This is a genomic window from Nonomuraea sp. NPDC049695 (assembly GCF_040674955.1).
Taxonomy (GTDB): Bacteria; Actinomycetota; Actinomycetes; order Streptosporangiales; family Streptosporangiaceae; genus Nonomuraea; species Nonomuraea helvata.
In genome coordinates, this window is record NZ_JBFANV010000026.1 from 55800 (window position 1) to 112463 (window position 56664).

Consider the following 56664-nt stretch of genomic DNA (forward strand, 5'->3'; position numbering starts at 1 on the left):
TCGATGGAGACGTTGATCACGTCGGCGTTCTCGTCGGCGGCGGCCCTGATGGCCTTGGCCAGCACCGACACATCGCCGGACGTGTCGTTGGACTGCTTGATCGACAGGAGTCTGACGCCCGGCGCGACGCCGTAGAACGGGACGTCGGAGCGGGGCTGGCCGGCGATGATGCCGGCCACCGCCGTGCCATGTCCGACGCAGTCGCGGTAGGTGGTGTTGGTGAGGTCGGCCTTGCCCGCCAGGTGGATCTGGGGGTGGGTCTCGTCCACACCGCTGTCGATGACGGCGACGGTGACGCCCTGGCCCATGGTGAGCGGCCAGACGCGCTGGACGTTCAGTCGCCGCTGGGCCCAGCTCTCGGCGATCGCGGGGCTGGCCCTCTTGGGGTTGCACTTCACCGGCGCCTGCGCCAACGCCGGGGCGGCCGAAAGGTGCAGGGCGAGCACGCTCGCCACCAGGGCGCGACCAATCATGGGGGAAAAGCGTAGCTTGCCGGGTTCACCCGATCGCGTGGACCGCCGGAATCAACGGAAGGAAGCCCCGGCACCTTCGCCAGGGCCCCTGCCCGTTGCTCATTTCGTTGCGGACTCGATGTTCTGGCGGTAGGTGCCGATGACCCGCGAAGCCTCCTGCAGCTCCTCGGTCATGCGCTGGAAGGCCGTACGGTAGTTCTGCCACGCCTGCTGGAAACGCTGGGCGCCCGGCCCGGTCCACGCCGTGCCGACCTTGGCGGCCTCGCGGTCGAGCGCGGTCATGGTGGTGCGGACCGCCTCCGACTGCTGCGTGAACTGGCTGGCCATCTGCTGCATTTCGGCGAGGTCGCCGCCGAACATGCTCTGGCTCATGCATACCTCCTGGAACATGGGGAAAGCGCCCTCAACTTAAAGGGGTGTCACCGGCCGTCGCCGGAGTTATGCCAAGCGGCTATGGTCTACCCGAGGATTGTTCGGATTCGTCCCTGGGAGCTGTCCATCACATGCGCGAGGTTGTGGTGACCGGCGGAGGCACCGGCATCGGGTACGCCGTTGCCGCCGCTTTCGCCTCGCTCGGCGACCACGTCACCATCACCGGCAGGCGCGAACACGTGCTCAAGGAGGCCGCGTCGCGGCTCGGCGCGGCGTACGCGGCCTTCAACGCCGCCAGTCCCGTCGCGGTGAAGGACGCGCTCGACAGCCTGCCGCGGCACGTGGACGTGCTGGTCAACAACGCCGGCGGCAACACCAACCTCGACCGCAGGCAGTCCGGCGAGCTGATGGACGTGGCCGAGGCCTGGTGGGCCAACCTCAACGCCAACCTGATGTCCGCCGTCCTCGTGACCACCGCGCTGACGCCGCGCATCAGGGAAGGCGGCCGGGTCGTCTCCATCGGCTCGATCGCGGCACGCGGCACGGGCTCCGGCTCGTACGGCGCCGCCAAGGCCGCCCTGGAGTCCTGGATCGCCGACCTCGCCGCCGAACTCGGCCCCAGGGGCATCACGGCGAACGTCGTCTCCCCCGGTCTCGTCCTGGACACCGAGTTCTTCCGCGGGCGGCTGACGGAGGAGGGCATCAAGGCCCGCGTGCAGAACACGCGCAACGGCCGCCCTGGCACTCCCTCCGACGTGGCGGATACCGTTCTCTTTCTGGCCTCCGCGGGAGCCAGGCATGTCACCGGGCAGGTGCTTCACGTGAACGGCGGCGCGTACCTGGGTCGCTGAACTCTCTCAAGGAAGGACGTCGGGTCGGTGCGGAAGGTTCTGATCGCCAATCGGGGCGAGATCGCCGTACGTGTGGCACGCGCGTGCAAGGACGCCGGCATCGGGAGCGTGGCCGTCTACGCCGAGCAGGATCTCGAGGCGTTGCACGTCAAGGTCGCCGACGAGGCGTACGCGCTGGGCGGCCAGTCGCCCGCCGAGACCTACCTGAACATCGACAAGCTGCTGGAGATCGCGCGCCGCTCCGGGTCGGATGCCGTGCACCCCGGATACGGCTTCCTGGCCGAGAACGCCGCCTTCGCGCAGGCCGTCATCGACGCGGGCCTGATCTGGATCGGGCCGCCGCCGTCCGCCATCGCCGCGCTCGGCGACAAGGTGCAGGCCAGGCACATCGCGCAGAAGGTCGGCGCGCCGCTGGTCGCCGGCACCAAGGACCCGGTCTCCGGAGCCGACGAGGTCGTCGCGTTCGCGGAGGAGCACGGGCTGCCGATCGCGATCAAGGCGGCGTACGGCGGCGGCGGCCGCGGCATCAAGGTGGCGCGCAGGCTGGAGGAGGTCGCCGAGCTGTACGAGTCGGCCGTGCGCGAGGCCGTCGCGTCGTTCGGCCGGGGCGAGTGCTTCGTGGAGCGCTACCTCGACCGTCCCCGCCACGTCGAGACGCAGTGCCTGGCCGACTCCCACGGCAACGTGGTCGTGGTCAGCACGCGCGACTGCTCGCTCCAGCGCCGCCACCAGAAGCTCGTGGAGGAGGCGCCGGCGCCGTTCCTGTCGGAGGAGCAGGTCGAGATCCTCTACACCAGCTCGAAGGCCATCCTGAAGGAGGCCGGGTACGTCGGGGCCGGCACGTGCGAGTTCCTCGTCGGCCAGGACGGGACGATCTCGTTCCTGGAGGTGAACACGCGGCTCCAGGTCGAACACCCGGTCACCGAGGAGGTGTCCGGCATCGACCTGGTGCGGGAGATGTTCAGGATCGCCGACGGGGAAGCGCTCGAATACGGCGACCCGGCGCTGCGCGGCCACTCGATCGAGTTCCGGATCAACGCCGAGGACGCCGGGCGCAACTTCCTGCCCGCTCCCGGGACGCTGACCGTCATGCGCGCGCCCTCCGGCCCCGGAGTGCGGCTCGACTCCGGGTACGAGGCCGGGATGACGGTGCCGCAGACGTTCGACTCGCTCGTGGCGAAGCTGATCGTCACCGGGCGGACGCGGGATGAGGCACTGCAGCGGGCGCGGCGGGCGCTGGCGGAGTTCGAGATCTCGGGGATGCCCACCGTGCTGCCGTTCCATCGGGCCGTCGTGTCCGATCCGGCCTTCGCCTCCGCGCCGTTCTCGGTGCACACGCGGTGGATCGAGACCGAGTGGGAGAACACGGTCGCGCCGTACGACGAGGAGAGCGCCGCAGGACCGGGCGGCGCGGCGCGCGAGACGGTGACGGTCGAGGTCGGGGGCAAGCGCCTGGAGGTCGTCCTGCCTGCCGGGCTCGCCACGTCCGGACCCGGCGCCTCCGCCCCCGCCCCCGGCAAGGCGCCGCGCCGGGGCGGCGGCTCCAGGAAGGCGTCGGCGGCGGGCGGTGACGCGCTGGTCAGCCCGATGCAGGGGACGATCGTCAAGGTCGTGGCCACAGACGGGGACGTGGTGGCCGAGGGCGACACGGTCGTCGTCCTGGAGGCCATGAAGATGGAGCAGCCGCTCGCCGCCCACAAGTCGGGCACGATCACGGGGCTCACGGCGGCGATCGGGCAGCCCGTCACCTCCGGCGCCACGATCTGCGAGATCAAGGACGCCTGACCCGCAAATCCATGGCTCCAGGCTCTTCCGTCGCTCTTCTGTCACGGTGCGCGCTTGCCGGCTCGCCTGAGGGTAGCGTGCCCCATGAGGAACTTTACCGACCGCCCGTTCGTCCTCATGGGCGAAGGAGGCTTGCTGCCAATGACCCATTCGCTGCGCCGCGCAGGGGCCGCGATCGCGGCTCTGATCGCCGGTCTGATCGTCGTTCTTGCGCTGTCCCCTGCCGCCAACGCGGCGGCTCCCCCTGATGCTCAGTCGGTGGTGTCCTATTGGAAGGACAAGAAGGACCCGCTCTTCGTGGATTCGGGCTCGCCGCTGACCTCTGATCAGCAGAGTGAGATCCGTGACGCGCTGAAGGGGGCCGACAGCAAGATCTACGCTGTGGCGGTGCCCGGCGGCACGATCACCGACTCCAATGTTGCGTCCTACATGAACTCGCTCAATTCCGCATTGACGACCGCAGGCCGCAACCGCGCCACGTTCGCCGTGCTCGACGGCACGAAGCTGTACGCCGCCTCCAGCGCCATCCGCAAAGCGGGTGTCGCGGGCCGGTTGGCCGACCTCTCGGTCACCGCGAACTCGGGCAATGTCGTGGACGGGATGAAGGACTTCGTCAACCGCGTGGACTCCGCCGTCGCGGGTAAGTCGGGCCCCGCGCTCGACCCTGACAGCCAGGCCAACCCTGGCGCCGGCGGCACCGCGGCGCTGATCGGCCTGGGCGCACTGGCCCTGGTCGGCGGTGGCGGCTACTTCCTCTACTCCAGCAACAAGAAGAAGAAGCGGGCCATCCAGGAGGCCAAGGACCTGGCGGCCGTCAAGCAGACCGTGGACGAGGACGTCACCAAACTCGGCGAGGAGATCACCGCCCTCGACACCGACGTCACGCTGGCCGGCCAGGGCGGCACGCACATCGAGGAATGGCAGCAGGCGCTCGACTCCTACGAGAAGGCCAAGACGCAACTGGCCACCGTCCAGCGGGCCGACCAGGTCCGCGACGTCACCCAGACCCTCGAGGACGGCCGCTACGCGCTGGCCGTGGTCAAGGCCAAGGTCAACAACGAGCCGGTCCCCGAGCGGCGCGCCCCCTGCTTCTTCAACCCGCAGCACGGCCCGTCCGTCCGTGACGTCCGCTGGGCCCCGCCCGGCGGCGCGCTCCGCGACGTGCCGGCCTGCCGGATGGACGCCGAGGCCGTGGAGCGCGGCTTCGACCCGCAGATGCGCGAGGTCATGGTCGACGGCCACCGCCGCCCGTACTACGACGCGGGCCCGGCGTACCAGCCGTACGCGTACGGCTACTACGGCGGCTTCGGCGATGTCATGACCGGCATGTTCATCGGCACCATGATGGGCAGCATGCTCAGCGGCGGTTGGGGCTACGGCGGCTACGGCGCCGGCTACGCCGAGGGCTACGCGGACGGCGGCGGCGACCTCGGCGGGGGTGGCGACTTCGGCGGCGGCGGCGACCTCGGTGGCGGCGGCTGGGGTGACTTCGGCGGAGGCGGAGGCGACTTCGGCGGAGGCGACTGGTAAAGCCCTGAGGCCCGAAAGCACGGGCCTTCGCGGGAGGCGCTACGCGCGGACCAGCTCCGGGCAGCGCCTCCCAAGGGGGGGCAGGCCCCCCTTTCGAACCCCCCAAAGGCGAGGTCCTCGCCGGGAGACGCGCTCCGCGCGATGGAGAGCTCGGGCAGCGCCCTGTGGGGGCAAGCCCCCACCTCCCCGGCTGGGGGGGTCTCCCGACCCCCAGACCCCCGGCGCTGACCGGCTACCGCGCCTTGATATGGCCGCCTTCGGAAACGCACGATCCTTGGCCGCCGAGACTGACGGCCTTGACGGCATCCCCGGCTACCACATTCAGAGTCGGCTCCAGCATGGAGGGGCACCGGCCACTTTCGCGAAGCGCGCTCAGGTCAGGCCGTACAGGCGTGGCAGGTCGACGAGGATCACGTCGGCGCGCGCGGCAGCCGCCCCGATGAGGTCTTGGGTGAACCCCGTAGTGGAAAAGATGGCCGTGATCATGCCGGCCGTCTCATGGCCTGTCCGGGTGAGGACGTCGCGGATGGCGTCGAGGCGCTCGAGGTCAGGCAGCCCTCGGCGAGCAAGGGTGGCCTTGGCTTCGCCGATCAGGTGGACACGGTTGTTCTCAGTGGCGATGACGTCGATGTCGTGTTTTGCGCGGCCCACGTTGTCCTGAACGCTGCCGAACCCCACCGTGCCGAAGCTCATCGGCCGGCCCAACTCGTCAGGAGCGAAGCGGTGTACCCAGTCGCGGGCAAGCTCCTCGAAATGCGGACCGAGAATGTTGGAGCGGAACGTCGGAGCAGCCGCGCGCCATACCTGCTTAGCACGGCCGAGTTCGAGCAGGCCAAGATGCGGGGCGGTGATGAGCCGGTCGAAACGGATGACGGGGTCGCAGACCGAGTACGTCGGCTTCCCGCTGCGGAGAAGATCGTGGACTTTGGTGATGTAGCCCGCAGACTCCAGGACACCGATGGGATAGCGGACGGCGTTGCTGTCGCGGCCGATCGTCGCTCCGATCTTGGAAGGTGTGTGTGCGCCCTGGGCGACCGCACTCAGGATGTCGTAGTAGAGGGAGCGGGCGGTGATTCTCGGGTCTTCGCGAAGGAGGTAGTCGACTTCGGTACGGGTGAAGACGCTGACGTCGACGGCGAGGAGGTTGTCGACGACCCAGTTGTCGAAGTCGTCGTCGGACGTAGGGACGCTGGTCATCAGTGGGCGGTAGCCGGGAATGCCGCCGACGCAGGCATGGAGGCGCAGCGCGGTCTCCGGATGGTCGACGCTCCACAGCCGGGCCGCCTCCCGGTAGTCGAGCGCATTGAGGCGCATGTCCATCATGGCCCGGCCCCTGAGCGGCTTCGTCCCTGACAGCAGTGTGTGCATGACGCTCAGCGCGGAGCCACAGAGGATCAGTCGGCCTCCTGGGGCCTGGCCCCGTTGTGAGTCGTCGTACAGATGCTGGAGGAGAGACGGCAGTTGAGGCGCTTCTTTCATCACATACGGGAACTCGTCGATGACGACCAGGCCGGGAAGACCGGACGGGGCCACACGGGCCGCCGTGTCCAGGGCCGCGCGCAGTAGGCGCTCCCAGGATTCGGGCTCTCCGCGAACGGTCTCTCCCAATCCGGCGTGGCGGGACAGCGCGGAGGCGAACCTGCGCCTGGCCGCAAGGTCGCCCTCGTCTTGCACGCAGGCAATGTAAAGGCCGCCGAGAGCTTCGCAGGCGGCGGTCAGCAGCTGCGTCTTCCCGGTGCGGCGGCGCCCCGAGACAAGGCCGAGGCGCAGGGGGCCATCTGAGCCTCCTGCTTGCAGGAACTGCTCCAGGGCTCGCCACTGCCGGTCCCTTCCGATGATGTGGGACGGCTTCTTCATGGGGCCTCCGGCCGGAGAAATTGATCTACGCAGATGTCGGTAAATCCAGTTGCAGTTATAAGCGTAAACCAATTTACAGATCTATGTCGACGGCCCACGTCGTCGGGATGCCATGGCAAGGGACGCCTCCTGGCCAACCGCCTCGGCGCGGTCCACATGCGTATCGACACCATCGAACAGGCGATCGTCCGCTCCGGCCTGGCCCGCCAACCTCTCGGCCCCGCGGGCTACCTGGTCGGCTATCCCCTGGCGGAGGAGCACCTGCGCCAGGGGTTGGGCGTCGTCGCAGAGTCGGTGAACCCCCTGGCCGCAACCCGCGACGCGTGGCCGGAGATCGGGGTCAAGGCGGCGTACGGCGCGCTTCTTCGGTTACGGCCGAATACGACGGCAATACACCACGGCCTGACGACTGATCGTCAGGGTGTGCTTCGTCATATTGACGATGGTCTGGGCGCGCGGCCATCACGTCCGCCAGGGCGTGGCCGACATGGGCCTGCGATTTCGTGGGATGCCGGGCGCGAGCAAGCGGGTAGGCCTCCCCCGTGATCGAAAGTGTCGTGATCGGTCGCTACCCTTGTGCGGGACGCCGACCCCGACACAGCGATGTGATTGTATTGAACCGGAGTGCCCATGCGATTGAATCTGGTCTTTCGGGATGCTGTCGAAATACCTGTTCTTGCTGGTTTTGCGGAGCGCCATGATTGGGCATTTCAAGGCCATCATCCTGCCGGCGATTCTTCTCCTGAAGAGTTGGTCTGGGCCACGCCGAGCGGAGTTGGCGTCCACCTTGTGGACGACGAGGTTCTGGGTATTGCTTATCTGGTGATGGAGAATGATTCCATCTCGGGTGTTGCTGACATGGACGTGCGCGATGCTCGCCAGGAAGTTTCGGCATGGTTCGAGGTGGTGGAGTCGAGCGAGCTTGTCGAGCTCTACCGGGGAGCACCCGAGTGGAATGCCAGGGTTCTGCTGCTGATGATGCTCGCAGCTACAGCTTCCGAATATTCTCCTGATGTCCATGATGTGATCAAGGACGGCCTTGTGTCGGCCCATTTGGACGTACGGCGAGCGGCTGTGATCGCTTCCATGTACACGCCGTGGGATTCTCTTCGCGAGTCGGTTGAAAGTATTGCTCGAAGCGACTCCGATGAGCAGCTGCTCGACTTGGCGGAGATGGCGCTCACAAATTTTCCTTAGGCCGCTCTCCCGACGCTCCTGAACTCAAGCTTTCTCAGGCCATCGGCCCTCGATGTAGAGGCAGACAAGCGCGGCATGAGACAGCGGGGTGGCGGGGTCGTCGACGTCGCCGTTGGTCGTGTAGTCGAGAAGAACGACATCGCAGCTGTCAGCGAGCCGTCGCAAGCGCTTCACGAGACTGCTCACCCTGTTCTCCAGGACCCAGCGGTAGGCGGGAAGGTAGATGCGGCGTCGTGCGGTCTGGTAGGTCAGTAACCGGCTGCCGTAGAGGCCGTCCCGGTGGCCGCGCACCGGCCCGTGCTTTCGCACGGTGCGTTTGAGGCCGGTCATGTTGGTGATGTCGAGCTTGGCAGCGTCGACGTCGGCGGTTTCGAAGACTTTGAGCGCCTGCCAGATCCCCTCGACTGTCTGACTGTAGACGCCCGGGGTCTGCGGGACGGGGATGCCGCCGTGCGGGAAGAACGGGCTCATCCTCACCCATGGCTCACTTGCCTTGGAGGTCACGTCGATGATCTCGGCGCCGGGATGGGCCTTGGCGAGCGAGGCGGCCGAACGACGGCGGCTGGCGACCTGAATCGGCACGGTGACAACCCTTCGGTCAGGAACGGACGCGGTACAGCTTGGCCGAAGGGGACGACACTTTCCGGCCTCAAGATCCGTAATATCGGATAAGTGACCCACCTCGCCGAGGGGACCCGCGTCGGGATCCGCCGCATCAGCCTCGAGGACCGCGCCGAATTCCTGACCCTGAACCGGGAGAGCGCCGACCTCCTCGCCCGCTGGATGCCCGGCGACCCCATCACCACCGACGAGGTCTTCGAGGGGTACGTGGCGCGCTTCGACGGACCGGCCAACGAGGGCTTCGTGATCTGCCGGCTGGACACCGGCGCCATCGTGGGCCGGGCCAACATCAACAACATCGTCAGGGGCACGCGCCAGGACGGCACCCTCGGGTACTGCGCCTACGCCTCCACGACCGGGCGCGGCTACCTGACCGAAGGGCTACGGCTGCTGGTCCGGTACGCGTTCGGCGAGCTGGGGCTGCACCGCATCGAGGCGAACATCCAGCCCACGAACGCCCACTCCCTGAGCCTGATCAAGCGCGTCGGCTTCCGGCGAGAGGGCTACTCGCCCAACTTCCAGTACATCGACGGCGCGTGGCGGGACCACGAGCGGTGGGCGATCACCGTGGAAACGGCCGGTACGGGCCCGGATGGCGCATAGCCCAGACGGTGCCGCGCGAGATGGTCTCCTTGAAGGCCGCGGAGGCCGGGCCGGTGAGCACGGCGTCGACCGGACTGTCGTCCTTCCTGGTGAACTGGGTGACGCCGTCGTTCCGGCCCAGGCTGATGTTCTGCCAGACGTACCGGAACCTGGCGCGCCGCGGCTTACGCCCGGTCAGCAGGTCGGCCACCGCCTCGCCCGCGTAGATCCCCATGGGCAGGCCCGTCTGGCAGGCCATCCGGGTCGGCCGCCCGCTCCGGTCGGCCGCCGCGGCGTCGCCGATGCCGAACACCTCCGGATGTGACACCGACCGCAGTGACCGGTCCACGAGCATGCGGCCGTGCCGGTCCGTGGCCAGCCCCGCCGCGGCGGCGAGATCGGGCACGCGGAACCCGGCCGCCCACACCACGGTCTCGGAGCGCAGCTCCTCCCCGGACTCCAGCAGCGGGCCGCCGGGCCCGATCTTGACGACCGGCGCGTGCTCGCGTACGGCGATGCCCATGCGGGAGAAGGCCCGGTGGAGGTGGCGGCGGGCCCGTGCGGAGAGCCCCTCCCCGATCAGGCCGGCGGAGACGAGGCAGACGCGCAGCCCGGGGACGGTCTCGGCGAACTCGGTCGCGGCCTCGATGCCGGTCAGCCCACCGCCGATCACGGTCACCTCGCGGGTCTCCGCGAGCCGCGCCCGCAACCGGACGGCCCCGTCGGCGGTGGCCAGCGTGTACGCGTGCTCGCGCACCCCCGGCACGGCGTCCAGCTCGGCGGCGCTCCCGAGCGCGTAGACCAGCACGTCATAGGAGAGGTCGTACGGTGCCGCGTCCAGGCGCACCGTCCTCGCCTCCGGGTCGATCCCGATCACCCGGGCGACCACCAGCTCGATGCCGGTGCCGGCGAGCAGGCCGGCCAGCGGCAGGTCGGGCAGCCGCTGGCCCGCGGCGAGCTGGTGGAGCCGGATGCGCTCCACGAAACGGTCGGTCGCGTTGACCAGCGTCACCCGGACGTCCGCGCCCCGCAGCCGCCGGGCGGCCCGCTTGGCCGCCCCCAGCCCCGCGTATCCGGCGCCCAGCACCACGATGTGGTCGGTCATGGTTCCTCCAGAATCCGAAGTCCCCACTTGAACCGGCGAGCCCGCCCGTCCGTGACACGACCGCCCTGTGATCGCGCTCACACCAGCCCCCCACCCGGCGCGGCGGTCGCGGGATCAGGCGAGCTGGGCGGCGGTGAAGGCGAGTTTGGCCGGGCTGACCATGGTCCGGATCGCGACGACGCGGTCCCCGGCGACCTCGAGAGCCATGATCGCCACCACGTCACCGCCCGGCCCCCGGACCAGCACCGCGGGCTCCCCGTTGACGTCCAGGACCTCGGCCCGCACCCCGGCCGCCTCCGGCCGCGACGGCAACCCGCCCAGGTAGCGCACCACCTTGGCCAGTCCGAGCACGGGCCGGCGTGCCGCGGTCGCGCCGCCACCGTCGGCCCAGGCGACCACGTCCTCGGCGAGCAACCGCTCCAAGGCGGCGACGTCCCCGGTCATGGTCGCCTCCAGGAACCCCTTCACGATGCGGCGGTGATGCTCCCGGTCGCTCTCGAACCGCTTGCGCGGCTCCCCCACGTGCGCCCTGGCCCGCCGGTGGAGCTGCCGGGAGTGGGCCTCGTCGACGTCCAGGATGTCGCCGATCTCCGCGTGGCTGTGCCCGAACGCCTCCCGCAGCACGAACACCGCCCGCTCCGTCGGCGTCAGCCGTTCCAGCAGGATCAGCACGCCCAGCGACACGGATTCGCGCTGCTCGACGGTCTCCAGCGGACCGAGCGCGCCGTCAGCGGTGAGCACCGGCTCCGGCAGCCACGGCCCCGCGTAGCTCTCCCGCTGCCGCCGCGCGGAGGCGAGCTGGTTGAGGCAGAGGTTGGTGATCACTTTGGTCAGCCACGCGGCGGGCACCTCGACGGGCCCGGAGGCACGACTCCACCGCAGGTACGTCTCCTGCACCATGTCCTCGGCCTCGGAGGCGGAGCCGAGCAGCCGGTACGCCAGCCCGAACAGCCGCACCCGCTGCCCCTCGAACACCTCCACCGACCCGGAGCCATCCACCCGGCTGATGCTAACGTGACGAAAGTTCGCCCTGTTTCGCGGCATCAGAACCACGAGGCGCTAGAGAAGGGTGCCGAGAGGCCCCAGGTCCAGGTTGAGGTCCTCGGGCGCCAGGCCGAAGCGGTCGCAGAGATCGGTCATCGCCTCCTCCAGGCGCATCAAGGTCACCCCGAGGGCCTCGATCTGCTCGTCCGACAGGCTCCCCTGCTCCATGCGCCGTACGCACTGGCGCTCCACGAGCTGGCGGATCAGCTCGACCAGCGTGAGCACGAGGCGGCTCAGGTCGTGCTCGATCGTCTCCGAGTCGGCGGCTATGCGCAGGCTGGGACGGTCGACGCTCACGCGGCCTCATCCCCCTCGATCGACACGATGATCGTACGGAGCGAGATGCGTACGAGGTCCACGTCCGCGATCGACAGGACGAGGTCGCCGGTCAGGACGACGCCGCCCTCCAGCAGCCGGTCGAGGAGGTCCACGAGGGCCACGCGTTCGGGCGGGATCCGGTCGTCGGCCACCACGTCACGTCTCAACACGCCTCCATGACCGTGAAGGAGTACGGGGCCCACGGGCCGGTGAGACGCACCTCCACGCCGTCCCCGCCGAGGCTGCCGACCGTCGCGGCGAACTCCTCGTCGCGGCTCTCGTCCACGAGGTAGGCGCCGTTCAGCAGCATCGCCTCGTTCCGGCCGGAGAGCTGAGGGTCCTGGGCGCGGTGGCGGCAGCTCGCGACGGCGAGCGACGACAGGGCGGCGTGAATGTGCTCGGCGCGGCCGGCGATCTGCCGGCGGGCCCGCTCCCGGCCGCGCAGGCTCGCCTGGCGGCGCTGGAGATACGCGGTCCCGGGCTTTCCTGTGTCGTCTTCCCGATCGCCGCCCCTGGCGTCCGGAGCGGCCGCGCCCGGCCCCACGTACGCCTTGACGCCCCACTCCCTCCTCCCCGTGACGTGCGAGAGCACCTCCAGGAAGTCGTCCCTGCGCCGTTCCAGCAGGTCCCGCACCTGGGCGTCGTCCGCGTACACGGTGACGAGCCGGACCGGCGCCGTCGGGGTGGCGGCCGCCACGGCCTCCACCACGCGGTGATGGGCGCGGGCCGTCACCGCCAGCCAGTCCAGGTCCTCCAGGGAGCGGCGCAGGGGCTCCTCCCCGAACTCGTCCAGCGGCACCGTGCTCACGTAGGCCACCAGGCCGGCCCCGGCGACCGTACGCACCGGCGCGACGCCGTCAGGGCACTCGACGGCAGCGCGGGCGACCGCGTACACGTACGTGCCGGTGTCGGTCATTCCTCGCCCCTCGCGGCGAGTTGGCGGCGCAGGCGGCGGTTCTCCTCGATCAGCTCGCGGTCCCGCCCGGACAGCCAGGGATCGTGCTGCCACCAGTCGATGCCCAGTTCCCTGGCCGTGTCCACCGAGGCGATCAGCAGGCGCAGCTTGATCGTGAGCAGCTCGATGTCCAGCAGGTTCACCCGGATGTCGCCGGCGATCACCACACCTCTGTCGAGCACGCGCTCCAGGATGTCCCCGAGATTGGCCGGCTCGCGGCTCGAGCCCCCGTACGGCTGGCGCACCACAGGGGTGGCCGTTCCTGCCCTGTCCACGTCACAACGCCTCACCGGTGTCGGCGTTGGAGCGCCGGTACCGCCGTAGCCTCCGATATGACAGCAAGTTCCCCTCCGTGTCCATCTCGGTCTGGTAAAGGGCGAGGATGTCGCCCGATGAGGGGATGCGGCGGTCTTCGACGACCTCCACGCCGACCTTCCAGCCGCCCTCTATCGGTTCGACGGCCGTAACGCCCTCGATCTGCTTCGTGGTGAGATCGGCGATATGTTGGAGCCCGGCCTCACCGGCCGTCGCGGCCGTCAACCCCCTCCGCCTGGGCTCACGGACTTCACGGGCCTCACGCGGCCGGGTGGCCGTGGGGCGCTTCTCGATCATGCGATTACCTCCGCCCCGCGGCCATCAGCTGGAGAACCCGCTCGACCGCCTGGCTCTCCTCTTCCTCGGTGATCTCCCCGGCCTCCCTGGCCGCCTCGATCTCCTCCAGGTGCCGCCTGACCGAGGCGGGGTTCCTGGTCTCCATGTCGACCTGCTCCTGGAACAGCTCGGCGAGCCAGAGCAGCCCGCGGAAGGGCGCGAACGGCAGCCCGAAGATCAGCCCAAGCAGTCCCATGAGTCATGCCCCCGGCTCCTGCGCGATCACGAAGTCGTAGGGCGCGAGCGGCCCGAGCAGCCGGAGGCTCACCCGTCCGTCCCAGGTCTCGCCGAGCTCGCCGAGCGCCTTCTCGAGCGCCCGCTGCCCGCCGGTCTTGGCCAGCATGGCCACGTGCACGGCGTCCTGCTCGTGCGACGGCGGCCGTACCATCGCCGTCGAGTAGTGCGAGGAGAGCGCGTCGAGCAGCGTGCGGGTGTCCAGGTCGCGCTTGGCCTCGATCGTGGCCGCGATGAGCTCCCCGAGCCTGATCCGCTCGTTCCTGGTCACGTCCTCCGCCTGGCCGCGGATGGCCTCGCGCAGGCCGGCGGCCTCCGGGTTCTCCGCCAGGATCTCCCTCATCAGCGCGGACTCCACGTAACGGCCCTTGACGATGTACTCGGCCTGCCCTTCGAGATCCCGCAGCGCACCCAGGAACTCGTCGTGGAACGGCGTGAGCAGCTCCTCCACGATCGCCTCCGGGCCGGCCAGCACCGCGCCGAACCGGAACGGGAGCACGGGCCCCTTGGCGGCGACGGAGTCGAGCAGCCGCTCGTAGGCCAGCAGGTCGCCCGGCTGGCCCAGGGGCTCGTCCACGTTCACGTCGCTCACGAGGGCGGCGACCTCGCCGTGCCGTACGAGCTGGACCTCGCCGGGCGGGTCACCTAGCCCACGGTCGTCCGAGGCGAGCTTCAGGTCCGCGGGCACGACTCCGTAGAGGTATGACGCGATGTTCTGCTGCCGCGGCGTGGCCTGCTTGGGTACGGAGCCGCCGGAAACCTTGGTGGATCGTCCCATCTCCCTCACTCTTCCTCTTCGCGCCGGCGAGGTGCCTTCTTCTTCATGCCGTGGCTCTCGACGATGTCGGTCAGCTTCTCGTCCGCCGCCTCCAGGACCCCCTGGACCACCTTCTTGGCACGGTCCGGGCTGGGAGCGCCCTTCGTGGTCTCCAGGACCTCGGGCAGCCCCTGCTCCCCGGTCTCGGCCATGTCGAGCCGGTTCGCGGCCTCCGCGAACCGCAGGTACGTGTCGACGCTGGCCACGACGACGCGTGCGTCGACCGTGAGGACCTCGATGCCGACGAGCGAGACCCTGACGTAGGCGTCGATCACGAGACCCTTGTCGAGAATCGTGTCGATGACGTCGGCCAGGCCCGTCGGAGACGGACGTCCGGCCATCTGGCCGGTCGCCGCCGGTTGCACAGACGTAGTCATCATTCCTCCCCTTGCCTCCGCCAGCCTGCCCCCGAAAGCGACACCGAACCACATAGAACCCAAAAACGGGCAGGGGCTTGACGTACTCGACTCGCTACGCTGGGTAACCTTTAGGCGGAGGGGAGGTTCGCGTCAGGTGCTGGCGCGGACCGCCAGGAGGGGAGCGAGCAGGGTGGAGTCGGGCACCACGCGGCCTTCGAGCTTCTCCATGACCAGGCGGACCGCCTCGCGGCCCACTTCCTCCGCGGGGATCAGCACCGAGGTGAGGGGCGGGCCGGCGCGCTCGGCCACGTCGTCGGGGCAGATCGCGACCACCGCCACGTCGTGCGGCACCCGCCGGCCGAGCTGGCGCAGCGCCGCCAGCACGTGGCTGACCGCCGCCTCGTTGTGCACCACCAGCCCGGACAGGCCGGGATGGTCGAGGAGCAGGTCGCGCACGGTCTCGTGGACCTCGTCGAACGTCTCCTCGCACGGCAGTGCGACGCCCTTGAGCCGGTGGGCCTCCACCGCCTCCACGAACCCCTCGCGCGTCCGGCGGGCGAACCCCGTCCCCCGCTCGTACACCACCGACGGTGCACCGAGCAGCGCGATCTCCTCGTGACCGCGTTCGGCCAGATGCTCCACGCACCGCGCGCCCGCGGCGGCGAAGTCGAGGTCCACGCACGTCAGCCCGGCCGGCTCGGCGGGGAAGCCGATGAGCACGCTCGGCTCGGGCAGCTCGCGCAGCAGCGGGACCCGGCGGTCGTCCAGCTCGACGTCCATGAGCACCAGCGCGTCCACCAGCGCGCTCGCGGCCACCCGCCGGATGCCGGCAGTGCCCTCGTCGGCGGTCAGCAGCAGCACGTCGTGGTCGAAGCGGCGCGCGGCCGTGACCACGGCGCTGGCGAAGCGCATCAGGACGGGCACGTGCATGCCCGCCCGCAGCGGCAGCACCAGCGCGATCACGTTGGAGCGCTTGCTGGCCAGGGCACGGGCGCCGGCGTTCGGGTGGTAGCCGAGCGTGCTGATGCTGTCGAGCACCCGCCGCCTGGTGTCGGCCGAGATCGTCCGCTTGCCGCTGAGCACGTAGGAGACCGTGCTGACGGCCACGCCCGCGTGCTTGGCGACCTGGGCGATCGTGACCGTGCGCCCGCTCAAGCCCCGGCTCCGAAGTCGAGCTGGACCAGCGTCACGCCGTCGTTCTCGAACACCACATACAGATCGTCCACCCCGTCCGCTGCCGGGAGCGAGGCGGTGATGGCGTGATAGCCGTAACGGTCGGTCCTGGGCACCGGGAACGTGGCGAGGGCCTGGCCGTAGAGGGGGTCGCCGCGGCGGATGGTGATCACGCCGCCCTCCGTGCTGCCCGCCGTCGCCACGCAGGTCGTGGCGGCACCGAGGTCCACCTGCCGGAACAGGATCCACGCGCCCTCCGCGTCGGACCTGACAGCGTCGCCGTCCACCTTGGTCTCGTCCACGAACGTGATCGCGTCGTACTCGTCGTGGGCGGCGGCGCGCAGCACCCCCGACTGGGGCGGGACGGTCTCGCCGTCGACCTCGAAGCGGGCGCTCAGGCGCAGGTCGGTGGCGCTGCGGCCGACCATGAGCTGGTGCGACGCGCTCTCCACGACGAACCCGCCCCTGGTCACGTCCCAGAAGGCCAGCTCGGAGACGGGCAGCGTCAGCGTGACGGCGCGGCTCTCGCCGGGCGCGAGGCGTACCTTCTCGAAGCCGCGCAGGCGGCGCAGCGGCTGCTTGACGCGGGAGCGCTGCTGGTGGGTGTAGAACTGGACGACCTCGACGCCGGGCCTGGCGCCGGTGTTCGTCACGGTGGCCTCGGCTCTGACCACATCGCCTTCCAGGTGTACGCGCAGGTCCGCGTAGTCGAAGGTGGTGTAGCTGAGGCCGTGGCCGAACGGGTGGAGCGGGACGCCGCGGAAGTACAGGTACGTGGCGTCTGAGGCGATGATGTCGTAGTCGAGCAGGTCGGGCAGCTCCTGCTCCGAGCGGTACCACGTCTGGGTGAGGCGGCCCTCCGGGTCGGCGTCGCCGAAGAGCACCTCGGCCAGCGCGTGGCCGTACTCCTGGCCGCCGTGCGCCGACCAGAGCACGGCCGGGATCTCGTCGTCGGTCCAGGTCAGCGGGTAGCCGCTGGTGACGACCATGACGGTACGCGGGTTCGCCTTGCGGGCGGCCCGCACCACGGCGTCCTGGGCGGGGGCGAGGGCCAGCGTCATGCGGTCCTCGGTCTCGCGGCCGTTCACGAGCGGGTGGTCGCCGACCACCACGACCGCGACGTCGGCCGCGGCGGCCAGGCGGGCGGCCTGCTCGGTGCCGCTCCTGACCACCTCCATGGCCAGCCAGACCGCCTGGTCGGCGTCGTCCACCAGGCGCAGCACGCCGTCGTCGCCCGCGCCGACATAGCAGCCGGTCGAGATGTGGCGCAGGGCGAGCGTGCCGCGCGGCCGCTCTTCCATCCTGAACGTCTGGCGCACCTCCCACCCGTTCGGCCCCGGCTGGTCGTTCACCAGCGTGACGCCGTCCACCGACACGAACCGGCCGGTCGCCACGGCCCGCAGCGCGTAGGCCCCGCCGCCCCAGTCGAACAGGTCGAACGTGCCTGCCTCGGCAGCCCCCACGCTCAGCGGCCCGCCCGCGGGGTCGGCGGCCACGGGCCCGGACTCCGACGACAGCGTCACCCGGTCCACGGCCTCGCAGAACACGGTCTCGCACCGCTCGCCCAGCCCCTGGCGGGCGGTGACCGCGTACGGGAGGGTGCCGCTGTACCAGTCCTCCATGAGCGCGTCGCCGAGCTGCCCGATCACCGCGATCTTCGTCACGCCGTCGAGCGGCAGCACCCCGTCGTTCTTCAGCAGCACGAACGAGCGCCGCGCCGCCTCCCTGGCCAGCCCTTGGTGCTCGGGGCAGTTGACCACGTTCCCGTTGACGTCGTCGTACGGCGTCCCGGGGTCGAACTCCCCCAGCCGGAACCTGATCGACAGCGCGTGGCGGACGGCCCCGTCCACGTCCTCCTCGCTCATCAGGCCCTTCGCGAGCGCCTCGCGCAGGTGGCCGAGCGTGGCCTCGGAGCGGTCGTCGTCCTGGGTGAAGCTGTCGAGCCCCGCCTTGATCGCGTGCGCGTACGCCTCGGGCAGCGTGTCGTGGTAGCCCTGGAGCGCGGTGAGGTTGCCCGGCGCGTACGCGTCGCTGACCACCAGCAGGTCGTCGGGCGCCCACGCGCGCAGCACCTGCCCGATCAGCGGGCTGAGGTGCGCCGGGCGGCCGTTGACCAGGTTGTACGACGGCATGACCGCCACGGCCACGCCCTGCTCGATGGCCGGCCTGAAGGCGGGCAGCTCGTACTCGTGCAGCACCCTCGGCGGCAGGTTGCTGGAGGTCGTGCAGCGGTCGGTCTCGTTGTTGTAGGCGAGGAAGTGCTTGAGCGTGGGGGCGGTCTTGAGAACTTCGGGAGCGCTCCCACGAAGTCCGCGCGCATAGGCCGCGGCCATGACACCGGTCAACCACGGATCTTCGGAGTAGCCCTCCTCGTTCCGTCCCCAGCGGGGGTCGCGCAGCGGGTTCACCACGGGAGCCCACACGTTGCGGCCCGCGCCCGCCGGGTCCTTGTGGTGGAAGGCCAGCACCTCGTCACTGGTCGCCTCGCCCACCCTGCGCACGAGGTCGGGGTCCCACGTCGAGGCGAGCCCGACGGCCTGGGGGAAGACGGTGGCGGGGCCGAGCCAGGCCAGCCCGTGCAGCGCCTCGGTGCCCGTGCGGAACGCCCCGAGGCCCAGCCGCTCGACCGGGGCCTGGTACTGGTGCAGCAGGCCCACCTTCTCCTCGAGGGTCAGCCGGCGCACCAGGTCGTCGATCCGGTCGGGAATCGGAACAGCGGGGTCGCGGAAGGGTTCTTGCATGGTCATCCCTCTGAGAGTGTCGAAGCGCTTCGACGACCGGCCTCGGGAAGTTACGGGGACATTTCGGTAGATTGACTGAAGAGTGCCCGCCCCCGTGACCCAGGTCAAGGGACTCGGGGCAATCTTCCTGAATCTATGGAGTCCAGCACCCTCGCGGCGCCGCCGAGCGCCGCCGCGTCATGGCCCAGCGTCGAGGCGACCACCTGGCAGCCGCCGGCCTCCGCGGCGATCACGCGGTCGCCCATTTCGTCCTGGACGGCGGGCAGGAGCCACGGCGCCAGCGGGACGTAGTAGCCGCCGAGGATCACCACCTGGGGATTGAGCAGGTTCGCCAGGATGGACACGCCCTTGCCGAGGCTGCGGCCCACCGACTCCAGCGTCGCCAGGGTGGCGGGGTCGCCGGCGCGGGCCAGCCGTACGGACTCCTCGATCTCCACCTGGATCTCGGCCGGCGACGGGTCCTTGCCCAGCACGGCGCCGATCCCGGCCATGACCTCCAGGCAGCCGCGGCGCCCGCAGTGACACTCGGGGCCGTCGGGGTCGAGCTGGACGTGGCCGATCTCGCCGCTGAACCCGAGGCTGCCGCGGCGCAGCCGCCCGTCGAGGATGATGCCCGCGCCCACGCCGATCTCCCCGGTGAGATAGATCAGGTCGGAGGCCCCGGAGTGCGCGCCGAAGCGCTGCTCGGCCAGGGCGGCGAGGTTGGCGTCGTTGTCGACCTGGACGGGGAAGCCGGGGTCGCGCAGCGCCTTGGCCAGGTCTCCGCCGAGGTCGGCGTCACGCCAGCCGAGGTTGGGCGCGATGCGTACGGTGCCCTGCACGTCGACCAGCCCCGGCACGGCCACGGTGAGCCCCATGACCTGGCGCTCCTCCTTGGCCATGCGGCTGACCACCCGCCTGATGATCGCGCCGACCCCCGCCACCCCCTGGTTGACGGAGTCGCCGCCCGAGAACGAGCGCCGCCACGTCAGCAGCCGCTCCCCCGCCAGGTCGGTGGCCACGGCGGACACGTAGTCGACATTGATCTCGACGCCGATGGCGGCGTACGGGGAGCCGTCCAGCACCAGCATCGTGGCGGGCCGGCCGACCCGGTTCTCGGTCAGCCCCGTCTCACGCACGAGCCGCCGGTCGATGAGGTCCGCGACCAGGCTGGAGACCGTCGCCTTGTTGAGCCCGGTGGAGGCCGCGATGTCGGCCCGCGAGCAGGGCGCGTGCTCCCGGACGAACCGCAGCACGACCGCGAGGTTGGTGGCCCGTACGTCGGCGAAGTCGGCCGGCTGAGGACCGGTCGTAGAAGTGATCAATATCAGCCCCGTTCCCGCCAAGAGGTGACCCCAGCATGCCGCATCGTGGGCTCCCTTCACCAACCTGTGACCGTCGCGATCCCTTGTGGCTACGGTCACAGTCTACTAATTTGTTTGGCCGGAATACCAACTAATTTTATGAGGCCATCCCCGCTCGGAAAGAAGGGAGCGAGCCATGGCAACCAACACGACTCGCCGCGGATTCCTGACCCTGGCCGGCGTGACGCTGATGTCCGCCGCGTGCAGCCAGCCCGTGGCCCGCAAGGGCACAGGCAAGGCCGAGGCCGTCGACAAGCTGGCCCAGCTGCTGCCCAAGCACATCCCCTACAAGGGCGTCACCCCCGACGTGAACACGCCGATCGCGATCGGCTTCAACACCTATCCGAAGGACCTGGTCAAGGCCATCCCGCAAACCCCCGGAGCCGGCGGGAGCTACACGGCGATCATCCCGCTCTGGGGGCCGCCGCCGCCGAGCCCGAACCCCTACTACGATCTGGTCAACAAGTCGCTCGGGGCCACGGTCAAGCTCCAGATCATCGACGGCAACAGCTTCGGGGACAAGATCGCGCCAATCCTCGCGGCGGGCAACGTCGGCGACCTCACGGCCATCCCCAGCTTCATCATCCAGAAGCTCGGCGACTTCGACCGCCAGGCGGACAAGCTCTTCCTCGATCTCGGCCCCTACCTGTCCGGCGACAAATCGGCGCAGTACCCGATGCTCGCCGCGATCTCCGAGGAGGCCTGGGCGTTCGGCGTGTGGAACGGCAAGCTCATGTCCGTCCCGCACCCGGGCCAGGGCCCGGCCCGCATGACGTACTACCGCAAGGACATCTTCGACACGCTCGGCGCCAAGCTCTGGAACAACGCCGACGAGCTGTTCGAGCTGGGCAAGCAGCTCACCGACAAGTCCAAGAAGCGCTGGGCGTTCGCCACGATCCACCAGGAGATCGAGCGGGCCTTCCGGGTGCCGTCGAAGTGGCGGCTGGCGAACGGCAAGCTCGAACACAAGTACGAGACCAAGGAGTACGCCGACGCCGTCGCCTTCATGCGCAAGCTCTTCGAGGCGGAGCTGGTCCACCCCAAGGTGGTCGCGGCGGGAGCGGCCAACGACCCCAGCAAGGAGCTGTTCGAGGGCGGTCAGGCACTGATCTACGACGACGGGACCGGCGCCTGGCACGAGGCCATCGCCCGCCAGGGCCCGGTCAACCCCAACTTCAACATGCAGCCCCACAACTGGACCGCCGACGGCGGCCAGCCATACGGGTGGTACTCCGACCCGGCCTGGATGTTCGTCTTCCTGAAGAAGGACCTGCCCAAGGAGAAGGTCGAGGAGCTCCTCCGCATCCTGAACTGGCTGGCCGCGCCCATCGGCACGCAGGAATACCACACCTGGAAGTACGGCGTGGAAGGCACGGACTGGAAGGACAGGGACGCCAACGGCTTCCCCGTCTACACCAAGAAGGGCCAGCAGGAGGCGCAGCCGCCCACCTACTTCTTCCTGGCCAACCAGGTCGAGCCCATGGCTCCCTACACGCCCGACTACATCAAGACGTACGGGGACTACCTCGACGTCTGGTACAAGAGCGTGGAGGACTACCCGTTCAAGGGCCTGCGCACCCAGGACCCGTCCCGGATGGCCGCCGCGCAGCAGCCGATGGAGGACAAGGTCCTCGACATCGTCAAGGGCCGCCGCCCCCTGTCCGACCTGTCCACCGTCGTGCAGCAGTGGCGGGACGCGGGCGGCGAGGAGGCCCGGACGTTCTACACGAAGGTGTTGAAGGACAATGGCCGCATCTAGCGGTCAGGCAGCTGTGGACACCGCCGTTCCCACCGCGGCCACCACGGGCAGGAGGCGGAGAGCCGGGGTCCTGCGCGCCAAGCTGCGGCGGGACTGGCAGCTGCTGCTCCTGACGCTTCCTGCCCTCGCACTGCTCCTGCTGTTCCACTACGTCCCCACGCTGGGGAACGTCATCGCGTTCCAGGACTACTCGACGGTGGACGGGATCCTGGGCAGCCCGTGGGTCGGGTTCGGCAACTTCGCCTACCTGCTCGGCGATCCGGCCTTCTGGCACGCCGCGCGCAACACCCTCACGATCACCGCGTTCCAGCTCGTCTTCTACTTCCCCGTGCCGATCGCGCTGGCGATCCTGCTCAACAGCGTGCTGCGGCCACGGTTGCGGGCGCTCATCCAGAACGTCGTGTACCTGCCGCACTTCTTCTCCTGGGTGCTGGTGGTCACGGTTTTCCAGGACATGCTGGGCGGGGCGGGGCTGATCGCGCAGGAGCTCGACAAGCACGGGTTCGAGGGCTTCGACCTGGCCACCCAGCCCAAGACGTTCCTCCTCCTGGTGACGGCGCAGTCGGTGTGGAAGGACGCCGGCTGGGGCATGATCATCTTCCTGGCCGCACTCAGCACGATCGACCCCAACCTGTACGAGGCGTCGGCGGTCGACGGAGCGTCCAGGTGGCGGCGGATGTGGCACATCACACTGCCGGGCCTCCGTCCGGTCATCATCCTGCTGCTGATCCTGCGGTTGGGTGACGCGCTCAACGTCGGGTTCGAACAGTTCCTGATCCAGCGGTCCGCTGTGGGCGCCGACGCGGCCGAGGTGATCGACACCTACGTCTACTGGCTCGGCCTGCAGACCGCCGACTACAGCATCGGAGCGGCGGCCAGCCTCTTCAAGGGCGTGATCGGCCTGATCCTCATCCTGATCTCCAACAAGATCGCACACCGGCTCGGCGAACAGGGAATCTATCAGCGCTCATGACAGTATTTCCTGAATTTCCCGACGACCTCCTGCGCTCCACTCCTCGTCCGCCGGCGCTCCCTGCGATGCTCATTCCGGAGGCCGTCTCATGACGTCCATCACCCGCTCGCGGCTCCGACCCACCTGGGACGACGAGCCGTCCATCGCCGGCAAGCTCACCAAGGCGGTCGGCCTCGTCATCATGGTGCTCGTCATCGTCTTCCCGATCTACGTCGTGGTGCTGACGAGCATCTCCTCCGGGAAGGCCATCAACGAGGCGGGCGGCCTCGTGATGATCCCCGACGGGTTCAGCTTCCAGGCCTACGCCGAGGTGCTCGGTGGCGGCGTGGTGGTCAAGGCGCTCCTCGTCAGCATGGGTGTCACCATCGTCGGTACGGCCATCAGCCTGAGCGTCACGGCCATGGCCGCCTACGGGCTGTCGCGGCCAGGCTCGTTCCTGCATCGGCCACTGCTGTTCACGGTGCTGGTGACCTTCCTGTTCGGACCCGGCATCATCCCCTCATACCTGCTGGTCAACAGCCTGGGCCTGATCGACAGTTACTGGTCGCTGATCCTGCCCGGCGCCATCTCGGCCTTCAACCTGGTCGTGCTGCGCTCGTTCTTCATGGGCATCCCCGGAGAGGTCATCGAGAGCGCCAAGATCGAGGGAGCGAGCGACTTCCTCATCTTCCGCAAGATCGTGCTGCCGCTGTCCAAGGCGGCGCTGGCGGTGATCGGCCTGTTCTACGCGGTGTCGTACTGGAACGCGTTCTTCAACGCCATGCTCTACCTCAACGACAGCGCCAAGTGGCCCTTGCAGCTGGTGCTGCGGACCTACGTGCTGGACGGCGCCCCCATGCAGACCGCCTCGGGCACGGTGGACCCCAGCAGCCTGGGCCTGGCCGCCGTCCCGGTCACCTCCGTCCGGATGGCGGTCCTCGTGCTGGCCATGATCCCGGTCGCCGCCATCTACCCGTTCGTCCAGCGCCACTTCATCAAGGGCGTCATCGTCGGCGCAGTCAAAGGCTGAGTCCGTCCCGGGCCGAAAAGCAAGGTCTTCGCATCGGGAGGCGCTACGCGCCATACAACCGCTCAGACAGCGCCTCCCAGGGGGCTCGCGCCCCCTTCGACCCCCGGACAACCCCGCTCGCTCCGCTCGCGTCCCCGCCCGTTGACCGGTTACCGTGCAAACCTGCTGGAGCCCACCGGAAGCCCTGATTCGCTTGACCGCCAGTACCGGCGGGGATCCGACCTGGCACCCCTCGACCTCGGAATGGCCTGGCACCCCCGCAACTTGGCCGACCCGGGGCACCGCTGGTTCTGGACCACCTGGCGGCCGCGGTCGTGGACCTGTCAGGCACCGGGGAACGGTGGCTCTCAGGGGAGCACGACGTCGTAGCGGCCGAAGCTACCCGGCCGCAACGGGCACCTGGCTGCGCCACGTAGTGCCCGATTTGCCCGACCCCGTTCTGCCCAAGGGCCACCCCGTGGCATCGAAGTCGATCATCAAACGCTACGGATACAACGCGACCGGCTCTGGCTGCTGAGGTCACCGCGGCCACGGCCATCTCAAGATCGTCAGGTGAGTTGCGGCGCCCGTAGTGAGGTGGGCCGCGGCCTTGTCAGCGTGCTCGCGTGCGCCGATCCGTTGGATCCCTGTGTATCAAAGCGTTCCAGAAGGCGCCCACGGGTACGGTGACAAGAGCCAGCCATGGGCTCAACGCCAGCAGCAGCGAGAGTCCCACCTGCGCCAACGCGTTCCCGCCGAACCAGGCCAGACTGCGCCCATAGGAGTACGGGTCCGAGCGGCCCGCCGCGGCCTGCTCCAGGTCGAGCGGGGACGGGCGAAGGATCGCTCTGCCGCCGTACACCACGAAGGCGAGCAGCACACCGATGAGCTGAACACCGAGCCCCAGCCAGACGGCGTCGCGAAGCTGCATGTCCTGGAGCGTCACCACGCCCATGCGGGCGAGCTCGATGAGAATGCCGGCCGTCAGGTTCAAAACCGTGGTCGCGGGGCCGGCCAGGTCGGGACGTGCCAGATCCGATGTCAGTCTCCATGGCAGGAGGACCAGCAAGCCCGGAATCACCAGGTCCAGGATGGCCAGCCCCAGGCCCCATAACAGTGCGGGCCAGGAGAATCCCAGCAGGCTCGCGGCCATGACGCCGAGAACGAGAAGCGGGGCCGCCTCTGTGACCACTGCGCTCTTCAGCCGGGCCCGCGCCTGACCCCATAGCCACGAATGGCTCTGTGGTGTGAGTCCCATATACGCCTCCTTGGCCGCAGCCACTGATCTTCAGGAGAACGATCTGGACGGGACCTCGGTTCCTACGCCCAGGCCAGGCATATAAACCGCCTTCGGCCTTACCGTGCGTCGAGCCACAGGGTTGCGGGCCGCCTGCGGGTGGTGCGGTGGCTCCTCCCCTGAAGAAGGCGTGGTGCATCCCGCCAGAAGCAGCGCGAGGACCAACAGGCATCTTCGCATTAGATGATCATAGGTGGCTGGGCAACTTTCCAGCATGGCTCATTACCTGCGGCGTTTTCCTCGATATATGGGATAATGACAACATGGCCAGGATCTTGCGCTGGGGCGCGGGCATAAGTGGGGTAATTCTGGTCGGTTTCGGCGTCTGGCTCTTCTTCAGCGTCGGTCTCGACAAATCAGACAAAATCGCTAGCAGTGCCGGGCTGTTCGTCGGGGTCGCGGGCCTGGCCGTGTCGATCTACAGCGTGATCATCGCGCGTCGCCAGGCAGCAGTCCCGCCGACGGCGCCGTCAGGGGGACAGCCGAGGATCGAGGCCTCCGGCGAGGGTTCCGTCGCCGCCCAGACGATTTTCGGCAACGTCGTCACGGGTGATCACAACCACCTGAACACGAATTAGCCATTTCCGCGGAACGGTCGTCAGCGGTTCACGTACGCTCGGTCCGCAAATAAGGTGTACAGCTGGCTGAAGGAATCGATGTCCGAGCTCGATCTGGTTGTGCATTATCTGGAAGAATGGGCGGCCGGAAAGCCGGGGCGCTCGAATACCCCCGTCGCGCGGTTGCTCGACGCGGCTCTGGAGCGGTTGCACGTCCTGGTGACCGAACGTCTCGGCCGGTCCCCCACCACGGCCGCGCTGGCGGCAGAGGCCGCGGCCGATCCCGTCTTCGCCGGCAAGCTCGCCGTCGCGCTGGGGGAGATCAGCGCGCTCAGAGCGGCCCAGAAGGCGGGGGCCGTCGAGGCGGGCCCGAAGGCACTTGCGCAGACGGGCACCGAGGTGCGGCAATCCGTGACGGCGCAGGGCGGCGGGCCGACGATCGTCGCCGCGGGGCAGCAGTCCGTGGCGGCGCAGAACGTCGGCGCGATCTTCATCCAGCAGCACATCACCGCTCCGGACCCGAGGGAGCGGGAGATCCGGGCGCAACTGCTGGCCTGCGTGCGCGCGTACTGGGTGGACGGCGTCCTGGCGGACGTCCGGCGTGCGCAGCCTCATTGGCTCGAGCTCGGTGCCACCCTGCGTAACAGCGCCGTCGACCACCCGTTCGGCGCCTGGGTCCGCGAGTACGACCAGCCCGACCAGCCGCTTGCGGGCGCAGCCTCGCTGCTGGAGATCGCGATGCGCTTCAACGGCCATCTGCTGGTGCTGGGCGAGCCGGGCAGCGGCAAGACCGCGATGCTGCTGACCTATCTCAGCGACCTGCTACGGCAGGCCGAAGAGGACGCCGACTGCCGCATCCCGGTCTACTTCCAGCTCGCCACCTGGACGGTGGCGAAGGGACCGCTGGCGAAGTGGCTGGCCGACGAGCTGCGCGAACGGTACGGCATGCCGGCGGAGACCGCGGCCAAGTGGGTGACGGAAAATCGCTTCGCCGTGCTGCTCGACGGGCTCGACGAGGTGGTGTCCGAAGAGCGCGAGGCCTGCCTGCAGGCGATCAACCAGTACAACAGGGAGCACGGCTTGGTCCCGCTGGCCGTGTGCAGCAGGACCGCCGACTACGAGTCGCTCACCGGCAAGCTGCGGCTCAAGGGGGCCGTGGTCATTCACCCTTTAGCACCGAGCCAGATCGAGGAGTTCCTCCAGGCGGGTGGTGACGCGCTCGCCGGCGTGCTGGCCGCCATCCGCTCAGATGCGCAACTCGCGCAGATCGTCTCCTTCCCGCTGATGCTCTCCCTCGTCGCGGCGATCTCCGCCGGACCCGGCCCCGTATCCGTCCCCGGCCCGGGTGACCTCGAGGAACGGCGTGCCGCGATCGTCGCCACGTACGCCGAACGCATGCTGGCACGCCCCCGGGGGGCCGCCGAGGCACTGCGACGCCCCAAAGACCGGCCTTACCAGCCGGACGACTCGCATCGCTGGCTCAGCTGGATCGCCTGGGAGCTCCACCACCGCAACCTGGTCGACTTCTATCCCGATTGGATGCAGCCCAACTGGCTGCCCGACCAGCGCGGGGCCAGGTGGCTACGACTGGGGCTCCCGATGCTCGAGGTCGCGATCCTGGGCCTGGCGGGAGCGCTGCTCATCTGGCTGATCTCCGTCACCGTGAGCCTGCCGTACGCGAGTTCGATCGCCGGGGCGCTGCTCGGGCTGGACCTGGTGCTGATCTTCCTGGCGCAGCGCGGGATCGAGCCGGTCGAGCCGATCCACATCAGTCCGGAGCTGTTCATGCGGCGCCAGCGCTGGCGGGCGACGCTCTTTGTGATCTGGGTCAGCATGGGGACGGCGATGGGGGTGGGCATCGTCGCGGCGCTGATCACGGCGGTGCTGGTGACGGAGCTGCAGATCCTGTCCATGTCCGCCGACGCACCGACGGCGTTGCGGCCGCAGGTGCCCGGAAAAGGCATCCGGGCCGCCGGGAGGGGCGGCCTGGTCCGTGGGGCGCTGCACGGCCTCGCGGCCGGGATCATGAGCGGGGTCTGCTACGAGGGCCTCGAGCCCGGCACCGGCCTTCCGCTGGGCGGGCTGACCGCGCTCCTCACCGGCCTGGCCTGCCTGTTCAGTGTCGGCGGCAACTCCTACCTGCGCCATCGCCTGCTGGTCCGGCGGCTGCGCGGTGACCGGCTGATCCCCTCCGACATGGTCGCCTTCCTCGACCACGCGACCGATCACCTGATCCTGAACCGGGTCGGTGGCGGCTACCAGTTCGCCCACCGGATCATCCGCGACCACTTCGCCGGCCGCGCGGAGGCGATCGGCGGCGACGCGCTCCAGCTCTCCCGGCTGCCGCATCCGGAGCCCGTCTTCCGGTCCGAACGCCTCGGAGGCGTCGTGATCAGCCTGGCCTTCACCCCGGAGGGACGCCACCTGGCCGCCGGTACCCGCGCCGCCGAAGCGGTGCTGTGGGACACGGCGGAGGGGGACGAAGCCGCGAGATTCTGGCACGGCATGGCCCCCACCAAGGTGCGGAGGATCGACGCTGTGGCGATCAGCCCGGACGGGCGGACCCTGGCGACCGGATCCTGGGACCGCCAGGTCATGCTCTGGGACATCTCCGACCCGCGCAGGCCCACCCGCGGCTCCTCACTCAAGGGACACCGCCGGCCGGTCGCCGGTCTGGCCTTCCACCCCGGCGGATCGCTGCTCGCGACGGCCAGCCAGGACAGGACGGCCGGGCTCTGGGACCTCTCGGACCCGTTCGCGCCGACGCGCGTGGCCACGCTGACCGGGCACGGCAGGGCCGTACGCACGGTCGCGTTCAGCATGGACGGCGCCTGGCTGGCGACCGGGGGAAGAGACGGAAACGTGCTGCTCTGGGATGTGCGAGAGCCGTCGGAGCCGACCGTGCGCCACCGCCTCCGCTGTCGCTCGGGGTGGGTGTTCGCCGCGGTCTTCAGCCCGGACGGGCGGCTGCTCGCGGTCGCCGGGCGCGACGCGACCGTGAGCATCTGGGGACTGGGCGACAGCCCCACCCAGCTGGCGCGGATCACCGGTCAGACGCGGCTGGCGAGCGACGACGCGGCTCTCACCACCGCCTTCAGCCCGCAGGGACACCTGCTCCTGACCGGGACGTCGATGTCGTGCGCGATCCTCTGGGACATCTCCGACCCACGCAGCCCGGTACGAGTGGCGACGCTCGGCAATCAAGGGACTGCCACCGCGGCGGTCTTCACCCCGGACGGTCGCCGGCTGGCCACCGGCAGCCTTGACCAGACCGTCGTCCTGTGGGACCTCGAGGAGGACCGGTGAACCTGCGACTCGTCAGCGCCCTGCCCGGTGAGCACGGGCGGATCAGCGTCGTCGTCTTCAACTCCGCCGGTGACCTGCTGCTGGTGGGGGCGGGCCGGCAGACCACGCTGTGGGGTCTGAGCGCGGGGGACGGTCCGGTCGCCCGCGGCGCCGTACGGCCCGGCACCGGACCGCAGTCGGTGACCACGGCAGGCTTTCACCCCGGGCAGCCGGTGGTGGCGACCAACGGCGGCAGGATGCGCGTGGCCTCGGTGTGGGAGTGCCCGGACTCCGGTCCGATCCGGTCGCTCTATGTCCACAAGTGGTACGACCGCTCGACGGCGTTCGCCTCAGGAGACGTGAGCGCGGCCTTCGCGCTGGCCTTCCGCCCCGGCACGGGCATGCTGGCGACCGGCCACGCGGGCGGGCGGCTGCGGATGTGGGACTTGGGAGAGCCGGCCTCGCCGCGGAAACTCGCCGAGACGAAGATCAAGGCGCCCACCGTGGACGCGCTGGCGTTCTCGCCCGACGGGGCGTTCCTGGCCTGCCCTGACAGGCGCGGAGCGGTCTTCCTGTGGCAGGTCACGGAGCGCGGACAGCTGGGCCTGGCGCAGACGTTGGAGACGAACAACGGCCGGGCCCGCTGGCTCCGCTGCAGCACGGACGGCAGGCTCCTGGCCGCCAGCACGCTCGGCGGGGTCTGCCTGTGGGATCTGCACGAGCCTCGCCGTCGCGAACCCGTGGCGCACCTGGCCCGTGGCCGCGCCCGCCCGGGGGCGTGGCGCAGCACCGACTTCCACCCGTCCGAGCCGCTGGCCGCCACCGGAGACATACGTGGCGGCGTCGCCTTCTGGGACGTGTCCGATCCCTACCACCCCGCTCTCCTCGCCGAGGACGCCGTTCATCGCAAGGCCGTCACCACGCTCGCCTTCAGCCCGGACGGCCGCCACCTGGCCACCGGCTGCAAGGACGGCACCGCTTCTCTCTGGTCGTTCTGAGGATCATGGGCGCTGTCCGGGGCCGCGAGCCTTCATCGAGCTCTGGACCGCGGCGAGGAGGTTCGCGGCCCTCAGGTCCGGCACGCCTTCCAGGACGCGGTTCATGACGTAGCCGAAGGCGAGGCCGGTCGCCGGGTCGGCGAAGCCGATCGATCCGCCGCGGCCGGGGAAGCCGAAGGCGGTGGGCGAGTACCAGAACGCGTCCGGTGTCGGGAGGCCGAAACCGGTGCCTATGCGGACGGGTACGCGCAGGATGCGGTCGATGCCGCTGACCTGTTCCGCGGTGGCGGCGGCCAAGGTCTCGGCGGTGAGAATGCGGTGCCCGTCGACCTCGCCGATGAGCGCGGCGTAGAAGCGGGCCAGCGCGCGGGCCGTGCAGATGCCGTTGGTCGCGGGCATCTCCGCGGCCTGCTCCTCCGGCCTGTCGTGGTCCAGCGGGGGTGTGACGACGGCGAGCGAGCGCCTGGTCAACGACGCCGGATCGGCGTAGGCCGCCATGACCTCGCGCATGGGTTCGGGTAGGGCGTTCAGGTCGATTCGGGCCAAGGCCTCCCAGTCGGGCGGGGGCGCGATGATCCGGCTGACCCGGTGCTGCTCGGTCTTCGGCAGCCCGATCCACAGGTCCAGCCCGAGCGGTGCGGCGATCTCCTCCGCGAGGAACGTGCCGATGCTGCGGCCGGACACCCGTCGGACGACCTCTCCGACGAGCCAGCCGTACGTGAGCCCGTGGTAGCCGTGATCCGTGCCCGGCTCCCAGTACGGACGCTGGGCCGCCAGCGCCGCCACCATGGGCTCCCAGGCGATCGCCTTCTCCGGCGTGACCGGGTGGTCGAGCGCGGGCAGCCCGGCCTGGTGGGTGAGCAGCCAGCGGACCGGGAGGCGGTCCTTGCCGTTGGCCGCGAACTCCGGCCAGCATTCGGCCACAGGCGCGTCGAGGTCCAGCTCTCCCCGCTGGGCCAGCAGGAGGGCGCAGGTGGCCGTGACGGCTTTGGTGGTGGAGTAGACGAGCTGCAGGGTGTCGCGGCCCCACGGGCGGCCGGTCTCGGGGTCGGCGATCCCGCCCCACAGATCGACGACCTTCCGGCCGTGCAGGTAGACGCTGACCGCGGCCCCTATGTCCGCGCCGCCGGCCAGGTTGGCCGCGAACGCCTCACGTACTGCTTCGAATCCCGGTGCGGTGTTCCCGCCGATCAATGGGGCGATTTCTGGGCCGATTTCGGGCATGCGTCATCGCCTTCTGTGCTGATGAGGTCTGGAGAAAGGGCTAGCTGCGCCATTTCCCGACGAGCCAGGCGCAGATCTCCGGCTCGGTCATCTCGGGAAACTCTTCGCCGAACGTGGCCAGCGCGCGTATCGCCTCGTCACGGGTCAGGCCACGCGCCGCCGCTTCCTTGAGGTACTCCTGACGCGCGAGGGAAGGACGCCCCCCGCCCGCGCCGCGGCCAGGCAGCCCCTCACGCCACTGCACGATCTCCGTCAGCCGATCCGGCCGCCAGCCGGGAGCCCCGTCGACCTCGACGTCCGGCACAGGGAACGGGTGATCGGAGTCGTCCGAATAGCGGCTGCGCCACTTGTGCACCGCATGCCTGGTCACGCTCAGGGCCTCGGCGATGCCGAGGACACCGAGGTAGCGCTCGGTCATGGGTGCCCCTGCTTGTCTGTCCGGCCTCCTTCGCGGATTCCCAGTACTACCACGCCCGACGCGGGTGTTCCCTCAACGTCGTCTCTGTCGCAGACAACGTTAGCGCGAAAGGGAAACATCGTCTACAGAAGAGACGAGGATTCCTTAGTTGACTAACTTTTGAAAATCGTCATATAGTCACGTCTCGTCAGCGATCTCCCCTGAAGCAGGAGCAACTCATGGACACTCGCGACAAGACCGTCCTCGTGATCGGCGCCACCGGGAACCAGGGCGGCGCCACCGCCCGCCACCTGCTGGCCGACGGCTGGCGGGTCCGCGCCCTCGTTCGCGACGACACCGCACCGGCGGCCGTCGAACTCGCCGCCGCCGGTGCCGAGCTCGTCCGGGGCGACCTCGACGACCGCGCCTCCATCACCGCGGCAGCGAGCGGCGCGTACGGCATCTACAGCGTCCAGTCCGCCAACGACAACGAGATCGCCCAAGGCAAGAACGTCGCGGACGCCGCCAAGGCCGCGGACGTGCGGCACCTGGTGTACTCGTCAGTCGGCGGCGTCGAGAGCCAGAACCGGTTCTACGTGGAGCACGGCTGGGGCGCCATCGACAAGTGGCAGATCGAGAAGCACATCCGCGACCTGGAGGTCCCCGCGACGATCCTGCGCCCCGCGGGGTTCATGGAGGACTTCACCAGCCCGGCACGGTTCTTCCAGAACGGCTCGCTCAACGTGCCCTGGCGAGACGACCTGGTCATGCAGCTCGTCGCCATCGACGACATCGGGGCCTTCGCCGCGCTGGCGTTCGCGGATCCTGCCGCGTACCTGGGCAAGGCCGTGGACGTCACCGGCGACAGGCTGACCGCCCCGCAGATCGCCGACGCGCTGAGCGCGGCGGCCGGCCGGCCGGTGCCGCACACGCGGATCCCGCTCGAGGTCCTCTGGGAGCACGATCCCGAGGTGGCCAAGGTCTTCACGTGGGCCGACGAGACCTACTACGACTCCGACCTCGCACCCCTGCGAGAGGCCCACGCCGGCCTCATGGACTTCAGCGCGTGGCTGGACCGATCGGGCAAGGCGCGGCTCCTCGCCCAGCTGGACTCCCTGCCGGCGTAACCGCGCACTCCCGCCCGCGACAGGCGGCGCGACCTTCGCCACTGTCCGTTTTCGGCGTAATGTGAACAAATAGGGGGATATTTCATGCGGGGCGGGGATACGCCCAGTACCTCTCGAAGGGGGCGAGGCCATGATCTTCCCGCGTTACATGTCCGCCGCGAGAATCTGCCTGCTGGTGCCCGCTGGGCCGGGGCCGGATCCGGTGCGTCCGCACAAGAGCATCAACAGTGACAGCAGCAGTCGTTCCCGGCACCGTCGCAGTCGTCGTTGAACCACCCTGGCCGTCCGCTCCCCGGGAGCGGACGGCTGGCGCATGACCGGGTCATTCAAGGCGCCGGCGGTCGAGCTCGCCGAGGATGCCGACCAGGCCCAGTTCGAAGCGGTGAGTGAGGCCGGGGCGGGCGGTCAGCTCGTCCGCGACGGCCGCCAGGTGGGGGTAGCGATCGGCGGGCAGGTCGCGCAGGAAACCGGTGATCTGACTGAGACGGGCGTGGTTCTCGGGGCCCTTGCCGAAGGCGATCTCCTGGCCGGCGAAGCCGACGACGTAGAAGAGCAGGAGCAGATAGCCGTAGCCGGACAGGCGGTTGTCGAACCCCGCCTGGCGCAGGATGCCGATGATGTGGTCGGCCAGCCGCAGCCCGTTGGGGCCGAAGGGGACCCTGCCCGGCAGGAGGCGGGTGGCCGCGGGGTGGGCGAGGAGGACCTGCCGGAGTTCGAGGCCGATGCCGACGAGCCGCTCCTCCCATGGCCGGCCGTCGTCGCCGGACAGCGGGCACTTGCCTACGACCACGTCGATGAGCAGGTCGAACAGCTCGTCCTTGCCGCGTACGTGCCAGTAGAGCGACGGCGACTTGATGCCGAGCGCGACGGCGAGCTTACGCATGCTGAACGCGTCGAAGCCCTGTTCGTCCAGTAGATCGAGCGCCGCCTGAGCGATCTGGGCACGGTCGAGCCGCGGTTCCGTCTCCTCGATGCCGCCCGAGAAGCCGGGAATGTCGGGAATATCGGGATCTTGACGTGCCATGCGGGACTCCCCCTTGTTCTCTGCGCCGTCCCAATCTAGCAGTGCAAGGGATTCCCTAGCGATGTTAGGGTCTCCCTTGCATTGCTAGGGAAGCTCCTCGAGAAGGGACGGCTGAAATGCCGCGTCCACATGTGATCGTCATCGGTGCCGGGCTGGGCGGACTGTGCCTGGCTCAAGGGCTCCGGCGGAGAAACCTCGACGTCGCCGTGTACGAGAGCGACGCCTCACTGACGTCCCGGCAGCAGGGCTACCGGATCCACATCGACGGGCACGGCGACCAGGCCCTGGCCGGCAACCTGCCCTCGCATCTGCACCGGCTGTTCCGGGCCACCGCCGGAGTCCCGCGCACCAGCACCCCGGTCTTCGATCACCGGCTCGAGCGGCTGGCGGTCCTGGAGCCCTCCGACGACGGCGTGCACCTGGCGGTCAACCGCTTGACGCTGCGGCAGATCCTGCTCGCGGGCCTGGAGGACGTGGTCGCGTTCGGCAAGCACTTCACGCACTACCGCGTCGGCGACGACGACCGCGTCACCGCGTACTTCTCCGACGGCACCACCGCGACCGGCGACGTGCTCGTGGCGGCGGACGGCGTGAACTCCCCGGTGCGCAGGCAGTACCTGCCGCACGCGCGCGTGGTGGACACGGGCCTGCGGCAGCTGTACGGCAAGGTGCCGCTCACCCCGCAGACCCGCGACCTGTTCCTGGACGACATGTTCGCCGTGTTCACGCCGATCGTCGGCCCGGACGGGAGCTTCGTCGGCGTCGCCCCCGTGGAGTATCCCGAGCCCGTACGGCAGGCCGCCGCCAGGCTCGCCCCCGAGGTCGGACTGCGTGACACCCAGGACTACATGACCTGCTCCTTCGGCGCCCGCCACGAGCTCCTGCCGGCCGACGACGAGCTGCGCGCGATGTCAGGGGCCGAACTGCGCGCCATGACTCTGAGCATGATCGATGGCTGGCATCCCGGAGTGCGCGCGATCATCGACCGCTGGGACACGTCCACGGTCTTCCCGCTGACCCTCCGTACCAGCGTGCCGATCGAGCCCTGGCCGACCACCAACGTCACGCTGCTCGGGGACGCCATCCACGCGATGAGCCCGGCGGGCGGGGTCGGCGCGAACACCGCCCTGCGGGACGCGAGCGCGCTCGCCGCCGCGCTCGGCGAGGCCGCCGCCGGCAGGCCGCTCGTCCAGGCGCTGACCGAGTACGAGGCCGCGATGGTCGCCTATGGCTTCGACGCCGTACGCACCTCCGCCGAGAACGGGCAGCGCCTGCTCGGCCAGGACCCTCTTCCCACAGCTTGAGACAGCGTTCCTTACGATCCTTTAACATCTAGGAACCTAAAGTACTAGGAGACTAGATAAATGGAGGAGCCCGTTGATCGAGTTCCATCTGGACGGCAGGTCGGGTGTCTCGCCGTACCTGCAGCTGGTTCAGCAGGTACGGCACGCGCTGCGCCTCGGTCTGCTGCGTGAGGGTGACCAGCTCCCGACCGTCAAGGAGGTGGTGGCGCAGTTGGCCATCAACCCCAACACGGTGCTCAAGGCCTATCGGGAGCTCGAGCACGAGGGCCTGGCGGCCGCCCGGCCGGGCGTCGGGACGTTCGTGACGAAGACGCTGACCGACACTTCGCTGGCCGCGCACGGCCCGCTCCGTCAAGATCTGCGGCGCTGGCTGGCCAGGGCCCGCCGGGCCGGACTCGACGACGAAAGCATCGAGGCCCTCTTCATGGCCACCTTTCGGACCAGCTCACAGGAGGACATAGCGTGACCGAGCGAAGCGAGGGCACCCATCGGCACAGCACTTCTGTCCTGCAGGCCCAGGGGCTGGGCAAGAAATACGGCAGACGCTGGGCGCTGCGCGAGTGCACCATCGACATCCCGGCAGGGCACGTCGTAGGGCTGGTGGGCCCCAACGGGGCCGGCAAGACCACGCTGCTGAAGCTGGCCGGCGGCCAGTTACACCCCACGGCCGGCGGCATCACCGTGCTCGGCGGCCGTCCCGCCGACGGCCCCGGGCAACTGGCCAAGGTCGGCTTCGTCGCCCAGGACACCCCCGTCTACGCCGGGCTGACCGTCGCCGAGCACCTGCGGCTGGGAGCTCGGCTCAACCCCCGCTGGGACGCCACCATGGCGCGGGACCGGATCGCGCGGCTCGGTCTCGTCCTCACCCAGCGGGCGGGCAAGCTGTCGGGCGGTCAGCGCGCCCAGCTCGCCCTCACCCTGGGCCTGGCCAAGCGTCCCGAGCTGCTGATCCTGGACGAACCGGTCGCCTCGCTCGACCCGCTCGCCCGCCGCGAGTTCCTGCAGGGGCTGATGGAGGCGACCGTCGAGCACCAGTTCAGCGTCGTGCTCTCCTCCCACCTGGTCTCCGACCTGGAACGGGTCTGCGACTTCTTGATCGTGCTCGTCGACTCTCGCGTCCAGGTGGCAGGAGAGGTCGACCAGCTGCTGGCCACCCATCACCGGCTCACCGGCCCGCGCCGCGATCCCGACCGGCTCCCCGCCGACCAGCACGTGATCTCCGCACGGCACACCGACCGGCAGAGCACGTTCGTGATCCGTACCGACGCCCCGATCCACGACCCCGCCTGGACGGTCACCCAGCTCAACCTGGAGGACCTCGTCCTCGCCTACATGGACAAGCACACCGTCGAGAACCGGCGAGCAGCCCTGGAGATGCAGCGATGATCTGGCTGACCTGGCGCCAGCTCCGCGGCTCGGCCGCGATGCTGGCCGCCGTACTCGTCGTCCTCGTCACCGCCCTGGCCCTGACCGGCCCGGGCCTGGCCGCCGGCTACTCCGCCGGGATCGCCGACTGTACCCGGGACGACAGCTGCGTCCGTTTCTACGACCGCTTCTTCGGCCAGTACGACGCGCCCTTCATGGCCGTCGGTCTCGTCGTGCTGCTGCTGCCCGCTCTCGTCGGGCTCTTCTGGGGAGCACCGTTGATCACCCGCGAGCTGGAGACGGGCACGCACCTGCTGGTGTGGAACCAGAGCATCACCCGCACCCGCTGGCTGGCGGTCAAGCTCGGGCTCACCGGCCTGGTCGCCGTGGCCGCCTCCTGTCTGTGCGGCCTCGTGGTGACCTGGTGGTCCGCGCCCCTGGACAAGTCGGCTCCGGAAGGCTTGGCCCTGATGGCTCCCCTGGTGTTCGGTGCGCGCGGCATCACCCCGATGGGGTATGCGGCCTTCGCCTTCGTCCTGGGCGTGACCGTGGGCATGCTGGTGCGCCGCACGCTGCCCGCCATGGCCCTCACGCTGGCCGTCTTCGCCGCGATCCAGCTCGCCATGCCGCTGCTGGTCCGGCCCCACCTGATGCCCCCGATCACCTCGACCTTCGAGCTCAGCGAGGCGAACCTGGACGGGGTCGGCATATCACGTGACGGCGGATCTCCGCGCATTTTCCTGAAGTCGGCCGTTCCCGGCCACTCGGGCGCCTGGGTCCTGTCCAGCACCGTGGTCGACGCGTCCGGACGTACGCTCGGCCGCGAAGCCGCCGTCCAGGTCTCCACGACGTCGGGACCCTGCTCACCGCAGCAAGCGGGACCGGGCACGTGCACTCCTGAGATCAACCGGCTCGGCTACCGGCAGCAGGCGACCTACCAGCCCCTCGAGCGCTTCTGGCCCTTCCAGTGGATCGAGACCGGCATCTACGCCCTGCTCACCCTCGGCCTCACCTGGTTCTGCTTCTGGTGGGTCCGAAGGCGCCTGTCATGACCGTCATCAGGACCGCCGCCGCCGGGCTCGCCCTGCTCCTGGCGGCGGCCTGCACGGCGCCGGCGCCGCCGCGCGGCCAGGCGAGCGCGGCAGCCGGTACGGTCTGCGCGCCGCCTCAGGGACCTCCCGGGGCGGAGACGCCCACCACGATCGACGTCATCGAGCAGGCCTACTTCTGCATCCTCGGCACCTACTACAGCGGCGCCACCCTGGACGCCCGTACGCTGCTGACCGCCGGATTCGTCGCCCTGACCCAGGAGCTCAACCGCAACGGGCGCGACGTGCCCGAAGCGGCCATGCCGGCGCTGACCGGCGACCGCAAAGCCGACTGGACCGCTTTCGAGACCGTCTACCGGAAGACCACCGAGCAGGTCCCCGACCTGCGCGACAGGCTGGCCGTCGTCACCCTCGAGGCCATCGTGGCCGCTCTGGGCGACAACCACGCCCGCTGGGTGCACGACGTCGAGCGGCCGCCCGACTACTACGACGGCGACGGGTACGGCCTGGGTTTCCAGGCGAACGTCAACGGTCCGCAGGTGAACGGCAACCCCGGCGTCGCCTTCTCTCCGCTGTTCGTCACCACCGTGCAGGGCGGCGCGGCGCAGGCCGCGGGACTGCGGCCGGGCGACATCATCGAATCGATCAACGAATCGGCGCCCTTCATCGATGGGAAGGCCACCCCCGCGATCAACGCCCTCTACCCCCAGTATCCGGAAGCGCGCCCCGTCAAGCTGCGCCTCCTGCGGCAGAGCACCGGACGCCGCTGGAGAGTGACGCTCAAGCCCGGCCTCTACCAGCGAGACCTGGCCGCCCTGCAAGTGGTGCGGTCGAAGCTGCTGGACGACGATGTCGCCTACGTACGGCTGGCCGGGTTCGCGCCCGACTCCGCGAACAGGGTTCTCAAGGCGACCTCCCGGCTGCGCACCGGCCGCAACCTCACCGGCATCGTGCTGGACCTGCGCGGCAACGGCGGCGGCAGCCCCGTGGAGGCGATCCGGCTGCTGAGCGCGTTCGTCCACGGCAAGGTCACCGCCTACCAGTGCAAGGTGGACGGCACGTGCGCGACCTCGTGGACCGACGACACCGTCGGTCTGCTCCACCTGCCACTGGTGGTGCTCACCGACCGCAGCTGTGCCTCGGCGTGCGAGCACTTCAGCTCCGCGGTCAAGGACCTGCGTATCGGCCAGTTGGTCGGCACCAGAACCGCCGGGGTCATCTCCGGCCCGGCGCAGGGGTACCTGCTCGGCAACAACACCACGCTGAGCTTCCCGACCAAACACCATCTGGGGCCCAACCGCGAGGTCATCGACCGGATCGGCGTGCCACCCGACCACTACGTGCCCCTGACCCCCAAGGACGCGGCCGCCGGGCGCGACCCCGCCCTGGCCAAGGCTCTGACCTTGCTGCACCAGTGAAGGGACCTGCGCATGAGACACCTCTTGGCAGCCGCCGCGGGGCTGGCCGTCCTGGCCGCGTCCGCCTGCTCCGCACCCACACCGCCCCGCTCCGCCGCCGTGTCCCCCGCGCCGGCCGGCCCCGCCACCCTGCCCGCCCCCACCGGCGCGCATCCGGTCGGCACCACCGCCCTGTACCTGAAGGACACCTCCCGCCCCGACCCTTGGAACCTCGACGCCAAAGCGAGAGAGCTCAAAGTCACCCTGTGGTACCCGACCGAGCAGCGCGACGGGCAGCGGGCACCGTACATGACACCCAAGGAATCGGAACTCCTCCTGAAAGGCTCGGGGATCGCGACCGCGCCGTACGACACGCTGAGCAAGACGCGAACCAACGCCATCAAGGACGCCGAACCCGCAGGCAGGACGCTGCCGCTGGTGGTGCTCTCCCCCGGCTTCACCAAGCCGGTGAGCACCCTCACCTCCCTGGCCGAGGACCTGGCCAGCCACGGGTACGTCGTGGCCGGGATCGACCACACCTACGAGAACTACGCCACCACCCTGGCCGACGGGCGAATCGCGGACTGCATCGCCTGCGACAGCGACACCGACCCCGGCTTCGGTACAGGGGTGGTCCAGGTGCGGGCCGCCGACGTCTCCTTCGTGCTCGACCGACTGCCGTCGAAGTGGCAAGGCTCCGACGTGATCGACCTGTCCAGGGTCGCGATGGTCGGCCAGTCGATCGGCGGGGCCGGCGCCATGGCGGCCATGGTGAAGGACCCACGTGTACGGGCCGGCGTCGACATGGACGGCACCACCTACGCCAGGATCCCCAAGAGCGGGTTCTCCCGGCCGTTCATGTTCCTGGGTTCGCCGCCGCATGTCCCTGGCGGCCGCGACAACTCGTGGGATCGCGACTGGAAGCTGCTGACCGGGTGGAAGCGCTGGATCGTGCTGTCGGGCTCGGAACACCAGTCCTTCACCGACACCCCGCTGCTGGGGGACGCGCTCGGCATCAAGCCCCTCCCCGGCATCCTGCCCGCCGCGCGCGCCGCCGAGCTCACCCGCGCCTACGTGGCGGCCTTCCTCGACCAGCATCTGAAGTCGCAGCGGCAGCCCCTCCTGGACAAGCCGTCATCACGCTATCCCGAGGCCACGTTCTGCCCCGCGACCTGCGCTCACTCCTGAGATCCGGCGGCCCCTGAAGCCGTCGGGGATGCTTACCACAGCCCACCCAGGCTCAAAGACGTGAGAGTCGGCTTTGTGGTGCTTTTGTGGCGATTCTGTGGAAGTGGTGAGGTACCGTCCGGCTGTTGTGATCAACTTCGATTAATCCCAACCGAAACAGGACATCACTGGCCGTCGGAATCGCCATGGCGGCAGGTCGATGTCCAGCCGTACGGAAAGGAGCATCCCATGTCGGAACGTGAAGGGAATCTCGTACGGAAGGTGGCCTTGACGGCTGCCGCGTTCGCTGCCGCGTCCGCGGTCGGAGTCGGGGCAGCCGGTGCCGCTTCGGCTGCCGAGCCCTCTCAGGCGAACCTCTCCGAGGTCGCGGCGACCACCGACCAGAACAGCGCGCTCGGTTCGGTGCTGAACCGGGTGACCGCCGACGACGACATCTTCCGTCCTGCCAGCCGTTTCAACAGGTGACTGACCGGGCCGTGTAGCGGCCTGCTGGGACACGAAGGGCAGAGAGGCGAAGGACATCGTGATCGAGCTACCGATCGTGCAGGTGAAAGAGCGAGCTGCCGAATGGCCGACTCAGGACGTGACCGATCAGGCGCTTGCGGATCCGTACTGGCGCCCTCTGCCCTTCGTGGAATTCGCTCTCAAATTCCACGGCCGGTGCAACCTGGCCTGTGACTACTGCTACATGTACGAGATGGCCGACCAGAGCTGGAAGAACAAACCGGTGGCCATGTCACGCGAGACGATCGACCAGGTCGCCTTCCGGCTCGGAGAGCATCTGCGGGCTCACGCCGACGAAATTCAGGGAGCGTCGGTGCGAATGCACGGCGGCGAAGCGCTGCTCGCCGGCGCGGATCAATTCGCGTACGCGGCGCGAGCGTTCCGGAGCGCCGCGCCGCCCGAGGTCCCGCTGCGGCTCGTCACCACCACGAACGGCGTGCTCCTTTCTGATGAGAAACTCCTGAACGTCCTGCGTGAACACCGCATCGGTGTCACGGTCAGCCTCGACGGCGACAGGGAAGGCCAGGACCGTCACCGCAGGTACGCCAACGGCCGCGGCAGCTATGACCTGGTGATGCGCGGCATCGAGGCCCTGAACCGCCCCGCTTACCGTGACCTCTTCGACCTTGTGCTGTGCACCATCGACCTGGAGAACGACCCCCTGTCCACCTACGAGGCGCTGCTCGCCACCGGTGCGCCGGCTGTGGACTTCCTGATGCCGCTCGGCAACTGGTCGTCTCCTCCCCCGGGATGGACCTCCGGGGACGGGGGCACCGCGTATGCGGACTGGCTGATACCGATCTTCGAGCGCTGGTATGCCACGGTGCCGCTTCCGACCGGTGTCAGGCTCTTCGAGAACATCATGACGCTGTGCCTCGGCGGTCAGGCCTACACCGAGGAGCTGGGGCTCAACCCGTTCCAGCTCATCGTCGTCGAAAGCGACGGAACCATCGAGCTCGGCGACGCTCTGAAGTCCGCCTACGAGGGCGCCCCCTACACCGGCTTGAACGTTTTCCGCGACACGTTCGACGACGCGCGACTCCTTCCGGGCGTCGTCGCCCGGCAACGAGGGGTGGCCGGCCTGTCGCCGATCTGCGGTTCCTGCTCGATCCGGGATATCTGCGGGGCCGGCGAGTACAGCACTCGATACCGCGCCGGCTCGGGATTTCTCAATCCTTCCGTCTACTGCGCCGATCTGGCCAAACTGATCTGCCACATCCGCGACCGGGTGCTCACCGACGTGGAACGGTTGAGGGCCGAGCGCGCGCAGACAGGCTGAGAACCGGAGCTGGGCACGTCACCCACGATCGGTATCGCATCCTGGCGGAACTCCCGGACGGACAGGAGCCGTGGGCGGCTCTCGCCGAGCCGCCACCGCATCCGGTCAGGTGACGGAAGCCGCGTCCCAGACGGGACGCAGGTTCACGGCGACCTGCAGGGCCTGTCGGACTCCGGCGCGGTAGACAGGTGTCCATGCCTCCCGGTTGCCGAGGTCGGGGCCGAACGCCGCCAACGCCTCGGCATCCGGGCCGATGCGCACGCCCTGCAGTTCGCTCGCCGGGGTACGGTCGGCCAGCGGCTCGATGAAGACGCGGGTCACGGCGGTGGCGGCGAGGTCCGCGTTCGCGCCGTTGCGCAGAGCGCCGTCCATGTAGCGGCGGCCGTTGACGGTGATCGGAGCGACCGTTCCGGGAAACGCGGAGCTCGACGCCACGGCCTCGACCAGGGTCGCCTCGCCGTCGCGGTCCCACACCTTCGGTTCGCCGGTCTCGGCATCCACCGCGGTGATCAGCAGGGGGCGATCGGGCCACGTCCCGGTCTCGACCAGAGAGGAGATCCCGGCCAGGTGTCCCTCCTCGGAAGGGGCCTCGGCAGCGAGCGCGATCTGTCCGGCCCGGCGGCGTTTGTCGTCCGGTTCCAGAGCCGGGTCGCCCAGCATGGCGAACGCCTGCCCCATCGCGGCCAGGTCCGGTGACCTGGTACGTCCGTCGCGCGCGGACGGCAGCACCTCCACATCGGCCAGGTCCCGGCCGGTGGTGAGCATCGCCGCGGCTATCGCTCCGGCCGAGGTGCCCACGATGAGGTCGGCGTCAGCGAGGTCGATACCCTCCCGGCGCAGCCCTGCGGCGAGGCCCGCCAGCCAGGCCGTTCCGACAAGCCCACCGGCACCGAGGACCAGCGCTTTTCCGTACTGAGGAGAGGTCATGCCGCCATCCTGCTTCCTCAACCATGCTTGAGGTCAATGCGCCAGGCGGCTCGTGGCCAAGCTGGGCTGGGGCAGGGCCGCATCACCAGCCGGGCGTCTTGCGTCAGCGTCGGCGCGGGATCGGCGCGGTCGGAGATCGGCCGCGCGGCTATGCGGCTACGCGCGTATCACGGTGACGTCGTCGATCAAGGCTGTCGCCGGCAGGGTTTCGGGGGCCACCTCTCCGACGAAGGGGCCGCCGACCCGCACGGACAGCAGCAGGAACATCGGCTGGTCGAAGACCCAGCCCGCGGCGCCGGTGTCGGCGGGCGTGCGCGTGTCGGCGCGCCGGCCGTCGACGAACCAGGTGATCGTGTCCGGATCGCGGGTCCACCGCACGGCGAACGTATGGAACCGGTCGGCGTAGGGCCGCTTGTCCGGCGCGGCATAGACGCTGCCGAGCCCGAACGGCGGTGCCGTCTCATGGCAGGTGGGGCACTGGATCGCGGTGTGCACCTGATCCGGTTCCCGGCCGAGCTGCTCGGCGACGTCGATCTCGCCGTTCGCGGGCCAGTTCGCCACGTCGTTGCCCCAGGTCCACATCGACGTGGCGACGCCGGCGCCGGGCGCGGCCCGCGCCCGGACCGCGATCGTGAGCGAGCCGTGCGGTGGCGGCAGCAGGTCGTGCGCGACGCTCAGCAGGCGCGCCGACCAGTAGTCCTGACACGTCACGGGTCGCGGTGATCCGAAGGTGCCCCCGCCCGTCCAGTGCCACGTTCTCCGGATCGTCACGGTAGACCTCCAGGTCGCCGACCTCATGATGGCCGTCGCCATCGACCTGCCAGCGCCCCGGATCCGGACGCGTGCCCGCCGGCCCCGTGAAGTCGTCACGCCAGACGACTACCGGCCCATCCGGCCGTGCGTGCGCCGACCGCGTACCGTCCGGTTGCGCATCCGCCGCCGGTACGCAGATCGCGAACGGCAAGCCGAGCGCGGCAACCGCGGCGAGTGCGGCCCAGCTGCGACCGCGTGACATCATGGGGTCTCCTTCCACCACGGAAGTCGGCGGGGTTGCGGTGGGTCGGGCGGTGGCGTGGCCTCGGCCAGCCGTCGGGTCAATGTGGTGTAGGTGCGCACCTGCTCGACGTCCCAGTCCTTGACCAACTCGGCGAACACGGCCAGGCCCTGCCCGGTAAGCCGGTCGAGCTCCCCCCGGCCGGCGGCGGACAGCGCGACCCGGTAGGAGCGGCGGTCCCGCGTGCCGGGCGCGATCGTGATCCAGCCCAGGTCGTCGAGCGCCTTGATCCGGCGGCTGATCGACGATGCCGGCGCCGCCAGCGCCTCGGCCAGCTCACTCGGCGCCAGCTCTCCCCTGCCGGCCAGCGTCTCCAGCACGGCCACCAGCTCCGGATTGAACGCCTTGGCCTGACCACGCCGGATGCGATTCACCAACGTCATCACCGCGCCGGCCATCGCGGCGATCTCATCCTCCGGTATCGGCACACAGTAGATGCTACCGCATAGCAACTATTTTTGGCTGTGGTGACAATCCCCAGCGTGACCATAAGACGTTCAGCCGCAGTGCACGTTGTCCAGCTTGGTGGTCTTCCCGTTGACTACCGTTCCGGAAACGTCAATACACTGGCCAGACGCCGAGACGTACACCGGACCGGCGTAGTACTGGAAATTCCCACCATTGGGTGAATAACCGCTGCCGTCACCTCTGTGCCCGTGCGGGTCCCGCTCTCAGGGATACGGTAGGCGCCCACCCATCACGAATCCCACCGGCCCGCCGGAATTTTCCCGCGAAGCGCCCCCTCGTGAAAGGCCTTCTCCGACCGCCGTTGGCAGCAGATCGCCGAGCCCCGAGGCAGTATCGAAGCCGATGCCCTCATCGCCCTGGAGAAGCCGTGATGACCATGCCTGAGCACATCCCCACCTGGCGCGACGCTCGCTACGACATGCCCGTCGGTCAGCAGCTGGAGCGCTACAACGAACTGGCCGCCAAGCACGCATCGGCTCGCGCCCGGATGGAGTTGGTGGACCGAGGGATCTATGACCCCGCCCGGCATGGAGCTGATGACCGTCCTCCACTTACCGTGGCCGAGCACATCGAGCTACTGGCGCTGGCGGAGTGCATCGCACGCACCGTGCGCCACCCCGCCAACGTTCACCACGCGTTGCTGGCCGGGGTCACCTGGGCCGCTATCGCCCACGTTGTCGACTCCGACGAGCTCACCGTTCGGCGTGACTACCAGCAATGGGCCGACGACCAGCACGACCTCAACCGGCACGACCCCAACCTCGGCATGACCGCCGACGAGCACGTCGCTGCGACCGCCAGAGCTTCGGAGGCATGAGAGACACTTTGTCGCGCGAAGAACCTATGCAGATCATGCAGACGAATCGCGCTCTGCTAAGTCGGCTGCTGCCGGGCGTCAAAGCGGAAGATCTCACTGTCCGTCAAGGGCAGTTCCACCAGGTAGTGATCGGATCGGACCGTGTCGTCTGCCTGCCTCGCACCGATGCGGCCGCCGCCCGGCTGCCGCATCGGGCCGCTGTCCTGCGTCTGCTCGCCGGGTTCGATCTCAGCTTCCGCACACCTTCGCCGCTGGTGGAAGGCAGCGCCCATGGCACCGACGAGTGGCCGTTCCTGGTCCTCAGCCGCGTTCCCGGAGCCCCGCTGGAGGCTGACGCACTGGAAGATCCCCAGGCGGCCGAGGCCGCGGCGGCTCAGTACGTCATGCTGCTCGGCGAACTGGCCAGGATCGGCGCCGAGGAGACGGTGCGAGCGGCCCTGCCGGCACCGCGAGAAGACCGGTGGCGGCAGTTCGCTGCGGATGTCCGCGCCGAGTTGTTCGGGCTCATGTCCGATGCGGGACGTCGACGAGCCGAGCAAGAGCTCGCGGCGCTCGACAGCCTTCCCCACATCGCCGACGCGGTGGTGCACGGTGATCTCGGCGCCGAGAACGTCCTATGGGAATGCGATGACGGACTGCCAGAACTCACCGGTGTGATCGATTGGGATGAGGTCGCGATCGGTGATCCCGCCGAGGACCTTGCGGCCGTCGACGCGAGCTACGGCACGCATTTCTTGAATCGGGTACTCATGCTGGGCGGCTGGCCGGACAGCACGCTGCCTGCCCGCATCGCCGTCATTCGCACAACCTTCGCCCTGCAGCAGGCCCTGTCCGCGCACCGGGACGACGACGAAGAAGAACTCGCGGACGGTCTGACCGGCTACCGCTGAAGTTCGGGAGATCGAAGGGGGCGCTGTCTGGAACACCCAGCGCGGAGCGCCCCCCTCGTGGAAGGCCTTCCTTACGCCGGGGCGCAGGTGAGGGTGGTGGGTGGGGTGTTGGTGCCGGTGTAGGTGGCCGTGAAGCCGAACGAGGTCGTCGCGTTAGCCGCCAGGGTGCCGTTGTAGCTCGCGTTCGCCACGCTGACGTTCGTGCCCGACTGGGTGGGGGTGCCGTTCCAGAGTTGGGTGATCTTCTGGTTGCCGGCCCAGGTCCAGGTGACCTTCCAGCCCGTGATCTGCGCCGTGCCCGTGTTCTTGACCGTGACCTCAGCCTGGAAGCCGCCCGACCAGTCGTTCGTCGCCTTGTACGTCGCCGAGCAGCCCGATCCCGTCGTGGGCGTGACCGTGGGTGTGACAGTCGGCGTCACGGTCGGCGTCACGGTGGGCGTCACAGTGGGGGTGACGGTCGGGGTGACCGTGGGCGTGACGGTCACCGGCGGGCCCGTGCGGTCGCCGTACAGGATGCCGCGGCCGTTGGTGCCGACGTAGACGCGGCCGTACACGCGCGGGTCGCCCGTCAGGGCCTCGCCCATGTTGCCCCACTGGTGCTTGTCGTCGTTGATGCGCACCCAGTTCGCCCCGGCGTCGTCGGAGCGGTACAGGCCCGTGACCCCGCCGATCGTGGCCACCGTGAAGACCGCCATGTACGTCCCACCGGGCGCCGCCTTGCCGAAGCCGACGTTCACCGAGCTCGTGATCCCGGACAGCTTGGTGAACGACGCGCCGCTGTCGGTCGAGTGCCACAGGCCGCCGTCACCGGCCAGCCACAGATCGCCCTCCTTGCCGGGGACCGCCTTGAACTTGCCGCTGGTCGGCAGGCCCGTGGCGGCGGTGGCGGTGAAGGACGCGCCGCCGTTCGTGCTGACGTACAGGCGGCCGCCGTCGAAGCCGTAGAACTTCGACGCGTTGACCCGGTCCGACTCCACGATCGCGCCGGTGGGCAGGCCCGAGGCCTGCTGCCAGGAGTTGCCGTACCCCACCGAGTAGACCGGCGTGACGCCCTTCGGCGCCCAGACGAAGCGGGAGCCGTCGGCGGCCGCCGCCACCGTGCCGCCCTCGTCGATGCCGCCCGGCTCGGTGCCCTGGAACCAGTTGGCGCCGCCGTCCGTGGAGAAGGCCACGTGGCTGTCGTTCGGGCGGTCGGCGTCCTTGAAGCTGCCCGCCCTGACCATGATCGACGGCGACTTCTCCGCGTAGTCCAGGCTGGTGGTCGTGGTGAAGATCGGAGCCGTGAACATCATCGAGGGTACGGCGTCCAGGTTCGTGTGACGGAAGCCGCCGATGTCGCCCAGGGCGCTGACCAGGGACGCGCCGCTCGGCGGGCTGATCAGGTCCAGGACGGCCGTCTCCTCCAGGCCCCTGGCCATGGGCTTGATGGTGAACTGGCCGCCCGAGTCCCACTTGGTCAGGTCCTCGGTGCCGTAGAGGGTGGCGCCGGTGCCGTACATCATCCGGTTCGAGTCGAACGGGTCGATCTCCAGCGACTCCGTCATCCAGCCGAGCTTCGGCGCGACCTCAGGAGGCTGCGGGTTGGTGCCGAACGTCAGCCACGGGTCCTCCGAGATGTCCTGCTTGTAGCGGAAGCTGCGGTTCGGGTACGAGGTAAAGTCCCACACGCGGGTCCAGGTCGCGCCCGAGTCCGTGGAGCGGAAGAAGATCACGTCCGGCCACCACGAGATCTGCGTGGCCACCATGATCGTGCCGGGCTTCTGCCGGTCGATGGTCAGGCCGCTGTAGCCGAAGTAGTCGTCGGAGCTGGAGGACGGGATGGGGCTGATCTGGGTCCAGGCGCCGGTCGCCGTGTTGTAGCGCCACACGTCACCCTTGGCGCCGTCGTACGGGCCGCCCGTGTCGCTCGTCGCGATGTAGAGGTAGCCGTTGGCCGTGTCCAGCACGCCCTTGTGGGCGAGGTAGCCGGTCGGCTGGCCGGCCACGCGCGACCAGGTGGCGCCCGCGTCGGTCGTGCGGTAGACGCTGTTCTCCTTGTCGGCGACGCCCACGTAGATGGTCTTGGTGGTGGTGCCCTTGGTGGACGAGCGCGGGTCGTAGGTCACCCAGACCACGCCCGGCTTGTGGCTCAGGTAGCCGGTGGAGTCGCTCGGGTCCTGGGCGTAGTTGCCCGCGTTGGGGAAGCTGGCCACCTTGGCCCAGGTGGCGCCGTAGTCGGTGCTGCGCCACAGCCCGTTGCCGTTGGGGGTGCCGAGGTAGAGGACGGCGTCGTTGTTCGGGTCCACCGAGAGCGCCTCGCCCATGCCGCGGCCGGGCATGTTCCCGCCGAGCTTGAACGGCAGCGGCGTGACCTGCCAGTTGTCGCCCTTGTCCGTCGAACGCAGGATCGCGCCGTTGTTGGGGTCCCAGCTGTTGGTGTACATGCCGACGGCGGCGTACACGCGGTTGGTCTGCACGGGGTCGGTGGCGAGGCTGATCACGCCGTTGTAGCCCCACTTGTCCCATCCGGCCCAGTCCAGCAAGGGGGTCCAGGACTTGGTCGACTGGTTCCACCGGTACGCCCCGCCGATGTCGGTGCGGGCGTAAATGAGGTTCTTCTCGGTCGGGTTGAAGATGATGCCGGGTACGAAGCCGCCGCCGTCGATCCTGACGTTCTTGTACGCGTACGGGTCCGAGGCGACGGCCGAGACCGGCGACATTCGTACGACCGCCGCCACCAGCAGGGCAGCGGCGATCGTGAGCATGACGAATAATCTTCTTCGCATGCGCGGCTCTTCCTTTCCAGGCACGCCGACAGGCGCCCCCAAAGGCTGCAGATGACCGCCATGCACGAGCAGAGTGCAGGGACCCTGACCGTCGCCGCGCCTTCGCGCATGAGCTCTTCAAGAAGGCTCACACACGCGTGCGACGAAGGTCAATAGTTTGGACGGCCGACGAATTAACCGCGGCCCACAGCGCGACGGCGATGTAGAGGACCTGCTCGGGGATCCGCTCCCACAGCGGCGTCACGTCCTGGCCGGCGAGCGCGGCGTACACGTTGGCCGGGAGCAGGCCCACGAAGAGCAGCGCCAGGCAGATCCCGGCGGCCCTTCGGGTCCGCTCCAGCACGAGCCCGGCCGCCCCGGCGAGCTCCAGCACGCCGGTCAGATAGACCACCAGGGCCGGGAACGGCACGAACGGGGGCACCATGGCCACCATGTCGGCATGGTTGGGCATGAAGGTCACGCCCGCCGGGACGAAATGCGCACTGGCCGTCATCACCAGCATGACGGCCAGCCCATGTGCGGCGCTCACCCTCCAGGAGCCGAACCGCCGCACACCCAGCGCTCCCAGAAGCCGGAACGCCAACGTGGCGACCAGCAACACGATCACAACCACCGCGAGCCTCCATTGGATAACTTAACTATCTAGTAATTAGATAGCACAACTATCCATGTGGAGGCAAGAGGAGTTCCGTGGCGGCCACGACCATGCTCATGGCCGCCACGAAACGTCATCGGGTGAGGGCGAAGTCCTTGATCCGCAGGTCGCCCTTGAACACGAGGTACAGGCTGCCGGTGCCCGCCTTGACGGAGGCGGTCGCCGTACCCCATTGGTAGATCCCGCCGGTGGCGGGCACCTGGACGGTCCCCAGCAGGGCGCCGGTCGGCGAGCCCGAGCGCAGCTCGATGGCGCCGCCGCTCACCGACGACACCCCGGCCGTGAAGCGGGAGCCGAAGGAGGCGCCGGTGAAGGAGATCCAGTCCCCCGCCGACCCTTCCACGGCCTCGCCGCCGGCCTTCGTCTCGTCCGCGAACGCCACGCCCGCGTAGTCGTCGAAGTCCATGGCCCGCGTGGTCCTGGTCAGGTCGCGTACGGGGATGGTCTCGCCGGACACGCGCAGCGTCGTGGACAGGCGGATCCGGTCCGAGGAGGAGCCGACGAGCACGTCGTGGGTGGCACTCTCGACGGCCCACCTGCCCCGGGTGTAGTCCCAGACCGCCAGGTCCGACCTCTTCAGGGGGAAGGTCACGGTACGGGTCTCACCGGGGTTCAGCGTGACCCGCTGGAAGCCGCGCAGCTGCTTGACCGGCTGCTTGAAGCGGGACTGCTGCTGGTGGGTGTAGAGCTGGACCACCTCGTCACCCTTCACCTTGCCGGTGTTGGTGACCTTCACGCTCACCTTGTCGCCCTGGACGCTCAGCCCCTGGTAGCCGAACGAGGTGTAGCTCAGGCCGTGCCCGAACGCGTAGAGCGGCTTGTCCTTCCCGTACAGGTACGTCATCCCGGTCTTGGCCAGGTCGTAGTCGTAGATGCTCGGCAGGTTGTCGGTGGCGGGCCAGGTCTGGGTGAGCCGGCCGGCCGGGTTGACGGCGCCGAAGAGCACGTCGGCGACCGCGTGCCCGGTCTCCGCGCCCGCGTGCGTGGTCCACAGCAGGTTCGGTGCGTCCACGATGACCGGGTAGCTGGTCTCCAGGACGACGACGGTGCGCGGGTTGGCCTTGCGCACGGCCTCGATCAGCCGCCGCTGCCCCTCGCCGAGCTGCAGGTTGGGGCGGTCGTGGAACTCGCGCCCCGCGATGAACGGGTGGCTGCCGACCACGACGACCGCCACCTCGGCCTTGGCGGCCTGCGCGGCAGCCTCGGCGACGCCGTCGGAGACGACTTCCTTGCCGAACTTCGCCGCCTGCGCCTTGGGAGCCAGCCCGAGCGTGCCGTCGGCGGAGACGGCCACGTACGGGTCGGGCAGACCGTACCAGCTCTCGACGCTCTCGTAGCCGGCGTACCTGATCAGGTAGCTGCCGTCGGACTGGCGCTCCAGGGAGAACTGCTGCTGCACATACCAGCCGTCGGGCCGGTCGTCGTCGGTGTCGAGCGAGCGCCAGTCGCCGCCGAGCAGCTTGCCGTTGCCCGCGTTGCGCAGCGTGGACACGCCGCCGGTCCAGTCGGTCAGATCCCACTGGGAGGCCGCGGTGGGCGCCGTGTCGACCAGGGCCGCGTTGTCGTCGGGCCCGGTGCCGGTGGCGGTGAGGTACTTGCCGGAGGCCAGGTGCTTGAGCGCGATCCGCTCCAGCCCGGTGCCGGTGCTGACGTCCGCGACGCGCTCCTTGATCCCGTCGAGCGGCGTCACCTGGTACGGCATGGTGCCCCCGTACCAGTCGCGGTAGAGCGTCCCGGCCAGCGGCCCGACCACGGCCGCCGACTTCGGCCCCTTGAACGGCAGGGCGCCGGAGTTCCGCAGCAGCACCGCCGCCCTGCCCGCCGCCTCCCGGTTCAGCTTCTGGTTGGCGGGGCTGTTGATCACGTCCTTGGTGATCTTCTTGTACGGCCCGCCGTCCGGGTCGAAGTGCCCCAGCCGGGTGCGGATGGTCAGGACGTTACGTACGGCCCTGTCCACGTCGGCCTGCGTGATGAGCCCCTGGTCGAGGGCGGCCGTGAGGTGCTCGGCCAGCGGCCCCGGGTTGTTGTCGTCGATGGTGTAGCTGTCGAGCCCGGCCTTGAGCACCGCGGCGAACGCCTCGGGCTTGGTGTCGTAGTACTTCTCCAGGTCGGTGAGCGCGTGCGGCCCCCAGGCGTCGCTGACGTTGTAGAGCGTCTTGTCCGTCCACGACCTGACCGTGCTGTTCAGGTCAGGGTTGACGTGGTTGGGCCGCCCGTTGACCAGGTTGTACGACGCCATGACCCCGGTCGCGGCGTTGGCCGAGATGGCCGCCTTGAACGCCTGCTCGTAGTACTCGTGCCTGAGCTTCGGCGTCAGGTTGGACGAGCTGGTGCCGCGGTTGGTCTCGTTGTTGTACGCCAGGTAGTGCTTCAGCACGGGCGCGACCTTCAGGTAGAAGGGGTCGTCGCCCTGGAGGCCCTTGCCGTAGGCGGTGGAGATCGCCCCGGTCAGGAGTGGATCCTCCGAATAGCCCTCCTCGTTGCGGCCCGCCCGCGGGTCACGCAGCAGGTCCACGACGGGCGCCCACACCTGCAGGCCCCACAGGGCCGGGTCCACGGCGTTGTAGCCGCGGGCCTCGTCGCCGACGGCGGAGCCCACCTTCTTGATCAACGCCGGGTCCCACGTGCTGGCCAGCCCCACGGCCTGCGGGAACACGGTGCCGCTCGCGAACTTCTGGCTCCACTTGTCATTGAGGTCGTTGGACCACCCGACGCCGTGCAGTGCCTCGGTGCCGTTCTTGTGGTACGCGATGCCCAGCCGCGGGATGGCCGCCTGCGACTGGTGCAGCAGCCCCAGCTTCTCCGGGAGCGTGAGGCGGCCGAGCAGGTCATCGACCCGCTGCTCCACCGGCAGGGCCGGGTTCTGGAACGGGTAGTCGGCGGCCTGGGCCGGGGGCGCGGCCAGCAGCGCGGCCGCGAGGGTGAGAGTGGCCAGTAAGGGGATCTTTCGCATAAGGGGGGTTCTCCATCACTTGATGGCGCCGACCGTCACACCACGGGTCAGCGTGCGCTGGAAGATCAGGAAGAAGGCGACCGCCGGCACGACGCCGAGCAGGGCCGAGGCGCTGGACATCGTGGCGTCCATGTACTTCTCGCCCTGCAGGACGCCGAGCGCCACGGGCACCGTCTGGGTGTCGTTGGAGATCAGGAAGATCAGCGGAAGGAAGAACTCGTTCCAGGTCCAGATGAAGAAGAAGATCAGCAGGACGTTGAGAGTGGGCCGGCTGATCGGCACCACGATCCGCCACAGCGACCGCAGCCGCCCCGCGCCGTCGATCGCCGCCGCCTCCAGGATCTCCTTCGGGAACTGGCCCAGCACGGCGCTCAGCAGGTACGTGCCGAACGCCGCCTGGATCACCGTCATGACGATGATCACGGCCAGCTGCGTGTCGTACAGGCCGACGGCCTTGGCCAGGTAGTAGAGCGGGTAGGCCAGCGCCTCCTGCGGCAGCGTGTTGGCCACCAGGAACAGCACGAGGATCGACAGCCGGCCCTTCACCCGGCCGATGCCCAGCGCGTACGCGTTGAGCACCGACAGCACGACGGCGAGCACCGCCACGGAGGCGCTGATCAGCAGGCTGTTCCAGAGCTTCGTGCCGAACTCGACCCGGTTCCAGAAGTCGATGATCCCCTGGAGGTAGAGCCCGTCAGGCAGGCTCAGCGGGCCCTGAGAGCTGTACTCGGCCGGCGACTTGACCGCGTTGATCGCCACGATCGCGAACGGGAACACCATCACGACCGCCAGCACGACCAGCGCGAACAGCACCGCCCAGCGCCCCGGCCCCCTCATTGCTCACGCTCCTGGACCCGCAGGAACAGGAACGTCACCACAATGATGATCAGGGCCAGCACCGTGGCGATGGCGGAGCCGTACCCGACGTTGCTCTTCTGGAAGAAGTTCAGGTACGAGAAGTACGACGGGACCATGGTGGCGTTGCCGGGCCCTCCGCGGGTCAGCACGAAGATCGGCCCGAACACCTTCAGCGCGGCGATCGTGCAGGTCAGCAGCACCACGAAGATCTCCGGCCGGATCTGCGGCAGCGTGATGTGCCAGAACCTGCGCCACCACGAGGCCCCGTCGATCTCGGCCGCCTCGTAGTAGGCCGGGTCCACGCGCTGCAGCCCCGCCATGAAGATCACGACCGGGTAGCCGAGCTGGAACCAGACCATCACCGCCATGACCGTGGCCAGCGCCAGGTCGGGATCGCCGAGCCAGTCGAGGTCCAGGCCGAAGATCTGGTTGACCGCGCCGTACGACGGGTGCAGCATCCAGCCCCACACCACGCCGGCCACCGCCACCGGCAGCACCTGCGGCAGGTAGTACATGGCCCGCAGCGCGGAGGCCGTACGCGGCCCGAACCGCTTGCCGATGTAGTCGAACAGGGCGGCCGCCAGCACGAGGCCGATCGCGGTCGGCACGATGGCCATGGCCACGATCAGGCCCACGTTGTGCTGGAACGACTGCCAGAACCGCTCGTCCTTCAGCAGCCTGGCGTAGTTGTCGAACCCGATCCACCTGGGCGTGCCCACCCCCGACCAGCGGGTGAAGCTCGCGCCCACGTTCATGAGGAACGGCACGACGATGACCACCAGGAACAGCAGCAGGCTGGGGATCAGGTAGAGCCAGTATCCCCTCGTGCGCACTCTCATCTAGTTGCCAATGTCGGCGAGGTTGTCCTCGTACGGCTTGGCGATCTCGTCCAGCACCGCGGCAGGGGCCTTGCTGCCGTTGATGAGGTTCTGGACCCCGGCGACCAGCACGTCGTAGTAGCCGGGAGCGGGCCAGTCGGGGTAGAAGGCCAGGCCGTCGCCACTGGTCACCTTGTTGAAGGTCTCGATGAGCTCCTTGCTCTTCGCGTCGGTGATCGCGGCCGGGTCCGCGGCCACGGGGACGCCGCCGGAGTTGCCCAGCAGGTTCTGGATGTCCTTGCTCATCGTGATGTCGATGAAGTCGTAGGCCAGGTCCTTGTTCTCCGACTTCTCGGGCACCACCCAGAGGTTGCCGCTGGAGCCCGGGTACATCGTGGCGCCGGGGAAGAGGAAGTGGCCCCACTCGAACTTCTTGATCTCCGAGGCGAAGCGGCCGTACCACCAGCTACCGCTGATCATCATGGGGAACTTGCCGTTCATGAACGCCACGCCCATGTCCTCGGCCTTCACCCCCGAGGAGTTCTTGGCGATGTAGCCCTTCTTCACCCAGTCGGCGAACGTGTCGGCGCCATAGGTGAACTCGGGGCCGTGGAAGTCCACCTTGCCCTTGTAGGACTGGAAGGCGTCGAGCCACGGCTTCTGCGCCTTGGAGAGCGCGAGCTGGTAGAAGATCTGCTGGGCCGGGTACTCGGCGCCGGCGGTGGCGATGGGGGTCATCCCGGCCTTGACGAACGTGTCCATCGCGGCCGTGAACTGCTCGAACGTCGTCGGCACCTGGACCTTGTGCTTCTCGAACAGGTCCTTGTTGTAGTAGACCATCACGAACTCGCCGTAGTTGGGCACGCCGTACCACTTGCCGGTGCCCATGACGCCGCGGTCGTCGTACTTGGCGGTGGTCTGCAGGCCGCCGGGCAGCAGCTTGTCCCAGCCGCGCTTGGTGGCCTCGTCGCTGAGGTCGGTGAGCAGGCCCTGCTTGGAGAGCAGGCCCGCGGTGGCGTTGCCCTTGTTGTACTCCATGATGTCGGGCGCCTCGTCCGAGTTCAGCACCATGCTGGCCGTCTTCTGGATCTGTTCGAAGCCCTTCTCCTCGAACTTGACGGTCACGTTCGGGTGAGACGCCTGGAACTTCTTGATCGCCTCGGCCCACGCCTTGCCCATGGCGCTGTCGGCGGACTCGTAGTGCCAGAGCTTGAGTGTGCGCGGCTGACTGCTGTTCTGGGCGGCCGGGGTCTCCGAGCCGCCGGAACCGCACGCCGACAGGACCAGGACCGCGGCGGCCAGCACCGCCGCGGCTCTTGACTTGACCATGATCCCTCCAGGGGGGTGTTACTGGATGACGGCCCGTGCGGGAGCTCCGGTCACCGGGGCGATATCGACCCCGGTGACGCGCTTCGGGCCGGTGACGGCGACACGCAGCACGTCGCCGTCCCTGGTGACGACGGCGACCGTCACGCCGTCCTCGTCGTGGATTTCCACCGTCGCGTCGCCGCCTCCGAAGGCGACGAGGGTGATCTCGGCCGGCACGTCCACCGTGTCCCCTGGGGTGGTGGCGACCGGGATGATCGCGCCGTGCCGTACGAAGAGGGGGATCTGGTCGAGCGGCTTGCTGACCGTGACGTAACGGGAGCCTTCGAGCACCTCGCCCGTCCAGTAGTCCACCCACTGGCCGCGCGGCAGGTACACCTGGCGGGTGCCTTCGGGCGCGGTCATGGGGGCGACGAGCAGGTCGCGGCCGAGCAGATACTGCAGGTCGGCCTGCCAGGCCACCGGGTCGTCCGGATGATCGACGCACATCGCCCGCATCATGGGCGCGCCGGTGCGCGCGGCCTCGACGGCCGCCGAGTAGATGTACGGCATCAGCCGGTAACGCAGCTTCAGCGCGGCGACGGCCTGCTCCTCGACCTCGGGGAACTCCCACGGCTCGCGGGTGGTCGTCCCGTGCAGGCGAATCAGCGGGGAGAGCGCGCCGAACTGGGTCCAGCGCACGTACAGGTCGTCGGTGGGCCGGCCGGTGAAGCCGCCGGCGTCGTGGCTCCAGAACGGCACGCCGGACAGGCCGTGCGCGAGCCCACCCCTGATCGTGCTGCCCATGGCGGCGTAGCTGGTGTAGGTGTCGCCGCCCCACTGGGCGCTGTGGCGCTGGCCGCCGAGGTAGGAGGAGCGGGCCCAGACGAGCTCGTGGCCGTGCACCTCGCGGGTGACGGCGGCGACGGCGTCGTTGAACAGCAGCGTGTAGACGTTGTGCAGGTCGGTGCCGGTCATGCCGTTGAAGGCGACGGAGTCGGCGGGCACGCCCTCGGCGAAGTCGGTCTTGAACGCGGCCACGCCCTGGCGGAGCAGGTCTCTCAGCAGCCCGGTGAACCACTCGACCGCCTGCGGGTTGGTGAGGTCCACGATCCCGCACGGCGGGAAGGACCCGTGCCAGCAGTCGGCGACGTAGGTCTCCCCCTCCTGATTCTTCAGGAAATATCCGGCTTCAGCGGCCTCGGGGAAGGCGGGGCTCAGGTGGGAAATATAGGGATTCATCCACAGACAGACCTGGAACCCCATGCCCTTGAGCTCGGCCAGCATCCCTTCCGGGTCGGGGAAGTTCTCGGGATCCCACTGCAGGTCCGACCAGTGCCCGTCGGCCTGCCAGTACGTGTCCAGGTGCAGCACGTCGCACGGGATGCCGCGCTCCCTGATCGTCCGTGCCCTGGCCAGCACCCGCTCCTG

At 69.2% G+C, this 56664-nt stretch carries 52 protein-coding genes and 1 pseudogene (2 of these 53 running past the window's edge); 22 read left to right on the plus strand and 31 right to left on the minus strand.

All coding sequences use genetic code 11. From position 1 onward, the window contains the following. Positions 1–473 carry the start of a S8 family serine peptidase gene (locus AB0J64_RS23115; RefSeq protein ID WP_364030077.1) on the minus strand. It extends 694 nt beyond the left edge of the window, so the window shows 473 of its 1167 coding nt (coding positions 1–473); it begins with the start codon at positions 471–473; its stop codon lies beyond the left edge, outside the window. Positions 474–572: 99 nt separating this feature from the next. After that, entirely contained in the window at positions 573–845 is a 273-nt protein-coding gene (locus AB0J64_RS23120; RefSeq protein WP_344997026.1) for a WXG100 family type VII secretion target, read from the minus strand. 131 nt (positions 846–976) lie between these two features. On the opposite strand from AB0J64_RS23120, the gene AB0J64_RS23125 reads away from it, so the two are divergent. From AB0J64_RS23125 to AB0J64_RS23135, 3 genes are all read left to right on the plus strand, one after another. Then, positions 977–1696, plus strand: coding sequence for an SDR family oxidoreductase (locus AB0J64_RS23125; protein ID WP_364030080.1), 720 nt, complete (start codon positions 977–979; stop codon positions 1694–1696). Between the two features lie 27 nt (positions 1697–1723). Further along, on the plus strand, positions 1724–3481 hold the full coding sequence (locus tag AB0J64_RS23130; protein ID WP_364030083.1) for a biotin carboxylase N-terminal domain-containing protein: 1758 nt from the start codon (positions 1724–1726) through the stop codon (positions 3479–3481). A gap of 141 nt (positions 3482–3622) precedes the next feature. After that, positions 3623–5011 (plus strand): hypothetical protein, encoded by a 1389-nt coding sequence (locus tag AB0J64_RS23135; protein WP_364030086.1) that lies wholly within the window; start codon positions 3623–3625, stop codon positions 5009–5011. Positions 5012–5383: 372 nt separating this feature from the next. Here the strand turns inward: AB0J64_RS23135 and AB0J64_RS23140 are convergent, their stop codons facing one another. After that, positions 5384–6868, minus strand: coding sequence for an ATP-binding protein (locus AB0J64_RS23140; RefSeq protein WP_364030089.1), 1485 nt, complete (start codon positions 6866–6868; stop codon positions 5384–5386). A gap of 630 nt (positions 6869–7498) precedes the next feature. Here AB0J64_RS23140 and AB0J64_RS23145 point away from each other — a divergent pair. After that, positions 7499–8065, plus strand: a complete 567-nt coding sequence (locus AB0J64_RS23145; RefSeq protein WP_364030092.1) for a hypothetical protein — start codon at positions 7499–7501, stop codon at positions 8063–8065. Positions 8066–8089: 24 nt separating this feature from the next. Here the strand turns inward: AB0J64_RS23145 and AB0J64_RS23150 are convergent, their stop codons facing one another. After that, the gene (locus tag AB0J64_RS23150) at positions 8090–8647 is read right to left on the minus strand and encodes a hypothetical protein (RefSeq protein WP_364030095.1); all 558 of its coding nucleotides are present in this window, start codon (positions 8645–8647) and stop codon (positions 8090–8092) included. A 90-nt stretch (positions 8648–8737) separates the two neighbouring features. Between AB0J64_RS23150 and AB0J64_RS23155 the strand changes: the two genes are divergently transcribed. Further along, positions 8738–9289, plus strand: a complete 552-nt coding sequence (locus tag AB0J64_RS23155; protein ID WP_364030098.1) for a GNAT family N-acetyltransferase — start codon at positions 8738–8740, stop codon at positions 9287–9289. Here AB0J64_RS23155 and AB0J64_RS23160 read toward each other — a convergent pair. From AB0J64_RS23160 to AB0J64_RS23220, 13 genes and pseudogenes are all read right to left on the minus strand, one after another. Next, entirely contained in the window at positions 9249–10373 is a 1125-nt protein-coding gene (locus AB0J64_RS23160; protein ID WP_364030101.1) for an FAD-dependent oxidoreductase, read from the minus strand. The two genes, AB0J64_RS23155 and AB0J64_RS23160, sit on opposite strands and share 41 nt — an antisense overlap. A 114-nt stretch (positions 10374–10487) precedes the next feature. Continuing rightward, on the minus strand, positions 10488–11372 hold the full coding sequence (gene sigJ, locus AB0J64_RS23165; protein ID WP_364030104.1) for an RNA polymerase sigma factor SigJ: 885 nt from the start codon (positions 11370–11372) through the stop codon (positions 10488–10490). Between the two features lie 60 nt (positions 11373–11432). Continuing rightward, a complete protein-coding gene (locus AB0J64_RS23170; RefSeq protein WP_364030107.1) occupies positions 11433–11714 on the minus strand; it encodes a gas vesicle protein K in 282 nt (93 codons plus the stop codon). Then, on the minus strand, positions 11711–11902 hold the full coding sequence (locus tag AB0J64_RS23175) for a gas vesicle protein (RefSeq protein WP_364030110.1): 192 nt from the start codon (positions 11900–11902) through the stop codon (positions 11711–11713). Before AB0J64_RS23175 ends, AB0J64_RS23170 begins: the two co-directional genes overlap by 4 nt. Continuing rightward, complete coding sequence (locus AB0J64_RS23180) at positions 11899–12651, minus strand: GvpL/GvpF family gas vesicle protein (RefSeq protein WP_364030113.1); 753 nt, start codon at positions 12649–12651, stop codon at positions 11899–11901. Before AB0J64_RS23180 ends, AB0J64_RS23175 begins: the two co-directional genes overlap by 4 nt. Continuing rightward, the gene (gvpJ, locus tag AB0J64_RS23185) at positions 12648–12965 is read right to left on the minus strand and encodes a gas vesicle protein GvpJ (RefSeq protein ID WP_364030116.1); all 318 of its coding nucleotides are present in this window, start codon (positions 12963–12965) and stop codon (positions 12648–12650) included. Before gvpJ (AB0J64_RS23185) ends, AB0J64_RS23180 begins: the two co-directional genes overlap by 4 nt. 1 nt (position 12966) lies before the next feature. After that, positions 12967–13302, minus strand: a complete 336-nt coding sequence (gvpO, locus tag AB0J64_RS23190) for a gas vesicle protein GvpO (RefSeq protein WP_364030119.1) — start codon at positions 13300–13302, stop codon at positions 12967–12969. A 4-nt stretch (positions 13303–13306) separates the two neighbouring features. Then, a complete protein-coding gene (locus AB0J64_RS23195) occupies positions 13307–13537 on the minus strand; it encodes a gas vesicle protein GvpG (protein ID WP_344997071.1) in 231 nt (76 codons plus the stop codon). A gap of 3 nt (positions 13538–13540) precedes the next feature. After that, entirely contained in the window at positions 13541–14353 is an 813-nt protein-coding gene (locus AB0J64_RS23200; RefSeq protein ID WP_364030122.1) for a GvpL/GvpF family gas vesicle protein, read from the minus strand. A 206-nt stretch (positions 14354–14559) separates the two neighbouring features. Then, positions 14560–14733 (minus strand): annotated as a pseudogene (gene gvpJ / locus AB0J64_RS23205) (gas vesicle protein GvpJ); the annotation flags it as partial. Positions 14734–14901: 168 nt separating this feature from the next. After that, positions 14902–15906 carry a LacI family DNA-binding transcriptional regulator gene (locus tag AB0J64_RS23210; RefSeq protein WP_364030125.1) on the minus strand — a complete coding sequence of 335 codons (1005 nt, stop codon included), beginning with the start codon at positions 15904–15906 and terminating at the stop codon, positions 14902–14904. Further along, positions 15903–18671, minus strand: coding sequence for a glycoside hydrolase family 3 C-terminal domain-containing protein (locus tag AB0J64_RS23215; protein WP_364030128.1), 2769 nt, complete (start codon positions 18669–18671; stop codon positions 15903–15905). The genes AB0J64_RS23210 and AB0J64_RS23215 overlap by 4 nt, the downstream gene beginning before the upstream one ends. Before the next feature lie 98 nt (positions 18672–18769). Further along, the gene (locus AB0J64_RS23220) at positions 18770–19969 is read right to left on the minus strand and encodes an ROK family transcriptional regulator (protein WP_364030131.1); all 1200 of its coding nucleotides are present in this window, start codon (positions 19967–19969) and stop codon (positions 18770–18772) included. Between the two features lie 175 nt (positions 19970–20144). On the opposite strand from AB0J64_RS23220, the gene AB0J64_RS23225 reads away from it, so the two are divergent. The 3 genes from AB0J64_RS23225 to AB0J64_RS23235 all read left to right on the plus strand — a co-directional run bounded on the left by AB0J64_RS23225 (position 20145) and on the right by AB0J64_RS23235 (position 23749). Continuing rightward, on the plus strand, positions 20145–21767 hold the full coding sequence (locus tag AB0J64_RS23225) for a sugar ABC transporter substrate-binding protein (RefSeq protein WP_364030134.1): 1623 nt from the start codon (positions 20145–20147) through the stop codon (positions 21765–21767). Next, positions 21754–22740, plus strand: coding sequence for an ABC transporter permease subunit (locus AB0J64_RS23230; protein ID WP_364030137.1), 987 nt, complete (start codon positions 21754–21756; stop codon positions 22738–22740). The genes AB0J64_RS23225 and AB0J64_RS23230 overlap by 14 nt, the downstream gene beginning before the upstream one ends. A gap of 88 nt (positions 22741–22828) precedes the next feature. Further along, positions 22829–23749, plus strand: coding sequence for a carbohydrate ABC transporter permease (locus AB0J64_RS23235; RefSeq protein ID WP_364030140.1), 921 nt, complete (start codon positions 22829–22831; stop codon positions 23747–23749). A 592-nt stretch (positions 23750–24341) separates the two neighbouring features. Here AB0J64_RS23235 and AB0J64_RS23240 read toward each other — a convergent pair. Then, positions 24342–24881, minus strand: coding sequence for a hypothetical protein (locus AB0J64_RS23240; protein ID WP_364030143.1), 540 nt, complete (start codon positions 24879–24881; stop codon positions 24342–24344). 407 nt (positions 24882–25288) lie between these two features. Here AB0J64_RS23240 and AB0J64_RS23245 point away from each other — a divergent pair, with 407 nt between their 5' ends. The 3 genes from AB0J64_RS23245 (at position 25289) to AB0J64_RS23255 (ending at position 29865) form a co-directional block, all read left to right on the plus strand. Further along, complete coding sequence (locus AB0J64_RS23245; protein ID WP_364030146.1) at positions 25289–25603, plus strand: hypothetical protein; 315 nt, start codon at positions 25289–25291, stop codon at positions 25601–25603. Positions 25604–25681: 78 nt separating this feature from the next. After that, positions 25682–28888 carry an NACHT domain-containing protein gene (locus AB0J64_RS23250; protein ID WP_364030149.1) on the plus strand — a complete coding sequence of 1069 codons (3207 nt, stop codon included), beginning with the start codon at positions 25682–25684 and terminating at the stop codon, positions 28886–28888. Beyond that, entirely contained in the window at positions 28885–29865 is a 981-nt protein-coding gene (locus tag AB0J64_RS23255; protein ID WP_364030152.1) for a hypothetical protein, read from the plus strand. Before AB0J64_RS23250 ends, AB0J64_RS23255 begins: the two co-directional genes overlap by 4 nt. A 3-nt stretch (positions 29866–29868) precedes the next feature. Here AB0J64_RS23255 and AB0J64_RS23260 read toward each other — a convergent pair whose 3' ends face one another. Next, positions 29869–31089: a serine hydrolase domain-containing protein gene (locus tag AB0J64_RS23260; protein ID WP_364030155.1), complete on the minus strand. Its 1221-nt coding sequence runs from the start codon at positions 31087–31089 to the stop codon at positions 29869–29871. Between the two features lie 40 nt (positions 31090–31129). Further along, complete coding sequence (locus tag AB0J64_RS23265) at positions 31130–31507, minus strand: hypothetical protein (protein ID WP_364030158.1); 378 nt, start codon at positions 31505–31507, stop codon at positions 31130–31132. A gap of 218 nt (positions 31508–31725) precedes the next feature. On the opposite strand from AB0J64_RS23265, the gene AB0J64_RS23270 reads away from it, so the two are divergent. Continuing rightward, complete coding sequence (locus AB0J64_RS23270; protein WP_364030161.1) at positions 31726–32613, plus strand: NmrA family NAD(P)-binding protein; 888 nt, start codon at positions 31726–31728, stop codon at positions 32611–32613. 322 nt (positions 32614–32935) lie between these two features. Here AB0J64_RS23270 and AB0J64_RS23275 read toward each other — a convergent pair whose 3' ends face one another. Continuing rightward, entirely contained in the window at positions 32936–33637 is a 702-nt protein-coding gene (locus AB0J64_RS23275; RefSeq protein WP_364030164.1) for a TetR/AcrR family transcriptional regulator C-terminal domain-containing protein, read from the minus strand. A 116-nt stretch (positions 33638–33753) separates the two neighbouring features. On the opposite strand from AB0J64_RS23275, the gene AB0J64_RS23280 reads away from it, so the two are divergent. The 8 genes from AB0J64_RS23280 (at position 33754) to AB0J64_RS23315 (ending at position 41723) form a co-directional block, all read left to right on the plus strand. Next, the gene (locus AB0J64_RS23280; RefSeq protein WP_364030167.1) at positions 33754–34941 is read left to right on the plus strand and encodes an FAD-dependent monooxygenase; all 1188 of its coding nucleotides are present in this window, start codon (positions 33754–33756) and stop codon (positions 34939–34941) included. A 73-nt stretch (positions 34942–35014) separates the two neighbouring features. Further along, entirely contained in the window at positions 35015–35407 is a 393-nt protein-coding gene (locus AB0J64_RS23285; protein WP_364030170.1) for a GntR family transcriptional regulator, read from the plus strand. Then, entirely contained in the window at positions 35404–36327 is a 924-nt protein-coding gene (locus AB0J64_RS23290; protein ID WP_364030173.1) for an ABC transporter ATP-binding protein, read from the plus strand. The genes AB0J64_RS23285 and AB0J64_RS23290 overlap by 4 nt, the downstream gene beginning before the upstream one ends. Then, positions 36324–37358 carry an ABC transporter permease gene (locus AB0J64_RS23295; RefSeq protein ID WP_364030176.1) on the plus strand — a complete coding sequence of 345 codons (1035 nt, stop codon included), beginning with the start codon at positions 36324–36326 and terminating at the stop codon, positions 37356–37358. The genes AB0J64_RS23290 and AB0J64_RS23295 overlap by 4 nt, the downstream gene beginning before the upstream one ends. Continuing rightward, positions 37355–38773: a S41 family peptidase gene (locus tag AB0J64_RS23300; RefSeq protein WP_364030179.1), complete on the plus strand. Its 1419-nt coding sequence runs from the start codon at positions 37355–37357 to the stop codon at positions 38771–38773. Before AB0J64_RS23295 ends, AB0J64_RS23300 begins: the two co-directional genes overlap by 4 nt. Positions 38774–38785: 12 nt before the next feature. Further along, positions 38786–39940: an alpha/beta hydrolase gene (locus AB0J64_RS23305; RefSeq protein ID WP_364030182.1), complete on the plus strand. Its 1155-nt coding sequence runs from the start codon at positions 38786–38788 to the stop codon at positions 39938–39940. Positions 39941–40168: 228 nt separating this feature from the next. Continuing rightward, the gene (locus AB0J64_RS23310; protein ID WP_364030185.1) at positions 40169–40405 is read left to right on the plus strand and encodes a hypothetical protein; all 237 of its coding nucleotides are present in this window, start codon (positions 40169–40171) and stop codon (positions 40403–40405) included. A gap of 58 nt (positions 40406–40463) precedes the next feature. Continuing rightward, entirely contained in the window at positions 40464–41723 is a 1260-nt protein-coding gene (locus AB0J64_RS23315; protein WP_364030188.1) for an FxsB family cyclophane-forming radical SAM/SPASM peptide maturase, read from the plus strand. Between the two features lie 105 nt (positions 41724–41828). Here AB0J64_RS23315 and AB0J64_RS23320 read toward each other — a convergent pair whose 3' ends face one another. From AB0J64_RS23320 to AB0J64_RS23330, 3 genes are all read right to left on the minus strand, one after another. Then, entirely contained in the window at positions 41829–42650 is an 822-nt protein-coding gene (locus AB0J64_RS23320) for a patatin-like phospholipase family protein (RefSeq protein ID WP_364030191.1), read from the minus strand. Between the two features lie 156 nt (positions 42651–42806). Then, a complete protein-coding gene (locus AB0J64_RS23325) occupies positions 42807–43361 on the minus strand; it encodes a glycoside hydrolase family 16 protein (protein WP_364030194.1) in 555 nt (184 codons plus the stop codon). 303 nt (positions 43362–43664) lie between these two features. Further along, positions 43665–44132, minus strand: coding sequence for a MarR family transcriptional regulator (locus tag AB0J64_RS23330; RefSeq protein WP_364030197.1), 468 nt, complete (start codon positions 44130–44132; stop codon positions 43665–43667). A gap of 410 nt (positions 44133–44542) precedes the next feature. Here AB0J64_RS23330 and AB0J64_RS23335 point away from each other — a divergent pair, with 410 nt between their 5' ends. Next, the gene (locus AB0J64_RS23335) at positions 44543–44989 is read left to right on the plus strand and encodes a hypothetical protein (protein WP_364030200.1); all 447 of its coding nucleotides are present in this window, start codon (positions 44543–44545) and stop codon (positions 44987–44989) included. A gap of 26 nt (positions 44990–45015) precedes the next feature. After that, positions 45016–45879: a viomycin phosphotransferase gene (gene vph, locus AB0J64_RS23340; RefSeq protein ID WP_364030203.1), complete on the plus strand. Its 864-nt coding sequence runs from the start codon at positions 45016–45018 to the stop codon at positions 45877–45879. Positions 45880–45950: 71 nt separating this feature from the next. Here the strand turns inward: vph and AB0J64_RS23345 are convergent, their stop codons facing one another. The 7 genes from AB0J64_RS23345 to AB0J64_RS23375 form a co-directional block, all read right to left on the minus strand. Further along, positions 45951–48644: a cellulose binding domain-containing protein gene (locus AB0J64_RS23345; protein ID WP_364030206.1), complete on the minus strand. Its 2694-nt coding sequence runs from the start codon at positions 48642–48644 to the stop codon at positions 45951–45953. A 127-nt stretch (positions 48645–48771) separates the two neighbouring features. Next, the gene (locus tag AB0J64_RS23350; protein ID WP_364030209.1) at positions 48772–49257 is read right to left on the minus strand and encodes a hypothetical protein; all 486 of its coding nucleotides are present in this window, start codon (positions 49255–49257) and stop codon (positions 48772–48774) included. Between the two features lie 115 nt (positions 49258–49372). Next, positions 49373–52252, minus strand: a complete 2880-nt coding sequence (locus AB0J64_RS23355) for a glycoside hydrolase family 3 C-terminal domain-containing protein (RefSeq protein WP_364030212.1) — start codon at positions 52250–52252, stop codon at positions 49373–49375. Positions 52253–52267: 15 nt separating this feature from the next. Next, positions 52268–53089, minus strand: a complete 822-nt coding sequence (locus tag AB0J64_RS23360) for a carbohydrate ABC transporter permease (RefSeq protein ID WP_364030215.1) — start codon at positions 53087–53089, stop codon at positions 52268–52270. After that, a complete protein-coding gene (locus AB0J64_RS23365; RefSeq protein ID WP_364030218.1) occupies positions 53086–53949 on the minus strand; it encodes a sugar ABC transporter permease in 864 nt (287 codons plus the stop codon). The genes AB0J64_RS23360 and AB0J64_RS23365 overlap by 4 nt, the downstream gene beginning before the upstream one ends. Next, positions 53950–55257, minus strand: a complete 1308-nt coding sequence (locus AB0J64_RS23370) for an extracellular solute-binding protein (protein ID WP_364030221.1) — start codon at positions 55255–55257, stop codon at positions 53950–53952. An 18-nt stretch (positions 55258–55275) separates the two neighbouring features. After that, a protein-coding gene (locus AB0J64_RS23375; protein ID WP_364030224.1) for a TIM-barrel domain-containing protein crosses the window boundary here: on the minus strand, positions 55276–56664 show its 3' portion. Its footprint extends 900 nt past the window's final position; the window shows 1389 of its 2289 coding nt (coding positions 901–2289); its start codon lies beyond the right edge, outside the window; its stop codon occupies positions 55276–55278.

Excerpts from the sequence above, each read along its gene's own strand:
- AB0J64_RS23120 (WP_344997026.1), bottom strand. The coding sequence starts at position 845 with ATGAGCCAGAGCATGTTCGGCGGCGACCTCGCCGAAATGCAGCAGATG.
- AB0J64_RS23125 (WP_364030080.1), top strand. The coding sequence starts at position 977 with ATGCGCGAGGTTGTGGTGACCGGCGGAGGCACCGGCATCGGGTACGCC.
- AB0J64_RS23135 (WP_364030086.1), top strand. The coding sequence starts at position 3,623 with ATGACCCATTCGCTGCGCCGCGCAGGGGCCGCGATCGCGGCTCTGATC.
- AB0J64_RS23140 (WP_364030089.1), bottom strand. The coding sequence starts at position 6,868 with ATGAAGAAGCCGTCCCACATCATCGGAAGGGACCGGCAGTGGCGAGCC.
- AB0J64_RS23145 (WP_364030092.1), top strand. The coding sequence starts at position 7,499 with ATGCGATTGAATCTGGTCTTTCGGGATGCTGTCGAAATACCTGTTCTT.
- AB0J64_RS23160 (WP_364030101.1), bottom strand. The coding sequence starts at position 10,373 with ATGACCGACCACATCGTGGTGCTGGGCGCCGGATACGCGGGGCTGGGG.
- AB0J64_RS23180 (WP_364030113.1), bottom strand. The coding sequence starts at position 12,651 with ATGACCGACACCGGCACGTACGTGTACGCGGTCGCCCGCGCTGCCGTC.
- gvpO (WP_364030119.1), bottom strand. The coding sequence starts at position 13,302 with ATGATCGAGAAGCGCCCCACGGCCACCCGGCCGCGTGAGGCCCGTGAA.
- AB0J64_RS23195 (WP_344997071.1), bottom strand. The coding sequence starts at position 13,537 with ATGGGACTGCTTGGGCTGATCTTCGGGCTGCCGTTCGCGCCCTTCCGC.
- AB0J64_RS23200 (WP_364030122.1), bottom strand. The coding sequence starts at position 14,353 with ATGGGACGATCCACCAAGGTTTCCGGCGGCTCCGTACCCAAGCAGGCC.
- AB0J64_RS23215 (WP_364030128.1), bottom strand. The coding sequence starts at position 18,671 with ATGACCATGCAAGAACCCTTCCGCGACCCCGCTGTTCCGATTCCCGAC.
- AB0J64_RS23225 (WP_364030134.1), top strand. The coding sequence starts at position 20,145 with ATGGCAACCAACACGACTCGCCGCGGATTCCTGACCCTGGCCGGCGTG.
- AB0J64_RS23230 (WP_364030137.1), top strand. The coding sequence starts at position 21,754 with ATGGCCGCATCTAGCGGTCAGGCAGCTGTGGACACCGCCGTTCCCACC.
- AB0J64_RS23235 (WP_364030140.1), top strand. The coding sequence starts at position 22,829 with ATGACGTCCATCACCCGCTCGCGGCTCCGACCCACCTGGGACGACGAG.
- AB0J64_RS23240 (WP_364030143.1), bottom strand. The coding sequence starts at position 24,881 with ATGGCCGCGAGCCTGCTGGGATTCTCCTGGCCCGCACTGTTATGGGGC.
- AB0J64_RS23245 (WP_364030146.1), top strand. The coding sequence starts at position 25,289 with ATGGCCAGGATCTTGCGCTGGGGCGCGGGCATAAGTGGGGTAATTCTG.
- AB0J64_RS23250 (WP_364030149.1), top strand. The coding sequence starts at position 25,682 with ATGTCCGAGCTCGATCTGGTTGTGCATTATCTGGAAGAATGGGCGGCC.
- AB0J64_RS23260 (WP_364030155.1), bottom strand. The coding sequence starts at position 31,089 with ATGCCCGAAATCGGCCCAGAAATCGCCCCATTGATCGGCGGGAACACC.
- AB0J64_RS23265 (WP_364030158.1), bottom strand. The coding sequence starts at position 31,507 with ATGACCGAGCGCTACCTCGGTGTCCTCGGCATCGCCGAGGCCCTGAGC.
- AB0J64_RS23270 (WP_364030161.1), top strand. The coding sequence starts at position 31,726 with ATGGACACTCGCGACAAGACCGTCCTCGTGATCGGCGCCACCGGGAAC.
- AB0J64_RS23275 (WP_364030164.1), bottom strand. The coding sequence starts at position 33,637 with ATGGCACGTCAAGATCCCGATATTCCCGACATTCCCGGCTTCTCGGGC.
- AB0J64_RS23280 (WP_364030167.1), top strand. The coding sequence starts at position 33,754 with ATGCCGCGTCCACATGTGATCGTCATCGGTGCCGGGCTGGGCGGACTG.
- AB0J64_RS23295 (WP_364030176.1), top strand. The coding sequence starts at position 36,324 with ATGATCTGGCTGACCTGGCGCCAGCTCCGCGGCTCGGCCGCGATGCTG.
- AB0J64_RS23300 (WP_364030179.1), top strand. The coding sequence starts at position 37,355 with ATGACCGTCATCAGGACCGCCGCCGCCGGGCTCGCCCTGCTCCTGGCG.
- AB0J64_RS23305 (WP_364030182.1), top strand. The coding sequence starts at position 38,786 with ATGAGACACCTCTTGGCAGCCGCCGCGGGGCTGGCCGTCCTGGCCGCG.
- AB0J64_RS23310 (WP_364030185.1), top strand. The coding sequence starts at position 40,169 with ATGTCGGAACGTGAAGGGAATCTCGTACGGAAGGTGGCCTTGACGGCT.
- AB0J64_RS23320 (WP_364030191.1), bottom strand. The coding sequence starts at position 42,650 with ATGACCTCTCCTCAGTACGGAAAAGCGCTGGTCCTCGGTGCCGGTGGG.
- AB0J64_RS23335 (WP_364030200.1), top strand. The coding sequence starts at position 44,543 with ATGACCATGCCTGAGCACATCCCCACCTGGCGCGACGCTCGCTACGAC.
- vph (WP_364030203.1), top strand. The coding sequence starts at position 45,016 with ATGCAGATCATGCAGACGAATCGCGCTCTGCTAAGTCGGCTGCTGCCG.
- AB0J64_RS23345 (WP_364030206.1), bottom strand. The coding sequence starts at position 48,644 with ATGCGAAGAAGATTATTCGTCATGCTCACGATCGCCGCTGCCCTGCTG.
- AB0J64_RS23355 (WP_364030212.1), bottom strand. The coding sequence starts at position 52,252 with ATGCGAAAGATCCCCTTACTGGCCACTCTCACCCTCGCGGCCGCGCTG.
- AB0J64_RS23360 (WP_364030215.1), bottom strand. The coding sequence starts at position 53,089 with ATGAGGGGGCCGGGGCGCTGGGCGGTGCTGTTCGCGCTGGTCGTGCTG.
- AB0J64_RS23365 (WP_364030218.1), bottom strand. The coding sequence starts at position 53,949 with ATGAGAGTGCGCACGAGGGGATACTGGCTCTACCTGATCCCCAGCCTG.
- AB0J64_RS23370 (WP_364030221.1), bottom strand. The coding sequence starts at position 55,257 with ATGGTCAAGTCAAGAGCCGCGGCGGTGCTGGCCGCCGCGGTCCTGGTC.